The following is a 55,381-nucleotide window of genomic DNA, read 5'->3' as shown; positions in this document are numbered from 1 at the left end:
GAATAAATCTAAAGATCTTAGAGAGCGAACATTCAGAAGTGTCGAAGAAAGCCTTCGTTTATCTTGGAATGCATTAGATCTTACGGTTCAACAGAAAGAATTTCTTTCCGACCATGTAGATTCGGCTTCTGAAACAGTTATTTCTTATGAAAAACAATATCGTATTGGCAAACGTACGTTATTGGATTTATTGAACACTGAAAACGAACTATTTGAAGCTCGTAAAGGTTATTTAGACGCCAAATATGATGAACAATACGCCAAGTATCGTGTAATGAATGCATCAGGCAACTTACTTACAGCTCTCAAAGTTGAGACTCCAGCGCAGTGGAATGAAAAGGTTGAATATTAATTTATGACTAAACGAATCATATTTCCATTAATTGCACTTTTAGCGTCAATGGGGACATTCGCATCTGAGAATGATGAGTTTGATTATTTACCCACTCCTATGGCTGAAAGAAATTATGATCTTTTAGATGAAGATAATGACGGGGTAATTAATGAACGAGATTTATGTCCCGACACCCCAGCGCGAGCTGAAATCGACAATGATGGCTGTGGCACTTTTTTGAAGACAACAGAAAAAATGCAGCTTCATATCTTATTTGCTAATAATTCAGTAGACATCAACCCTGCCTTTTTAGCTCAAATTAGAGAAATGGCAGGCTTTTTGAAGCAATATTCATCAACTTCTATTGAACTTCAAGGCTACGCAAGTAAAACAGGTAATGCAGAACACAACTTAATGCTTTCTAAAAGCCGAGCTGCAAATGTTAGAAGAGCATTAATCAGTAATGGAGTCATGAGTTCTAGAATTGAAATCGTGGGGCATGGTGACAAAGATCTAGATAATAAAGGTACAGACAAAATCAGCCATGCAATGAACCGCAAGGTGGTAGCTTCTGTTGTTGGGTTCAAAGGGAACATCAAAGAAGAATGGAACATATTTACAACAATCAGTAAATAATTGCCTTCTCATACCACTTCTTTATGAAAGACTAGCATCCAATGCTAGTCTTTTTTATGGCTACGTTTTTAATTACGTGTACCTCGGATTTCTATAATGTTATTCTCTGCACGTTATCAAAATAGAGAACTAATCAATGAGCAAACTAACCGCTGATATTCAAGCAAACCTAGACCTTTTTGTTGCTGAAACACAAAAGAACCAACTTGTATGGGGCCTTCGCAATGATGAAGGATGGCTTGCTTGTGATTCAACTGAATTCGAAACAAGCGAAGTAATGCCATTTTGGTCTTCAAAAGAAGACGCTGTCACTCACAACGTTGAAGAATGGGCTGATTTTGAAGTACTTGAAATCCCATTAGACATCTTTGTTGAAGACTGGTTACTGACTCTAGCTGAAGATGGTGTTTTGGTTGGTACAAACTGGAATGCTAGTTTAGAAGGCAAAGAACTTGAGCCTTCAGATTTAGCTAAATTATATATCTAAGTTTTTTTGAAAGGTCATGTATGAAACACATGACCTTTTCTTTATCCTCTAATGACTTCTCTCACACTCTTGTCTAAAACAGTCATATAAAATTGAATTGATAAATTATTAACTTTAGAATGTCATTCTTTATAATTTAGCCTTCAAAGCAAACTCCTTGATGAATCGTACTTTTTTCTTCCTTCTCGCTATTGTTAGCTTTTTTTCTTACGCAACTAACACCTCATCAAATCCGATTAATAGCTCAATCAGTACGCCTAATACCAATTGGAACATATTGTATCTATCAAACTCAGTTCATGAAGAGTTTCGGTCTTTAAACATGTTACAAAGCCGTTATGCCTCATTACCTTCATCTGGAGAGAAACTGTATATCAGCTCTTTGCTTTATCAATTTATGACAAGTCATGAGCAGCCATACTACGGCGGAAATTCCGATGATAAAAACTATAAAGCAGTAGAAGCAGCTTTTATCGAAGCCTTGAAATTAGATGCTCGGGGACACTACAAAGAATCTCAAGCATTGTTCATTTCTGTATTAGAAGATATGCAGAAAGCTAATGACTCTGTTGGTAAAGCTATCATCAAGTATAATTTATGCCGCTCTCTCAATGAGCAATCTAAATATCATCAAGCTCATTATTATTGCTCTGCATTACAAACCTATTTTGAAGATGAAACAGACCCTGTATTACAGGTCTCCCTAGGCTACCGGGTGATTGCCAACAATCAATACTTTAGAAGTGACTACAATTCGGCGTTAAATAGCTACATGTTGTTGATTAATAACTTCCCTAAAGGGCAAGATATTTCCGGAATTTATAACGACATAGGAAACTTATTCAAAGAGATTGAGCAGTTTGATAAATCTGAAAAATATCTGTTAACGGCTTTAGAACTAAGATCAGACAGCTCTAACCTGATGAAAACACAAGTTTTACACAGCCTAGCGGAGCTTTACATAAGCATGAACCAATCAACTCAAGCTGTCTTTTATTTTGAACAAGCTTATGAGGCGGTTCAGAAAACAGAATCTACTTACGGTAAAGCTCTGATCAATTTAGGCTTAGGCAAAGCACATATTTTGGCCGAAGATTACAGCCTAGCCCATAGTTATCTTGTTGAAGCTCTCACGACCTCAGAAAAACTAGACAATAATAAAATCCGAATAGAAGCTTACTTAGCAATAAGCGATTTATTTGAGCAACAAGAGCTTTTTGATGAATCATTTAACTATGCTCATCTAGCAATTGAACTATCAAAAACAATTGAAAGAAATAAATACCTAGCTGATTCCCTTCTACAGCTTACGGATTTATCACTCGCAAGCAATGAACACAAAGATGCTTTTCATTTCTATAAAGAATACTCAGCTATACAGCTTAGAAACCGAGATGTTGATAACCGTTTAGCACTTGAAGCACTAGAGCTAACCAGAAGCCAGTATGAGAAAGAACTGCAGAGCTCATTACTACTCAGCCAGACTCAACTAGATAAACTGAAAATAGACAAAATGACCCAGCAAAAACTCATGTATAACATTATTGTTATCATTCTTTTGTGTGCTGCAAGCTTCTCATTTTGGTCCAGTAAGCGAGTAAAAGAAAAATCATCTTTAGATTCACTCACAAGTGCTTTGAACAGAGCGGCTGCGATTCGAAAAATTAAACGTATTAAGCAGAATTCAAAGAACAGAAAGCATGTTTTAATTCTATTAGACTTAGATAAATTTAAAGCGATAAATGACGACTACGGTCACCCAACAGGCGATCAAGCGCTAGTTAATATAAGCCAACAAGTTAGAAGCCGAATTGGTCAACATGATTTGCTTGGACGGTTAGGTGGCGAAGAGTTTGTCATTCTATTAACTGATGTCGAAGAAAGTGATGTAAGAGAACGTGTTGAAGAAATACAATATGCCGTTTCATCTACTGAGTTCTTTTCAGAAAGCAAAAAGCCACTGAGTATCACTGCGAGTTTTTCTTATCTTTCAACTTCGCAGGCACTGAGTGACTTTAATGTTCTGTATTCAGTTCTTGACCAAGCTCTCTATCAAGCTAAGAAGAATGGTCGTAACTGTATTATTGATGCTTACAACGATGCGATTGATTTACCTAGCTCTGTTTTCGAACAAGCTCAGACATCACTTCAGAGCGATTCTCAAGGTAATCCGTAAGCCCAACTTTACGTAACTCACAAGCAGGGCAATCGCCACAGCCATCTCCAACAATTCCGTTATAGCAAGTCAGGGTTTTATTTCTGATCAGTGATAGAGAATCATACTGATCAGCTAAAGCCCAGGTCTCGGCTTTATTAAGCCACATCAAAGGCGTTTTAATTTCTAACGCCTTATCCATTCCTTGAACTAAGGCTGAATTCATCGCTTTAACAAAATCATTACGACAATCAGGGTAGCCTGAGAAATCGGTTTCACAAACGCCTGTAATGATACTTTCTGCGCCAATTTGGTAAGCGTAGATACCAGCCAGAGTTAAAAACAAGATATTACGACCAGGAACAAAAGAATTGGGTAAGCCATTCTCTTGTAGTTCATGAGAAACAGGGATGTCGTCTCGTGTAAGAGAACTGATTGCTAGCTCATTCAATAATGTTACATCCATTACTTTATGAGCTTTTACGCCTAATTCAGCGGCTAATGATTGTGCGACTTCAATTTCAAGCTTATGACGTTGCCCGTAATCGAAAGTGATTGCATGTACTTCGTCGTATTCTTTTAATGCTTGAACTAGGCAAGTTGTAGAATCCTGCCCTCCACTGAAGACAACTACTGTTTTTTTCATGTTAAATCCTTACAAAACAGCCATTAGAACGCTGTTAATTACTAAGATGATAATAGCCAAATATATAAACTGAACTGGTATTGCTACTAATAATGAAAACTAGGCAATGCTCAAATATTTATGAGTTTGAATAGATAATCGCCAATTACGTTTCACGCAAGTATCAATACATAATTGAGTCGCTCGCGGCTTTTGGCTAATAGGTTGTAAAGCGATAACTGTTTCTTCAGATAACTCAGCTTTAGACATAAGTTCATCAAGCTGATCAATATCTTTCTGGGTGCCAACTGGGTGTTTAATTTCATTTGCACGAACAAGCGCAGAAACCAAAACGGGTAGCTTACCTTTCATCGCAATTTTTGGTGACAGTGTCACCCACGTATTGTCTGTTGCTTTAACTTCAGAAGTCCCGCTGGTTTCGATTTGACATTTACAACCGATTTTTTCGAAAGCTTCAGTCAGAGGAACAAGATCATAAATGCAAGGCTCTCCGCCAGTGATCACTATATGATTCGCTGTATAACCTTGGCGGGTATATTCTTGAACAATACCCTCAGCATCAATAGGTGACCAAGTTGGTGAATCTTGAGTTTTCAACATAATGTCACCTAAGGTCGTTTGGTCTTTTTCTAAAGCTTCCCACGTTTGCTTGGTGTCACACCATGAACACCCCACCGGGCAAACCTGCAACCGAACAAATACAGCAGGAACACCGGTAAAGACACCCTCACCTTGGATAGTTTCAAACATTTCGTTAATCTTGTACAACTTCGCCTCAGCTCTATCATCTTATTACGTTATTTAAGCCGCAGACGATAAAGCACTTAACCCTTTGGGTCAAACAATTGAATATTTGCCATCAAAATGCTCAAACGTCTAGCCTGTTTTTCTAACTTCCCTTATCCTTGCGAACATTAGATTTTATTAAGTTTTAACTCTTTGGTAGGTAATTGAATGTACAAGTTAGTAGCACTAGATATGGATGGCACACTATTAAATAGTGATAAAGTCATTTCTCAAGAAAACAAAGACGCAATTGCGAAGGCTCGTAAAGCAGGCGTAAAAATCGTACTTGCCTCTGGTCGCCCTCTAGAAGGCATGCAAAGTAAGCTGGATGAATTAGAAATAAATGGTAGCGATGACTTCGTACTTTTCTACAACGGTTCAATGGTACAAAACGTATCAACGAAAGAAATCATTCACAGTAAGATCAGTAATGGTCAAGCCGCAAAAGCGATTGCAAAGCTAGCAAACGAACTCGGTGGTTATGTTCATGCCTTTAGTAAAAAGCATGGTCTCATTACCCCTAAAAATAATGAATATACTCAAATCGAAGCAACTATTAACGGCTTAGATATCACTGAATTCAACTTTACTGATCTTGAAGATAATCACGAAATCATTAAAACAATGATTGTCGCAGAACCATCAAAGTTAACTGAAATTATCAGTCAGCTATCACCTGAATTACATCAAGAATTTACGATCGTGCAAAGTGCTCCTTTCTTCCTTGAATTCTTGAATCCTGAATCAAATAAAGGTGTGGGTATCGAAGCTATTGCTAAACATCTAGGTATAAAAGCAGAAGAAGTGATCTGTATGGGCGATGCAGAGAATGACCATCATATGCTTGAATATGCTGGCTTAGGTATCGCAATGGAAAATGCAATGGATGAAACTAAAGCAATCGCCGACTACATTACTGCAAGTAATAATGAACACGGTGTTGCAAAGGCTATTGAAAAATTCATTTTTGAGCCTATGGCTTAACCTGAAGAAGATATTTAACCTGGAGAAAAGGCTTAGCCCGGAGAAAAAAGCTTAATCCGAAGACAAAGCTTAACCACGGACAACATGCTTAACCCCTAAAAATAATGAGCGTGGTTGATTATTAGTTTACGTATGAATAGCAACTAATCAGCCCGTTCATGTTCTACATTCAAAGACTCAAACTGATTCTCATTTTGAAAAGATCAAAACACCTTTAATTTAATACTATAAAATCAACGAGTTATAACACACTCCTTTTGGCACTCGATTTGCAATTCCCATATACAACTAATTACAAAATACGTTGGTAAGGGAATACAATGAAGAATACAAAAAGAATACTTTACGTTCATTATGGTGATAACTGGATTAGAGGCAGTGAAGTCTGCTTAATTAATTTAATAGACTCGCTAAACAAAGAGCGTTACACACCCTTCCTTTGGACCAACTGCCCTGCACTACTTCATCATTATGAAGGGCACAACATCACATCAGAACTGTCTGCTTTTCCGCTCATAGGTGGCTGGCAATCTCCTCGTTTTGACACCGTTAGTTGGTGTCACCTTGTCAAACACGCTATTCATTACATCAAAACCTATGGCATCGACGTAATACACGTAAACAGCGGTGCTCCTTGCCAGTGGATGTGTTTAGCCGCTCGTATCTGCCAAGTCCCTCTTGTGACACAGCTTCATAGCCATTACCAACTTAGAGACCGTTTTACACTTGGTTTGCACATGTCCCCTCACATTGTTTGTGTGAGTGATGCAATCAGCAAAGAACTTCTATCAGATGGATACCCTAAGAATAAGCTATCTGTGATCCCTAACGGTGTCAGTATGAACTTCAAGCGCTATGTCAATGTAAGACAAACTCTACACATTCCAGACAATGCTTTTGTATTCGCTACTGTGGGGTCATTGATTATCCGCAAAGGCGTCGACCTAATCATTCAAGCACTTAAACATATTTCTCCGGCTGGAAACATTCACCTTGTGGTTATAGGGGAAGGTGAAGAAAGGAAAAACCTTGAAACTCTCGTGTCAAAGCTGGGGTTATCTGACAATGTTCATTTCGTTGGGGAGCAAAGCAACGTTTCTAATTGGCTTGTTGGAGGGGTAGATGCTTTTGTCAGCGGTGCAAGGGAAGAAGCATTTGGTCTTGTGCTTGCTGAAGCTGGATTGGCGAAATTGCCTGTCGTTGCTCCACAAGTCGGTGGAATTCCTGAGTTCATCAAGCACGAAATAACAGGGCTTTTATACTCACCTAAAAACCCTATCATCGATATGGCTAGTTGTATGTTAGCACTCATTTCAAATGTATCACTACGGTCTAGGCTAGCCGAAAACCTATACCAGCTCGCTTCTACTCGTTTAACAATTGAGTCTAATACTCATGCTTTGGAATCTTTATACGCCCGCATCACTCACGAGCCAAGTAGCCACTGTGTACCTATTGCTCATGGTTTAAAACCATTGTTACGTTGGACATTCAGATAGCAAACCTATCGTTTAAATTTCCCATATCAGATGTAACGCAAAGCAAGATTGAGTAAATAATCAAAATGAGGGTAAGACCATGAACATTGCTAGCCATAAGTTTACATTCAGTAAAACTTCGAACCATACGCCGGTTCATAGCTTTGTGTACGACCCAATTCCGTTTGCAGGAGGCTCAAAAGTGGCGACAGCTGAAATGCTACAATCTTGTCATCACAACAAAACTCAATTCACAATCCTTAGTGCAGACGGTGATTCTTGGGCTAAATTATCAAAGCACGGTAATTGTCGAATCTTATCACTGCCTAAATGGAAGTTCCTGACAAAAACACAAGGCTTAGGGTATTGGTTCGCGCAGCTTTGTTTAGTCAGTTTCATTCTGTTTACTATGCTAAGAGTGAAACGTATTGATTACGCGATTGGTGCCTCTGGCCCTGGAATTGATATGGCTATTTACTTAGTCGGTTTATTCTCTAAATACTCAATCATTCAATTAATACATGGTCCTGTCGCTCAATCTCGTTCTATCGGCTACTGCTTAACCAAAGCCTACAAAGTCTTTTATTTAAAGAGTAGCGAACAGTCCATAACAAATTCTATCTATCATTATTTCACTTTGACAAACGACCCAGTTCAAAACCAAATTCTTGCTCGATTCTCAATGGACAAAGAGCAATATCATCCATTCAATAATGGCATTGCTCAATGTAATTGGCCTTCTACCTCAAGCTTTCAATCAACTAGAGTGTTATGGGCAGCTTCGTTATTAAAATGGAAAGGTTTAGACGTACTGTTAGAAGCAATTAACCCGGCGCACAACGAAGAACCCATCGAAACAGATATCTGTTATATACGCCCGACAAGTACCGAGATTGAAGTAAGTTCCCTGCCAGAAAACTGGGCTAATGTTTCTCTTTATCAATCACCATCAAATTTAGACCAAATTCGATCTCAAGCAGGGATATTTGTCTCCACCAGCATTGAAGAACCTTTTGGATTATCGATTCTTGAAGCACTGGCTGCGGGGTTAAGTGTCGTTATACCTGAAGATGGGGCTTACTGGGACAAAGTGCTTACTCATGGCATCAACTGCATGAAATACTCACCTCGCAGTGCTAATGCATTACGCGAAACCCTAAACACGCTAACACATGATTCAAATCTAAGAGCTTCACTCGCAATCGAAGCCAAAAATGTCGCTACTGGCTACCACGCTGAACAATGCTATGCCGAGATTTGCCAATGTCTTTCAACGCCTAAAGCAAACCTTTCTTTCGAGCATCAGTCACGAGGGAAAGCACTATGAGCCTTAAACCAAGAGCTATGAGCCTTAAACCAATAGCTATCAACTCAAGACCAAATGAAACGAACTTAAAACTAAGCGAAAAAAGCTTAAAGATCAGCACGACGAGCAAAAAACAAAGCCCAATAGCGAATATGCTCACTTATGGTTTAGGCTTGGTTCTAAACAAAGGCATATCATTAATCATGCTGCCGTTTATGGCGAGTTACTTACAACCTCAGCAAATCGGAAAACTTGATTTATTGGCTTCTATAGGGGCAGCAAGTGGCATTGTGATCGCCTTAGCAATGCATGAAGTCTTGTACCGTTTTGTAGGAACAGAAAAACAAACCGCCAATCAGTTTAAGCGTGCAAGTGAGTTATACAGCTCAACTTGTATGATTGCCGTTGTCATAAGCCTAGTGCTGTTTTCGATCATCAATTTAATCCCCTTTCCTGCTGACTTCCTGGTGTCAAAGGTCGAGTTAAATCTTCTTCTCGTCTGCGCATCATTAGACGGTATTCTTGGGTTATCTACCGCATGGCTTCGCATGCAAGACAAAGCCAAAACATTTTTAGTGATAAGCGTCTTATCCACCACATTGCAGGTCGGGCTCATTGTAGTAGTACTGACCACCCAACCGACGGTGATTAACATACTGGCTTGTGGAGCTATTACTTATGCCGTTCAATTTTTTGCATTACATGCCATCAACCATTTTGAATGGCGTTTACCTTCTAAGACCCAGTTTAAAAAACACTTAAGTTATGGCATTCCATTAATGCTGACCGCATTTGTTGGGTTTGGACTGAATGGTTCAGAGCGTTTCTTTCTCGCGTATAACACCGATCTAAATACACTTGGTTTATACGCTGTTGCCATTAAGTTCTCGTTTGCTATGTGTATTCTCATGCAGCCATTTGGTATGTGGTGGATGCCAAAACGCTTTCAATACATCAATGAGCATGGTGTAAAAAAAACCTGCACGGTTACTCAACTGGGTATCTCGTACCTAACCGCCTTAACAATTTTTGTCGCCTTTTCTGCAAAAGTGTTTATCTCCTTAGCTCTACCGGAATCCTATACTATTTCCATCCAATTACTTATTGGTACTCTTTTAGTCGCGTGGTTTAAAGAGTTATCGGAACTTGTAAACATTGGTGTTTTATACAATAAAAACACCCAACAACAGTTTAGAGTCAGCTTTGTTTCTACCCTTATTGGACTTGGTCTAATGTGGGGGCTAGGAAACGAACTCGGCATCTGGGGAATAATTATTTCACTAGGTATTGCACAAGCCCTTAAAGCCGTATCTATCTATACCCTAAGCCAACGACAGCTATTCATGCCATATCAAATTAAGTTTCTCACCATCAACATCGTCTGCTTACTCGTCTTTTTGTACGTGGCTTTTCATGTTTCAGATTTATGGCTATGTGCAATTCTCGCATTATTAAGTCCAATTGTTGCCTTATTACCTACACTGTTAATAAAAGAAGTGAATCAGTGGGTTACCCATAAAGCACTTAACAGAAATAATAGTTCACTTAGCACCAGCAATTGTTCACTTAGAAGAAACAATAATGCTCTATACACAAGTAAAACCAGTAATTGTAGGAGTGATGGATAATGACAGCGCAAACTAATCGTCTGACCTCTATCGTTTCTATTTCATTTCTCTGCTTAGCTATTGGAGTGATTTGGTACCTTGTTCCTCATCCATTGGTTGCTATTGTCATTTCATTCCTGCCTCTTGGTGCATTGTTTGTTATAAATAAAACATTCTGGCTGGTTATTTTATTTGTTGTCTTTTCATTCTTTAGAATTCACGAAGCTATCCCTGTTTTATACTCATTGAAAATTCCATTGCTACTTTCTCTTGGCGCCCTATCTGCTTTGCTCTGGCATGCTTTAATCAGTAAAGAATTGAAAATGTATTGGCACCATTCATTGACTTGGTTAGCCATATTTTGGGGGCTGGTTTTTATAGGGATCATTTTTGCTTCAAACCGTCCTATTGCCATCGAACAATTCAAAGGTATTTACTGGAAAATCATGGTGATGACTCTTGCCATCGTTTGGCTCGTGAACAGCGCTGAAAATTTAGGGCGAACTTCACTCATCATTATATTGTCAGGGCTATTGATAGGTTGTATTGCTCTATCCAACTCAATAAATGGAATTGGGCTAGTCGAAGGAACACGAGTCACCATTGGGCGAGATCTCGGTTCTATGTTAGGGGACCCAAACGATTTAGCCTTGGTACTCATGTTCCCGCTCGCCTTTGCATTAAGTCATACCACCACCCGAGGTATTTCTATCTTGTTACGAATTTTATGCGGCGTAATTTGTATTGTTTTATTAGCGGCTATCATCGCGACACAAAGCCGTGGTGGGTTACTCGGATCCATGGCGGTATTTGGGTTATTTGCCATTAAATACATACGCTCTAAAACCCTACTGTTTACCATCTCTGTCGTGGGTGCGATAGTGCTTTATTTCGCTGCTGGAATATCTGACAGAGCATCCGGAGGGGCAGCAGAGGCAGGTGTTGATGCTTCTGCCATGGGAAGATTATACGCTTGGGAAGCAGCCTTCAAAATGGCGGTTGATAACCCGTTAACCGGTGTTGGACTAAACAACTTTTATTCAAATTACTATTTTTACAGCCCTCATTGGGATGGATTAAATCACGCCGTTCATAGCACCTGGTTTGGTGTTCTGGCCGAAACTGGTTTTGTCGGTTTAGTGGTTTTCATCATCCTTATTGTGTCTCTAATCCGGACCGCACGAAAAACTCAGCAAACATTAGCTCAATCTAAACTTGAGCATGATGCCAACCTCATTTCTTCTGCCAATGCGGTGTATGCAGGTTTGATCGGAACCATTGTCTCTGGAACTTTCTTAACACAAGGGTTCAATTGGCCGATTTACATTCTTGCGGCGCTCACCGTGTGCGTTTTTCATATATGCCAAATCGCTTGTCAAAATGAGAAACAAGAACAGTAGATTTATAAATAATTGAAAAATAACAATTAAATAACTGGCACATTACGTGAAAGAACTCCTATATAACAAAATCAGGAGTGAACATTATGACGTCAGTATCCATCCACGAATTCAAGCATTGGTTGAAATCCCACCCTAATTCTCAAATTAGAAATGTTTTTTTCATTTTGAAAAGCATTAGAAATATTGAGCTACCTACACCGCAATTCGTTAATCAGTCACTTTATCAAGCCCACCAGCTGTTAACTGGTGTCATAAGTGGCAGCACTCGTTTCCTGTATTGGACTCCAGCATTTAAAGGTCGCCTCGCACAATGTGGCAAGCGCCTGTATTTGTATGGTGGGTTACCTTTTGTTAGCGGACCTCTAAAGATTCGCATTGGGGATGACTGTCGTATTTCTGGGCACACTACATTTTCAGGGTGCACTATGACAAGTAACCCTCAACTTACCGTGGGTAACAATGTCGATATTGGCTGGCAATCCACTATTGCTGTCGGCACTCAAGTGATTATTGAAGACAATGTTCGAATTGCCAGTGGCGCTTTTATTTTCGGGTATTCAGGTCACCCACTAGACGCAAAACGCAGAGCACTAGGAGAAGGTGATGACGCTAATCAAATTGGTGAGATCATTCTTCGAAAAGATGTATGGATAGGCACAAATGTCACGATTAAAGGTGGCGTAACCATTGGCGAAGGCACCGTTGTTGCAGCAGGTAGCGTTGTAACAAAAACACTTCCACCCCACTCTATTGCCGCAGGAAACCCTGCACGCGTGATTGGCAGCATTCCAAATGCCCAATATAGCTCAGAACATAATTCAGATATCAATATGAAAGCCTACGACATAAATGGAGGCAACCATGCGTGATTTAATCGTTTTTGGTGAAGATTTTGGAGGCTTACCATCCTCGACTCAGCATCTTGTTCGTTACTTGGCGAAAACTCATAAAGTGTTGTGGGTGAACTCCATTGGTTTAAGACAGCCAAAATTGTGCGCTAAAGATGTAAAACGAGCACTAAATAAAATACTTGGTCGTAATAATGGTCACTCTCAGAACATGACGAATGCCAGTGACACTCCTAATATTACCGTTATCAACCTAAGAACACTGCCCGCTCCTCAATCGAAACTAGGTAGGTTCACCGCTAAACACCTCATGCTCTCACAACTGAAGCCTATGATTGAAAAGCTACAAATAACCGATCCAATACTGTGGACCTCTTTACCTACCGCAGCTGATCTTTGCGGTCATTTAGGTGAGTCTTCCGTTGTTTACTATTGTGGTGACGACTTTCAAGCACTTGCTGGGGTTGATCACAAGACAGTTCAAATGCATGAAGACGAGCTTATTGATAAGGCAGACTTAATCTTTTCAGCGAGCCAGAAACTGATGACAAAGTTTCCCGCGTGTAAAACACAATTATTGCCTCATGGAGTCGATTTAGAACTATTCAGTACACCAGCCCCAAGAGCCTTCGATCTACCCAGCGGGCACAGACCAATAGCTGGTTTTTACGGTAGCCTATCGCAATGGCTCGACTATGACTTAATCGATACCGTTGCTAAGAGCCTACCTGACTGGGATTTTGTATTTATCGGCCCAAATGAGCTGCCAACTTTACAATTACCAAACTATAGTAATGTGTATTACCTTGGTCCTAAAGCGCATTCCGAGCTTCCTAGCTATTCACAACACTGGGATGTAAGCCTATTACCGTTTGTTGATAATGAGCAGATACGAGCTTGCAGCCCTTTAAAACTAATGGAATATTTAGCGACTCAAACACCTATCATTTCAACGCCTTTTCCAGCACTAAAGCCATATGGCAACTATGTGTCTACAGTGGTTGATGCTCAACAAATGATAGAAGCACTTAAACAAGCTAGAGATTTGAAAACTGTACCTAATGGCGTTGTAGACCAAGAAAGTTGGCAGCAACGAGGTAAATTCGTCAATTGGATGTTGGAGTTATTATGAGCAATCTAAAACTTCGCTTATTAGTTATTCTGGGAGCCATGTGGCGTCAACGCTACGTTATTCTCGTGCCTATTTTGATTCTCCCATTTGTGGGGTTTGGAGTGAGTAAAGTCGCCCCACCAAAGTACGATGCCCATACCAGCATGTTGATTCAAGAAACCGCTAAAATGAACCCCTTCTTGGAAGACATTGCGGTATCAACCATGCTTAAAGACCGCATAAACGCACTGAGAACTCTGCTACATAGCCGACATGTGCTTTATTCCGTTGCCACTGAGCTTGAGCTTATTTCGTCTGATATGTCAGCAAGAGAGCAACAAGAAATCATCAGTGATCTTTCTAGCCGGTTATCAGTGACTCAATTAGGCAAAGATTTCTTGAAAATCAGCCTAACTTCTCATTCGCCTGATGGAATGAAAGACACGCTACAATCCGTCAGTGAACATTTCATTGAACAGTTACTCGCACCAGAACGCTCATCTATACAAGATTCCAGTGATTTTTTAAGCATACACATAGAGAAAAGACAAATAGAACTGCAAGCGGCTGAAGAAGCTTTAGCGATCTACAAAAATGAAAATGTGCAGTCTACACCCGAAATCCAAAGCCAAAGTTTGAACCGCTTGGCTTCGCTAAAACAAAACTTAGCAGAGAAACAAGCTGAACTCGCAGGTGTTGAAAAAAGCCTAGGTACAATTGATCAGCAGCTATCCAAAACGAATCCTGTTATAGGTAAGCTTGAAGATCAAATCATAAACATTCGTAGCGACCTAACTTTACTTCAAGCCAAATACACGAATCAGCACAGTGCTGTACAAGCCAAAATGTTAGAACTGGAAAGGTTGGAAAATGAAAGAACGGCCATTCTCAAAATGAAACAACCCACTCTTAACAGTGATCAGCTTTGGGACATCGCCAGCAGTAATACATTAACTAAGTTAAGTGATACGCAACCTCTACTCGTGACACAGTTACATAGCCTGCAATTAGTGCGAGCAAGATATGAGTCATTAAAAGAAGAAACAAAAAGCCTTAAGACAATGATTTTCGAGTTGGAAAATAAAGCTAATAACTTTGGTGAAAAAGCAAAGATCATGTATCGACTTCAGCGCGATGTTCAGATTAAACGTCAGCTTTATGATGAATTGATGGAAAGATATGAAATGGCTCAATTAACGGGCTCTTTAGGTATATTTGAACAAAACAAACGAGTCAAAATAATCGATTTACCTTTTACGCCAAGTATTCGCTCAAACTTACCAAGTCTACTATTTATCATTGCTGGGTTCATCGCGGGGATTGGCTTTGGGGCTGGTCTTGCCACTCTATTCGAATTGTTTGATTCATCAGTCAAACGCAGAGACGAAATAGAAAACGTTCTAGGTGTTCCTATTTTAACCGTGATTCCCAAAATGGATTAATCAAAGCACCCTCTTTTATTACTAATTTTTTATGTACCACTGGTTTTATCTTTATCTCTGTATTTATATCTTTATCTCTCCTAATCCACGCCAGTTATCTCTCTGGCGTTTTATTTCCTCACCAACAAGCTCCCACACAAACCCACACAAAGCCTTTATAAAACTCATATCAAGATAGTTAACGTCATTCCAATTTGATTCTTAAATTAAAAAATAAATACCAACCATTCAAAGCTACATGTAAGCCATTGATTTAAAACAACTAAATAACTGGCACATTTAATGCTAAATCATAAGAAATAGTACAAAAACAAAATCTGACTATTGATACTTAAAAGGGATTTAGCTTATGAAAACACAACTTAAAGGAAAGAAGATAATCCACGTGGTTCAGCATCTAGCTCCGGGTGGCTTGGAAACATTAACTCTAGATCTACTTCAATTCGCCAATAAAGAAGATCAAGTTCTTATTGTCAGCTTGGAAGGCACCCGTGAACAAGCCCTTAAAAACTGGGCAAAACTAGAGCCTTTTCAATCACAACTGGTTTTTTTAGACAAAGCGCCAGGGGTTCAACTCAATGTCATTTTAACGCTGATGAAAGCCTTTCAGGGTGTCAAACCTGATGTGGTACACACTCATCATATTGGCCCCCTTCTATATGCTGGATATGCAGCAAAAATTACAGGCGTACCAGCACGTATCCACACCGAGCATGATGCTTGGCACCTAAATAATACTAAGCGTCGTAGAATTCAAGATATGGCACTTAAAGCAGCGCAACCAACCTTAGTTGCTGATGCCACATGCGTTTACAATCAGCTCAAATCGACTTTCTCTTACGCAAACATTACTACCATCAAAAACGGTATTGATTGCCAAAAATTTAAACCAAGCTCAAAAGAAGACGCGCGAGCGCTATTTTCACTCCCTCAAGATAAAACCATTATTGGGTGTGCTGGCAGGCTTGAAATTGTAAAAGGACAAGATCAGTTAATAAAAGCTTTAACGCTCATTCCAACCAATACTGTTGTGGTGTTTGCTGGTCAAGGTTCTCAAGAATCTGAACTTCAACTGCTTGCTAAAAAGCTGAATGTTGCAGACCGAGTCATCTTCCTAGGGTTAATTGATGACATGGTGAACTTCTATCGTTCATTAGATGTCTTTTGCTTACCTTCACGCCATGAAGGGTTACCTTTATCAACCCTAGAAGCACAAGCTTGTAATATTCCAACTGTTGCGATGAATGTAGGGGCAGTAGATGAAACACTTTGCCCTAATACTGGATACCTAGTCAAAAATAACCATATACCTCATCTGTCGCATGCTTTATTACAAGCGATTTCGGATAGCAAGAATCGCAATGACCTTTCTCTTGGTCCAAGACCGTTCATTTTAAACAACTTCGACGTTCGTAATATGGTTGAGTCTTACAACGACATCGCAAATGGAGCATTCGCATGATTGATCTTCTATTAGTGCTGGCATGCCTTATTTCAGGGGCATTCATTATTTACCATCACATCGGCTACCCATTGCTACTGCGTTGGTATTCAAAAAATCACCCAAGCAACGGCGTACAGGAAAGTACCAGAAGCTATAAAAAAATGCGCAGTGACCGAGTATTACCAAGCATCACGATTCTAGTACCCGCTTTTAATGAAGAGCAATGGATATCAGAAAAGATAAGAAACCTTGCATCATTAGATTACCCAACGGGCAAGCTAAAAGTAATTATTGCCTGTGATGGCTGTACGGATAACACCGTACAAATGGCTGAAATGGCAATCCAAGAAGCGATTTGCTGCGACGTACACTTTGAGATTCATAACCACCGCGAGAACCGTGGAAAAGTCGCGCTTGTGAATGAAGAAGTCTGCCAAATCACCAGTGATATCACCGCGCTAAGTGACGTATCCGCTTTAATTTCATTGGATGCCTTATTAATAGCCAGTGCGCATTTTTCAAATAACGATGTGGGTGTTGTAAACGCCACCTATCGCATGTGCCCCTCAGAAAACCAAGGTGAAAGTACTTACTGGGCATACCAAACGGCAGTGAAAGAACAAGAAGCATCGTTAGGTTCAAGCTTAGGTGCACACGGCGCGTTCTACTTATTTAGAACCGAACTGTTCGACCAGTTACCAGCGAATACCATTAATGATGATTTCATTCTACCCATGCAGATAGTAAAAAAAGGATATGTTGCTGACTACGAACCAAAGATGATCGCGTTAGAGTTAGAAGAAACCAACCAGAGCAATGACTTCAAAAGAAGACTGCGAATTTCAGCGGGTAACATGCAACAAGTCATCGAGTTATTTGGGTTATTCAATCCAAAATTTGGAGGCACGGCCTTCGCTTTCTTCTCAGGAAAAGGCTTAAGACTTTTAACGCCTTACCTAATGATCATATGTTTTATTAGTTCATTACTTCTAAACCACCATTTGGTGTTCGAAATACTGCTCTATGCACAACTCACCGTTTATGGGATTGGTGTGGTCGGATACTTAATGCCACAACACTTAATTGCTAAGCCAATTTCACTAATTTCCTATTTAGTGGTCGGACATTATGCAAACTTTATCGGCGGGCTACGTTACCTGCTAGGTTTTGAAAATTCACCTTGGACACGCGTTAGCCATTAAGGATTTATTATGATGAACACTACTACTATTGACCAAAATAAAAACAGCCTTTACCAAAGCAAAATTTCAAACGCTAAGCGTGCGTTCGACTTCCTAGGTGCCTTGACTGCACTGGCTATATTTCTGCCTTTATTCCCAGTCATAGCATTGGCAATTGCCGTTTCTTCGAAAGGTCCTGTTTTTTATCGCCAACTACGAGTTGGTAAATCAACACCTGATCAAATGAAGCTATTCGAAATATTGAAATTTAGAAGCATGTATCAAGATGCGGAAACACGCTCAGGGGCTGTTTGGGCAACGTCAAATGACCCTAGAATCACACCTATTGGTCGCTTTTTAAGAAAAACGAGGCTGGATGAATTGCCTCAATTATTCAATGTTCTGAAAGGTGAAATGTCGTTAATCGGTCCAAGACCAGAGCGCCCTACTTTCTACAATAAATTAGAAACAGAAATCCCATATTTTGCGGATAGAACTTATGGTGTACTTCCTGGCATTACCGGCTTAGCTCAAGTAAACCAAGGCTACGACACCTGTATTGAGGATGTAAGACGCAAAGTGGGTTTCGACCACAGTTATGCACTTAGCCTATGTTCAGTTAAGTCATGGATAACCACTGACCTAAGTATTATTTCAAAAACGATTATTGTTATGGTTGATGGTCGAGGTCGTTAAAATAGGATAGGATTCGCATTGTCGAAAGTAACGTAAGCACCTGAAACTATGAAAATTGAAGACTTAAAACTGTTTACTACTGTCGTGGAACTTGGCAATTTCACTGCGGCTGCCAATGCGCTTGATCTGCCAAGAGCCAACGTCAGCCGCCGAATCAATGATTTGGAAAAGGCACTCAGCATTCAATTATTTTTTCGAACCACTCGCAGTCTTTCATTAACAAAGTCAGGTGAAGTTTATTACCACGAACTAACCAAAGCACTGACTGCTTTAGAAAAAGCAAATCGCGTAGCTTCAAATTTATTAGAAGTGCCGCATGGAAGAGTCAAACTTGGTTTATTGCCCGAGACAGGTGACATAATCCAATCTTCCCTATTTAAGTTTCAAGATTTATATCCCGAGATAGAGTTAGATATTCGTAGCATAAACAATGGGTTCCTTGATATGTACCGCCAAGGGCTTGATTTAGCGATGCACGGTGGTCGACTTCATGACACAAACGTAGTCGCTCGAAAAGTGATGGATCTCAAGAGAATCTTTGTCGCCAGCCCAAACTACATCGAGCAAAATAGCGCGCCAACGAACTTAAACGAATTACAGGGTCATAAGTTCATTTGTTTCCGCTGGCCAAGTGGTGACATAGATAAAGAATGGGAGATATTTGATCAAGTCATCAAAGTAGAACCTAAAGTGGTTAGCGACAGCATTGGCTTTGTAAAAGGAGCAACGTGTCGGCATCGAGGTATTTCATTATTACCAGAGCTTCTCGTTCGACAAGAACTCAAAGATGGAACCTTAATTAATCTATTTCCTCAAAAAGAAGTCAAAACTGAAGAAGCATGGTTGCTGTACCCACAACGAAAAGCGCTGAGTCATGCCAGCCAACTTTTGATCGACTTTTTATTACAAGAACTTCCTAAAATATAATCATTGTCTCACTTATCGAGACAGTGTTATTCAACTAGGCCTGATTATCTTATAGCGCTGTAACGATAGAATTGCTCCACTTATTTATAGGAGCAATCCATGACTATTCCTCATCGATATACTGTATTAGCAGCCACTCTATTTTCTCTTGCTGGCTGTAATAACACAGCTGAGCCACCTGACTCAGCATCCAATACTCTGCTAGAAAAACAGAGCCGTCCTGTTCATGTCGTTGAACTTAAAGACAGCGCTCATTTATCTACCAAAATTTTTACCGGTAAATTGCAATCAGCAGAAACCGCTGGAGTTGCTTTTCGAGTACCGGGGACAATTCAAAAGATTCTGGTTAAAACTGGGGAAACCGTTAAGAAAGGTCAACCAATAGCTCAGCTCGACCCACATGATTATCAAGTCGCATTAGAAGAGCTTCAAGCTCGAGCTTTAGAAGCTAAATCAGCTCATAAGCTTGCAAAAGCAGAGCTCGCTAGAGTTAAACAAGCGATTGCTGATGATGCAATTGCAAGCGTGAACCTAGACAGAGCAATCAGCGGTTATGAAAGAAGTGAATCTGCAGTCAAAGTTGTCGATCAAAACATTCGTCGCGCTAAAGATACAATTCGCTACACACGTCTTCTAGCCCCTTTCGACGGTGTGGTTGCCGCTTCAAATTTTGATCAATTTGAACAGGTACTACCGGGAATTTCTGTATTCACGATTCATAAACCGAATGAACTTGAAGTGAAAGTTGATGTGCCTGAAAACCTCATTCATCAATTCAAAGCTGGACAAGCTGCCAATATTAGCTGGTACCAGGCAGATGAACCGCTTATTGGTCATGCAGAAGAAATATCATCACTGCCACACCCAATAAAGCAAACGTACTCCGTCACCTATCGCTTAAATACTCTTGATGACAAAGTCTCAGAAAACACATTGCTACCAGGTAAAGCGGTCACCCTATCTACTCAATTTGGGGAAATCAGTTCCAGCCATTGCTTGCCTTATTCATCACTCATTACCAATGAAGGTTTCGACCAAGTCTATGTGGTGAGAAACTCACACGCTTTTGGCGTAACCGTACATATTTCTTCATTTAATGACCAATCGGTTTGTGTTCAAGGTGAGCTTGAAACAGGCGATCATATAGTGATAAGTGGTGCAGCCTACCTTCATGAAGGGCAAGAGCTGAATTCTGTTCAAGTGAAAGAAATATAGGTAAATGATGATTAATTTAGCTGATTTTGCGATTAAACAACGCACCTTTGTTCTCTTCTTCACCGTTTTAAGTGTAATAGCAGGGCTGTATTCTTATTTTGATTTAGGAAAATTAGAAGACCCTAGCTTTACCATCAAAACAGCGGTGGTTGTCACCATTTATCCGGGGGCATCTGCGGAAGAAGTAGAACAACAGGTAACGGATACCGTAGAGACAAAACTCCAAGAAATAGGCACATTAAACCGTTTAAGATCACTTTCTCGTCCGGGAATGTCGATGGTTTTTGTTGATCTTAAAGAGTCTTTGAATTCAAAAGAACTGCCTCAAGAATGGGATTTACTCAGACGAAAAGTCTCAGATATGAAGATGCTACTGCCGTCTAGTGCGCAAATCAGCATCGTCCAAGACGAATTTTCAGAAGTCTACGGCATGCTTTTTTCTATCCACAGTGAAGACGCGTCTCCAGTTTCACTTCGTCAATATGCAGAAGAGTTACAGCGCAGGATTAAAACCGTTGATGGTATCAAGAAAGTTGAGCTTCACGGTGTTCAACCACGCGTTGTTCATATTGATATTCCAGACGAAAGGCTGGCTCAATATGGATTATCTATCGCTCAGGTATGGAGTCAGCTGAATACTCAAAACACAACCTTTGAAGCCGGTAAATATGCGGTTGGTCAAGAACGCATCCGCATTCAGCAATCTAGCGAATTCCGCTCTTTAGATGACATTAGAAACCTTGTTCTTAAAGGCGGTGTAAGTGAAATTGGCACAGGCCTTATTCGACTTGGCGATATTGCAGAAGTTTCTATGGGTTATCAAGAACCCGCAATGACAGAAAACCGTTATAACGGCTCACCTGCTGTAACATTAGCCATGAGCCCTGTATCTGGGATTAATGTTGTATCTCTAGGCGATCAGATAGATGAAATCGTCAATCAATACCAATCTGAACTGCCTCTTGGTGTTGAGATTGCAACGGTTGCGAACCAACCTGAAGAAGTTCAGAAATCAATTGATAACTTCGTGAGTAACTTGCTTGAAAGTGTCGCGATTGTATTCATTGTCTTATCAATTTTCATGGGGCTGAAAAGTGCCACAATTGTTGGGGCAAGCTTGCTGCTGACGATTCTTCTCACCCTTATTTATATGAACATCTCAGGTATCGACTTACATCGAGTATCACTAGGTACCTTCATACTTGCACTCGGCATGCTGGTAGATAATGCGATTGTGATCACCGATATGATGATCAGTAAAATCAACAAAGGCATTGATCGTACTAAAGCAGCTGTTGAATCAGTGAAAGAAACAGGCACTCCACTCTTTGGTGCAACTGTCATTGCAATCATGGGCGCCAGTCCGGTTATTTTCTCACAAACTGATGCCGCTGAATTTGCCAGTTCTGTCTTTTTAATTATCGCATCTTCGCTGCTATTATCATGGTTCGTTGCAATGACCTTTACGGCATTGATGTGTTGGATGTTCATCAAGCCAGCTAAAGAAAAGAAACAAGAGAAAAACAGTCTATACAAGCGCAGTGTCAGCTGGACGGTCGATAACCCACTAAAAGCCTTGTCGGCTCTTATTCCATTAATTTTAGTCACCGCATTCGCTGTTCCGCATATTGCGATTAATTTCATTCCTCAAGCTGATAGACCGATTTTGTTCCTTGACTATTGGCTACCCAATGGCGCAAAAATAGAACAAACGTCTAAAGACATGCAACGCATAGAGGAATGGTTATTAGAGCAACCTGAAGTGGAAAGTATTTCTACTTATGTTGGCGCTGGTGCACCAAGATTCTCAGTAACTATTGAGCCAGAACCGTTTGACCCTGCATACGGTCAGATTCTTATCAATGCCACTGACTATCCATCACTAAGCCCATTAATCGCCCGTTCCGATGAATGGCTGGCTAATGAATTTCCGAATGCCAACCCAAGATTCAGAAGCTTAAAACTTGCGACAGCTGATAAATTCAGTGTAGAAGCTCGATTCTCAGGACCTGATGAACGAGTGCTTCACGACCTAGCAGACCAAGCAAAATCGATATTCTCAGCTCACCCAGATGCGAAATATGTCCGTGATGATTGGCGTCAGGAAAGCAAAGTTTTAGTCCCAATTATTAACCAAGATAAAATGCGACACGCTGGTGTAAACCGTGCTGATATTGCCTTTGCAATGAAGCGAGCTTCTGAAGGTATGCCTTTAGGCCGCATGAATTTGAATGACGAACTGATCACGATTCAACTTCGAGGAACAGAACAGTCAATAGAGTCTCTGGAAACGCTACCTGTTCGTTCAATATTAGGAATGCACAGCGTGCCACTCGGTCAGGTGGTAGACGGTTTCGAGCTTGTTACTGAAGAAAGCATGATCTGGCGTAGAGACCGCGTAAAAACCATTACTGCGCAAGCTGGCGTTGGCAGGTATACAACTCCTGCTGCAGTAAGAAACTCGGTTAAGCCTCTGATTGAAGCGATTGAATTACCTGAAGGTTATTCCCTTGAGTGGGGCGGCGAATATTACGATGAGCATAAAGCCGTCAGTGATATTTTGAAGCAACTTCCTAAAGCAATGTTACTGATGGTCATCATCTTAGTTGCTATGTTTAATGGCTTCAAACAACCTGTAATTATTTTCACTACCCTGCCTTTAGCGGCGACTGGCGCAACATTCAGTTTATTGTTATTGGATAAACCGTTTGGCTTTATGGCGTTAATTGGCGCAGTAACGTTAACAGGTATGATTATCAAAAACGGCATTGTTCTCATGGATCAAATTGAATTAGAACGTAGCTATGGAAAGTCACTTTCAGAAGCGATTAAAGAAGCAACGGTAAACCGTACTATGGCAATTTCTATGGGAGCACTTACCACTGCGTTTGGGATGATTCCACTGCTAACTGACTTACTGTTCGACCAAATGGCCGCAACGATCATCGGTGGGTTAGCAGCTGCAACGGTTCTGTCATTGTTTGTTATGCCAGCCCTGTATCAACTGTTTTACCGAGCAGATGAAAGCAAAGAAACTGATCAAGATTCTAATGACAATGAGCCAAGCCAGCTTATATCAGAACCTTTAGAAACCGAACAACCGACTCAGTCAATCAACAATCAACAATCACCAATCAACCAGCAGCCCAATAAGGAGCTAGAAAATGAAAAAGCTATCTAAGCCAACATTTAAAGTTGCTCCTATTATGCTTGCTTTACTATTAACCGGTTGTGCTGCAGGGCCCGATTACAATGCTCCAGAAACGACCATGGCAGAAACGTATTTATACAGTTCAGCTGATGAAAATACAGCGGATCAACACGTTGAAAATAACCAATGGTGGACTCAATTTAATGACCCAACACTGAATCAACTGGTGTTAGACGTTCAGCAAGACAACATACCTATAAAATTAGCTGCAGAAAGAATCAATATGGCTAATTCATATAAAAGCGTTGTTGAGTCTTTTAAAGTTCCAACCGTCAACCTTGGTGGTGGTTACTATAACTACCAACTGAGTGAAAATGACTCCCTACTTGGCCCTGTTTTTGGCGCATCAGATCAAGTCGAGTCCGCGACTGGAATGTCTTTAATGGACGCTCAACATGATGGTGGTTTTCTTGGGGCAAGCATTGCGTGGGAAATGGATCTGTTTGGAAGAATAGATAAGCAAGTCAACTCCGCGACTATCCGTGTAGAACAGGCTGAAATATTCCAGTCAGGGCTCACAACTTTGATAACGGCGGATCTTATCCATAACTATCTTCAATACCGAGGAGCACAAGAACGCAAAGCACTGGCTTTATTGAACATTGAAGATCAAAGAAAAACCTTAGATCTTGTTTCTAAAGTAGTTCGAAGTGGTTACGGTTCTGAGCTCGACTTAGCACAGGCAAAAGCCATGTTAGCGGCTACAGAATCGGTTGTGCCACAACTTGAAATTGCAGAGCAAGTGCACAAGCAAAGAATGGCAGTATTACTTGGTGAATCTCTGACCGACATAAATACTCGCCTAGAGAGCGATTACCAATTACCAACGATCACAGATGTCATTCCAACAGGGTTACCTTCTGAACTATTAACTCGCCGACCAGATATCAAAATGGCTGAGCGAGAGATGGCTGCAATTAATGAAGACTTAGGCGCGAGTATTGCCAACCGCTACCCTAAATTTTTCTTAACGGGTACGCCTGGTGTAACTGCAGGTAGTTTTGATGACCTGTTCAGCAGCGATTCATTTGGTTGGGCTGCCGCTGCGGGTATTCAATGGAACGTGTTTGATGGTGGCCGTGGTGAAGCCATGGTTGAGCTAAATGAAGCGAGGTTTAAAGTCGCAGCACTGAGTTACCAACATACGGTAGACAGTGCGTTTTTAGAAGTCGACTCGACCTTATTTGCTTATGGTCGTAGCCAAGAAAATCAAAAACGTGTTGATGAAGCGGCTCGTGCGGTCGATAACGCAGTTAAAAAAGCAAAAGCCCTATACAAAGCTGGTTTAGTGGATCACCTAGCGGTTCTTGATGCTCAAAGGCAGCAGAGAATGATGCAAGACAGACAGGTTGCTGCCAAGCTTCAAACGGCTCAAACGACAGTCGCGGTATACAAAGCATTAGGCGGAGACTGGAAGGTTTCTGTTCAAGAACAAGGTCCACAAGAACAAGATCCAAAGATAGAAGGATCACCAGAAACGAAAATCGATTCAGATATGGCTAAGACAATAAACACTGATAATACAAAATCGAGTTCATAGAGCTAATCAATAGCAAAAGGACAGAAACAAAAAAGCCGTCACTTCGAGCACCAAAATTCAGGAAAGCTCCTTATTTGGTATGTTTAGAAGTGACGGCGTTTCTATTTATACTTACGAATTAGTTAGTCTTGCGAATTAGAACGGTGAGGAATGAACAAACGGAACGACTAAACCGTTTCAAAAGCTAAAGCTTTCTTTTCTACTTGGCGGAAAATCAGCGTCAATACTCCATTTACCGCTAAGTAAAAAGCACCGGCAACACCAAATACAGCTAAGGTATCGTAAGTTTGGCCATTAATACGCTGCGCGTACCCCATTAAATCCATAATGGTTATCGTGCTCGCTAAAGAAGTCCCTTTGAAAACTAAAATCACTTCATTTGAATAAGCAGGAACCGCACGACGTAATGCATAAGGCAGTAATACTTTTAATGTCGCGACCTTATCCATTCCTAAGGCTCTGCACCCTTCCCACTGACCAGTAGGAATCGCGTTAAATGCACCTCTAAACAATAAAGTACTGTATGCCGCCGTGTTCAAAGCCAGCGCTAACATCGCACAGAACCAAGGTTGACTTAACCAAGCCCACAAGAAGCTTTCCCGAATCCAATCAAATTGACCAGGTCCGTAATACACCAAGAAAATCTGAACAAGTAACGGTGTGCCCGTAAACAAAGTAATCAAACCACGCGTAAACCAATGAATGACAGGTAAGCGTAAAATCAATGTTACCGTCATAAATAATGACAAGATACAGCCAACCAATAACGAAGCGCCGGTTAATTGTAAGCTTATAGCCAAACCTTCAAGCATTTGGCTTAAGTGTTGTTCATTCATGCCATTGCCCTTTTATTCATGCCAAAGCTCCTTTACCCGAACTATGCCCTTGAATCGAAAATTTACCATCAATGACTTTTACCGCCCTTTGAGTGATCAGCGTAATGACCAGGTAAATAGCCGCAGCCGTTGCATACCACGTAAATGCTTCATGAGTGGCAGCTGATGTAAGCTGTGCTTGCTTAAGTAGATCGGTCACGCCAATCAGTGACACTAGCGCCGTATCTTTAAGTAGAACCAGCCATTGGTTAGTCAAACCAGGTAAAGCATGTCTTACCGCTTGGGGTAGAACAATTCTAAAAAATGAACGAGCTTGCGAAATACCTAAAGCGCTTGCCGCTTCTCTTTGACCTTTACTGACCGCTTTAAGTGCGCCACGAATCGTTTGAGACGCATAAGAGGCAAAGATTAAGGACAGCGCAACAACACCAGAAAGAAACGGGCTAACTTCAATAAAATCTCCAGTGATCATGAAAAGCACTTGAGTTGAACCAAAGTAAATAAACAACACGACCAATATTTCAGGCAAGCCACGTACTATCGTGACGAATGCCGTCGAGGGCCATTTTATTGCAATTCGACGAGACATCTCGCCACCAGCAAATAAAACCGCTAGAACTAAACCAACTAATAAGCTAGTGAAGGCAAGCTGAATAGTCATCCAGCTTGCTTCTACGAGCCCTAAAGAGTAACCCGTTAGTGCCATATTACTTACCGAAGTACTGGTTAAAGATTTCTTCGTATGCGCCGTTCGCTTTAACAGCTTTAAGTGCTGCGTTTAGCTTAGTCACTAACTCAGGATTACTTTTGTTTACTGCAATACCAAAGCCATTACCGAAGTACTCTTGGTTAGTCACTTGCTCACCAACATACGTTAGGTTGTCTTGCTTCTTAAACCATTCAGCAACCACGGCTGTATCACCAAACACTGAATCAATACGACCATTTTTCATATCAATGAATGTGTCTTGGTAGCTAGAGTATGGAACAGCCGTTACACCAGACATTTGCTCAAGCAAGTAGCTTTGGTGAGTTGAACCATTTTGAACACCTACACGCTTACCTGATAATGCAGCTTGATCAACCACTTTACCTTCAATTGAAATGAAAGCCGCTGAGTTATCGTAATAAGCGTCTGAGAAGTTTACTTGCTGTAAACGTGCTTCAGTAATATCCATTGCAGAGATAGCGGCATCGTAACGTTTGTATTTAAGAGCTGGAATTAGGCTATCGAATGCTTGGTTATGGAATGTACATTTTGCTTTCATTTCTTCACAAAGTGCATTGGCTAGGTCAACGTCAAAACCTTGAATTTGGTTATTCTCGTCCATGTATTCGAACGGAGCATAAGTTGCTTCCATTGCGAATTTAATTTCGTCTTGAGCGGCTGCATTAGCTGAAACAAGGCCAATAAGTGAAGCTAGTAAAATCTTTTTCATGGTGTGACTCCGAATGATCTGTAAATAGTTGGCTAAAAGCCATTCTTATAGTTTGATTGGTTTAACTCGATGTATTAAAAATAAATCTAATGAGTCAGATACTCAGCAAACTCAGGGGTTTGCGGATTAATAAAGGAATCGCTCGTGCCGTGTTCTACGATGTAACCTTTTTCTAAGTACAAAACATGGCTAGCAATTTTTTTAGCGAAATCAACTTCGTGTGTGACGACAACTTGAGTGATACCCGTACCACTTAAATCTTTAATAATATTAACGACTTGATTAGTAATCTCAGGATCAAGTGCAGCAGTGGGTTCATCAAAAAGCAACACATCTGGTTTCATCATTAATGCACGAGCAATAGCAACACGTTGCTGCTGACCACCTGATAACTGTAACGGCCATGCATTCGCTTTATCTGCAAGCTGAAGAGTGGTCAGAATTTTTTCAGCCTGAGCCAAAGCTTCTGCTTTATCTAACCCAGCAACCTTAGTCGGGGCTTCAATCAGATTTTCCATCACGGTCATATGCGGCCATAAGTTGTACTGCTGAAAAACCATTCCAACTTTACGACGCAATTTAAGCCCCTGCTTTTCTGGCACTTCCGCTGAAAAGTCAAAACTTTCATTCGCAATGTCTAAATTGCCGTTGTCTGCAGTTTCTAACAGGTTCAATACACGTAATAGCGAGCTTTTACCTGCGCCACTTGGACCGAGTAACACTAAGGTTTCACCGCTTTCGCAATTGAAGCTAATGTCGTGAAGTACTTGTGTTTCACCGTACGATTTATTGATGCTTTTTACTTGAATACTCATGCCGGATTACTGCATTAATTGTCATTTGTCAGTTATTCTATTCATATTGATGTTTTATGCAAGAAAAATGTATAAAAAACTAAATTGTTGAATTTTTGTAACAAAACAAAGGTCAAATTCAGTTTCAATGACTGGTCAGATCTGAATGCAATCTAAGACTATGAAATTATTGAACTGGATGAAATAGCAACCGCTTGCTCTTTAATTTATAAACTAAGGTGTATTTATTCTTAATCGGTAAAATGCCAGAGAAACCTTGATATGATTTGCATAATTAAACAAACAACACTTAGAAACCTGTAACCGTGACATAAAAGAATTTAGGCAGAATGCCAAAGGATACTCAAAGGTATAGTCAAAAAGATGTTTTAATAGCGGTCTGTTCCAAATGAGCCAGACATACTATGCAAGACAGTATTGCTTCAGAATCATCAGACGTTAGCCAAGAAAATAAACCCGAGAAGAAAAGCTTAGGGATATTGTTTGAGTTAATTAAATTCATCCAACCCTATAAAGGTCGAGTGGCGGCAGCGTTAGTCGCGCTGATCTTTACTGCAAGTTTAACCCTATCGGTTGGTCACGGTATCCGCATTCTTATCGATCAAGGTTTTACTGAACAGTCATTAGAAGACCTAGGAAACGCGATTCAATTTATTTTGCTCGTGACCGTTCTCATCTCCATTGGTACTTTCTTTCGGTTTTATCTTGTTTCATCGGTTGGTGAACGAGTCAGTGCCGATATCAGGTTGGCTGTGTTTAACCACGTGATCACTCTCCATCCTAGTTATTTTGAAACAAATGGTAGCGGCGATATTATGTCGCGAATCACAACCGACACGACCTTACTACAAAGCATTATTGGTTCTTCATTTTCAATGGCAATGCGCAGTGCCCTAATGTGTATTGGTGCTGTCATCATGTTGTTTGCTACCAATATTAAGCTCACGTTAATCGTGTTAGCTTCCGTTCCATTTATCCTTATCCCCATTTTAGTTTACGGGCGAAGAGTTCGAACCCTTTCCAGAAAAAGCCAAGATTCAATGGCAGATGTCGGCTCTTATGCTGGTGAAGCGATTGAGCACATCAAAACCGTGCAAAGTTATAGTAATGAAGCGCAAGAAAAAGCTTCTTTCGCTACTGAAGTAGAAAAAGCCTATGAGATTGGTCGCCAACGCGTAAAACAGCGCGCTATCTTGATTTCAGGTGTCATTATCATCGTCTTTAGTGCTATTTCAGGCATGTTGTGGGTCGGCGGAAGTGATGTTATTAACGGCACTATGTCAGGTGGCGATCTGGGTGCATTCGTCTTTTACGCGATTATGGTGGCTTCATCATTAGGCACTATTTCAGAAGTTTTAGGCGAGCTGCAACGCGCTGCAGGGGCAACAGAAAGACTCATTGAGATACTACAAGTAGAAAGCCATATTATTGCTCCGGTCCAAAACCCTGTGTCACTAGGGTCTAACTCGACCCAAGCAACTTCAACAAAAGTTGGTTCAAGCCAAGCTAGCTCAATCAAAGCTGATTCAAACCAAGCGAATTCAACTAAAACTAATCAACTAACAGCAGAAGTTGCCTTTGAAGATGTGACATTCCACTACCCTTCACGCCCCGATCAAGCTGCTACTGAACATCTAGCTTTGAAAGCAGAAGAAGGAAAAGTGCTGGCGTTAGTCGGACCGTCAGGAGCGGGTAAAACAACTCTATTTGAATTACTGCAACGCTTTTATGACCCACAACTTGGACGAGTGACATTAGGTGGTATTGATATTCGTCGTTTTGAACCAAATGAGCTAAGAAAGCAAATGGCATTAGTGCCTCAGCAGCCTGCTTTATTCAGTAACGATGTTTATCACAACATTCGTTATGGCAGCCCAGAAGCAACAAATGAACAAGTGATTGAAGCCGCTAAAAAAGCTCACGCACATGAGTTTATTCTTAATTTACCGGAAGGCTATGATAGCTTCCTTGGTGAGCGTGGAGTCCGACTTTCTGGAGGGCAGCGTCAACGAATTGCGATTGCACGAGCCATTCTAAAAGACCCTAACATCTTACTTTTAGATGAGGCCACCAGCGCACTAGACAGTGAAAGTGAGCATCATGTTCAGCAAGCTTTAGATGAGTTAATGCGTGGCAGAACAACATTGATTATTGCTCATCGCCTTTCAACCATTAAGCATGCCGATCAAATTGCAGTATTAGACCAAGGCAAACTTGTTGATGTAGGGAACCACCAATCACTACTGGAAACCTGCGAACTTTACCAGAGGTTAGTCGAGCTTCAGTTTAAATCGATGAACCGTTAACTACTAATCTCTCCCCACACACATTTAACCTATTAAAAACAAAAACACTCTGCCAAATTGGCAGAGTGTTTATCGTTTCGATTTCAAAACCTAAATATCTAATCCAGCAAACTTAATCCTGAATATTTAGACCTAAGCACCTAAGTCTGATTACCAGTCATACGTGATACTTGCGATAACATTTCGGCGGTCACCGTAAAAACAGTAGTAATCACAAGTTGCGATGTACTCTTTGTCTGCTAGGTTTTTCGCAGCCACTTGGAATTTGTAATCTTCAATTCGGTAGCTAACGGTTGCATCAAATAAGGTATAAGAAGGTACTTTGTTAGTTTCTAGATTATCTGCATAAGAATCACCTACGTAACGAGCACCAGCACCAATGGTTAACCCATCTAATGTGCCATTTAAGAAACGGTAATTAGCCCAAGCGGAAGCAAGTTGGTCAGCAATTTGAGAAGGCGTATTACCTACATAATTGCTATTGGCGTCTTCTGTGATTTCCGAATCGATAAACGATACATTACCAATCAGAGTTAAGGCTTCAGTAACATTCGCCACAGCTTCAAGCTCTATCCCGCGGTTACGAACTTCACCAATTTGAGTCAATTGCCCACCAACTTGGCGTGCTAAGTTTTCTTTTGATACTTCAAATGCTGCAATGTTGAAGTAACCGTTGAAAGTACGCGGCTGGTACTTCAAACCGACTTCGTACTGCTCACCACGTTCAGGTTTTGCTGGATCACCATTTTGGTCAAGCTGAATAATTGGATTAAACGACTGAGCATAACTTGCATATGGCGTGAAGCCACTGTCCATTAAGTAAGCCACACCAAAGTTTGTCGTCCACTCTTCATTATCGACTTTGGTTTTAGCGCCTGTCGTAGTGTTGTGTGTCTTGTTGCGTGAATCATCGTAACGAACACCCAATTGAACAGCCCATGTATCAGCAATCATCATTTGGTTTTGTAAGTACAAGCCAAGTTGATTATTTTTCGTTTTCGTTGTCTGACGATCTGACTCATCCAACTCGGCAAAAGTTGCAGGGTTCAACAGAGCAACATTACTGCTGTATGACGGGTTAAATACATTGAAGATAGGATTTGGAACATTCCCTACCCCAGGGATAGGCAGCATGCTATTTCCATCACCTATGATAGGGTCAGCGGCGTAATCTTTGCTGTCGATATCTATACTTTGATAATCGATGCCCGCTAATAACGTATGTTCCACTACACCCGTTTTGAAATTATGAATCAAACGGTTATCAATATTGAATGCGTTTGAGGTTCCTTCTTCAGTAGAAGCTTGGCGAATAATAGAAGTACGAGTTGGATCATACGGAGCCAATGCTGTGTCACCCACATATTGCGAGTAATACATTTGGCGTAAATTGATATCCATTTGGCTAAAACGAGTGTTTTGCATGAAGTAAGTGCGATCATTAAAGTGATGCTCGAACTCATAACCAATGGATAACTGTTCACGCTCAAACGTTTCCCAATCAGTATTACCTAGCGCTGTGCTATCACTGATTGTGCCATTAGGGTTTGAAGTCAGCGTCCCTTCCATTGGTAGGAACTGCAAGTATGGAACTGAATCGTCTTTCTGGTAACTCGTTAACAGGGTAATTTGAGTATCGTCGGTGAATTTGTAAGCCAAAGAAGGGGCAATAAAAATGCGCTCAGCTTCAACACCGTCGACACGACTACCGTTTTTACGGGCTAACGCTTGCAGCCTAAACGCCACTTGGTCACTCACTTCAGAATTCACATCTAAACTAAGCTGTTTACGATCATCTGTACCAAATTCCGCAGAGAATTGACCCGAGCCGCCATCAAATTGTGGACGCTTACTGACTACGTTGATAACACCACCTGGAGGAGTTTGTCCGTAAAGAGCAGACCCAGGTCCGCGTAAAATCTCTACACGCTCTAGACCAAATGGGTCTATTTGCCAGCTATAAAAACCTGAAGAGTACAGACGAGTGCCATCTTGATACAAACCACTGTTTGCTTGCTTAAAGCCGCGAATAACAAACCAATCTTGCTTGTTGTCTTCACCAAAGTAATTCGCTTGAATACTTGGCGTATATTGCAATGCATCGGCAATGCTTATCGAGGCACGATCATCCATATGCTCTCGAGTCACGATAGAGATAGCACGTGGAGTTTCACCAATCGCCACATCCGTTTTTGTTGCTGTACGACTGCTTAACCCAACATAACTAAAATCGGGCCCAACTGAGCTATCTTCAAGTTGATGCCCTAGTACTACTACCGTTTCGTCTTCTTCAGCTTGAACCATCCCTGACGCAAAGACACCAGACGATACCGCTAAAGCAACTGCGAACGCCGTTGGGGTGCGCATAAAATGCCGATTCATATACTTTCCTTAATACAATCCCGATCCAAAAGAAACAAAAACACAAACGATAATAAATATCATTTGTGTTAATAATTTAGCGGAGTGTATCAATCTTATTTCTAAAATGAAACATTTTAGAAATGTATTTTATAAAAACATTTTGCATATGAATGACAGCTTAAATCATTGATTAATAAGCTAGGCTGAAAATGATCGGATACATTAATAATAATGGGAGTCACACCAGCTGATGGTCGGCAACTGCACAGAGCATACTCACAAATGGGACGCGTGGGACACACATTATTATTGTCAGCATATGGCGGCTCACACGGTTGTAGAACGAACACTATTTTGAGTACGAACGCCGCTATTTAGCCAAATGAAACTTAAGCTACAACACTTTCTAGAGCATGATGCACTTGGGCTAAATCACTTGGTGTCAATTCAGTAAGCTGCCCGGTGTCCATTTTAAAAATACGGTCGGCAGCATCGAAATAAGCATCATCATGTGTGATAGCGATAACGGTTACACCACGCTGTTTGAGAAGAGGTAAAAGCTGTCGATAGAAGAGTTTTCTAAATCTTGGGTCTTGATCAGCCGCCCATTCGTCTAGCAATATACAGCCACGTTGTTCAAGAACCGCCATCATTAATGCCAAGCGCTTACGCTGCCCTTGTGAATAACGAACATCTGTCAGCTGCCCTTGCCTATGGTCAACCTTATCTGCCATTTCAAGACGCTCGATCCACTCATCAATCTCTGAACTCGCAATATCTGCACCTTCCCCATCAACGATATGATGGAATAGATGGAAATCACTGAATACGGATGAAAACTGCTGACGATATTCTTGCCAGTTGTCTTGGAAGACTTTGTGACCATCCACCAAAACTTGTCCACCATGAGGGCGATACAAGCCGGTTAATAACCTAGCAAATGTTGATTTCCCACTGCCATTACCACCAATTATAAATATGTGTTCACCGCGCTCAACCTTAAAGCTAATAGGACCAACACTGAATGCTTCTCCATCAATTTCAGAATGGTATTGATAAGTAACCTGGACAAGTTCTAGGGAGTTAAACCTTTTTGACTCAATCACTTTTGAACTCAATGTTCGAGTGCTATCTAAATTCAAAGACGACAACTTCGTCATCGAAATATTGGCAGCAACAAGCGATGGCACCGAACCAACTGCAGACATCAAAGGCGTTCTCATAAACAGAACCACCAGAGCAAATGTCGAAGCCACTTCTAATGTTGCCCAGCCTAAACTGATTGCCAGATAAAAAATTCAAACCGATGAGAGCCAACACCACGGTATTAGCCATATTGGCAGAAAAGCCATTCAACATATCGGCTTGTGTTACCTCATCCCTATAGCCTTCAGCATTTGGCACAAACACATCATTAAAATAACGCTTTGCTCTGAAGGGGTTAAGAGATAACTCTTTACGCCCATCAATAAGAGATTGGTAATCTTTATACAATTTGTCGTCATATTCTCTAACCTGCTTTACGTGCTTAGTGATTCGAGTCACGAGTACGTATCCGATAACGCCAGTTGAAGAAAGCATCAAGACACTAATCGCAAATAAAGGCATTGATAAAAATGCTAAATAGCCGAGTGAAACTAAAGTCAGCACCAGTCCATAAATCAGTTCGGGTAAGTGTACAAATGCGATAGTGATATTACGAATATCAGTGTTGAGCGAGGCTAAAATCCCAGAACTTCCCACTTTCTCAACTTGTTCGATATCGGTATTCAAAAGCTGTGAGACCATTTCACAACGTTTTTTGTATACAAATTTATGACCCAACTTATGCAGTGATACTTGTGCAATAGTCGTAGTGACTAAAAGTAGAACCAGCAGTAAAGCAAACTCAATTAATGTACGAGAAAACGACTCACCACTTAAAAGCTGTCCATCACTTGAGATAAGCCGATGCTGAATGAATGCAATCACGCCCACACTCAAAAATGCACTCACGATACTGATCAAGATAACAAGGGATAATGACTTTTTTTGCTTTTCAGCCAGTAATAGGATCAAACCCATCTTCTACATACCATTCTAATCAGATAGTTACGTTTAATAACAAAACGCAAACTTAATGAATTTAAAAAGATGGCAGATCTCTTTTACTTGAGCTGCCATCTTTATTTACTTTGAGCTTTATTTACTTAAATTTGGAGGTGGAGATAAGCTGAAAGGAAAATTAATATCGCCTTAAGCCCCACATTAAATACATGCCACCTATTATGGATGCGACTAACCCTGCTGGGATTTCCTGAGGGTATAACCACTGCCTACCAAGCCAATCTGAAAACAGCATTAACGCCATACCGATGAGAGATGAACAGATCAAATGCTCTTTTGCTCGGCTAAACCCTAATAATCTCGCCATGTGTGGCGCCATCAAACCGATAAAACTTAAAGGTCCAACAACTAAAGTGGCACTAACGGTTAAACATGCAACCAGAACCAATAGCAACACTCTAGATCGTGAAACATTCAACCCTAGTGACTTCGCGCTAGCCTGGCCCAGAGGTAAAACATCTAACCAGCGCGCGCAAATAAAGCCCAATGAAATGAATACAACAGAAGAAAGAATTAATGGAAAGAGTGTCTCTTCAGTAACGTAATAAGTAGAGCCCGCTAACCATGCCAATACTTGGTAGCTTCTTGGGTCTCCCCCCGCTAATACAAAGCTCTGCACAGCATTCATTAACGCAGTGATTGCGACACCAGTCAGCAACACTCGCTCTGGCTGGAAACCTGATTTCTGATTCAGCAGAACAATAATAACGAGCGTACATACCGCGCCAATTAAGCCGCCAGTATAAAGCCCGATAATACTGCCGCCGAAACCAACCAAAATCGCAACAATCAAACCTAAAGCGGTTCCAGAACTGATGCCAATCACTTCAGGGCTAGCCATCGGGTTTCCACTTAAACGTTGAACTATTGTTCCCGCTACCGCTAACATTCCCCCTGCTATCGCGGCTGCAATCAGCCGAGGTAAACGCCATTCTAGTAATGCCCAATCTTGCGTGACAAACAGCCAACGCCATCCTTCAGTTTGTAACGAAAATAGACTAAAGATAATAAGTGTAAAAACAATCAAAAGGCTTGAAACAACCACAGACCTTTTACTTAAACGTGGAGTCACTTCACTATGGCGAGTAAGAATCGTTTGAGTGTGAGATTGGCTTTTCATCGATAGCTTTGGCAATAACCATAAGAGTAATGGAGCACCTAATGCAGCCGTTGCTGCACCAGTCGGAATGAACATTGCCATCAAACCTGGTAACTGTTGTATCAGTAAATCAGTTAGGCTTAAAAGCAGCCCACCTAGTAACATTGACACTAATAATTTAGGAACTAAACGGTGAATACCCATTAAACGAGTAAGAGCAGGGGCAGCCAAACCAACAAATCCAATAATCCCCACTGCGCTCACCACCCAAGCCGTTAGCATTACAGCTAAGCCTAAGCACACGACGCGTAATTTAGGTAACGAAACCCCAAGGCTTTTTGCTCCTTGTTCAGAAAGTTGAAGCAAGCTTAGAGGTTTAACAAAAACAAAGGCAACCAACACCGCAATGACTAAACGAGGCGCGAGATATTGAACATCTTCCCAACCACTTTGAACGAGCGACCCTGCGCCCCAAATCATCAGTCCGCTAAGCTTGTCTTGATTCATCATTAACAAGACCGTACTGATAGCCCCGCAATACAGATTCACCACTAAGCCAGAAACAATGACCACCGTTGGAGAAAGCGCACGCCTCCAAGACAAAACAAATACCAACCCCATCGTCGCTACACCGCCGACAAGCGCGACTAGTGAGTATGACCACTCCAATAGCCAAGGCGCATAAAGTGTTGCGAGCATCAGAGAAAAACTAGAACCACTTGCAACGCCTAAAGTTGAAGGAGATGCCAGCGGGTTTCTCAAGACTTGCTGCATTAATACACCCGCGACAGCCAACGCGGCACCAGATAATAATGTGGTGAATAACCTTGGCCACCAGGCTAAATGTAACTTTACAGATTCGGGAGAGCTAAAATCAGCTACCCATAAACTCGATAGTCTACTTAAACCAAATTGAGATACAGAAAGCTGCTGACCAATCAAAACCAGGGTCGAGAGGATCAAAAGAGTAAACATGCCAAGAGTTACGGTTCTCATGATTTATCCTCCTGCTGCCTAGCATCTTCTAGACTCATATTTTCTTGGTGATTAATAGCGGATGAAATAAACCGAGCAAACCTTGTAGCTGAAGGAATTGCACCAAAGCTCCATACCGCCGGTATCTGTATTGTCGGATAACCTGACTCTTTCACTATGTATTTCCAGAACTCATTCTTTTTAAGATGTTTTTCTGTACCAGCAGGCATTGGTTCAATCACAACGATTTGCCCTTCCATATCAATTAATTGATCAATGCCGACCAAGCTGTATCCCCACGCATTTGTTTCTTTTTTCCAAGCGGATTCAAGCCCAAGCTTATTGACGGACGCTTTATAAAGGCTATTTTTACCAAAGACACGAACATGGTTTGAATCCATAAATTGGACCATAAGCAAAGGAGGAGTATCTTGAGGTAAATTGGAAGTCAGTTTACTGAGCTCAGCATTCGCCTTAGCAATGAATTGCTCAGCTTGGTATTCTTTTTCAGCAAACTGTGCAATATCGCGAGTCACCTTTTCTAGCATCAGCCAATCGACATCACCACTGCGATACAAACTGATAGTGGTAACCGGTGCAATTTTGCTGAGCTGAGATTCTAAGGTTGAGAACATCGGAGAAAGTAATATTTTATCGGGTTTCAGTTCATGTATACGTTCAAAATTCGGCTGTGTTCTTAATCCTATATCTGGCACATTACTGGGAATTTCAGGTGATTTAACCCAAGCGTTATAATCAGACGTTTGAGCAACGGCAACGGGTGTTGCCCCTAAAGCCAGCAGAGTTTCAGTATGAGTCCAGTCAATCGAAACGACTCGGGGCGCTTCTTCGTTCACGACAGAAGACAGTTCATTTGTTAGTGCTGGTGGAGTAAAAATAAGTACGCTAGTGAAGAATAAACGATATAGATACGATTTTCGAAAAGTAGTAAACATCATGCTGGCTCCAAATCACCCGGCATAGCCACAGGGTAACCAGCAGAGTGCTGAGTAATATGCATTGGAACGCCATAAATCGACTGTAAGTTTGACTCTTGGAAGACTTCATCCACCTTACCTTCAATCAATAACTCTCCACTGTGAAGCGCGATGATATGATCACAAAATCGAGCAGCCATATTGATATCATGAATAACGATAATCACACCTAGATTTAATGACTCACTCAACTTTTTAATTAAAGTAAGCATTTCAACTTGATGCCCGATATCGAGTGCTGACAACGGTTCATCCAATAATAGGTATTTGGTGCGCTGTGCTAAAAGCATTGCCAACCATACTCTTTGACGCTCCCCTCCCGACAGAGTATCGACTAAACGTTCAGCATATTGAGTAGTGTCCGTTAACTGCATGGCTTCTTCAACATACAGCTTATCTTGGCTTGAAAGTCGTCCGAGCAAACCATGCCAAGGGTAGCGACCAAAACTCACTAGATCTTGACCAGAAAGACTGTCGGTTGCTGGTAAATGTTGAGGCAAATAAGCAATATTTTTTGCGAACTCTTTATCCGACCATTTGGTTATCGCTTTATTTTCTAATAAAACATTTCCCGATGTCGCGTCTTGTTGTTTAGCCAGCAGCTTCAGTAACGTGGATTTACCAGAGCCATTATGTCCAACCAAAGCATAAATTTTTCCTTGTTCGAAAGACACATTAAAGCTATTGAGCAGCTTCTTATTTCCGACACTAAAACCGAGTTCCTTTGCTTCCAGCATATCTTCAACCTTAAACCACTTACCTATTAGCGCATCTAGCTTCTAGCTTCTAGCTTCTAGCTTCTAGCTTCTAGCACCTGAGCATTAATGAAATGTAAGTAAATTCATAAAACCATTAACAGAGACGCATTTATACACTTGCAATATATTAAATACAAATAGTATTCATTTAGATTAATCTTATTATTTACTTGCGAGCCGCTTACGCACCTTGGGTAAGCAAGTCATTCATTTCTAGCTAGCGCCGATCCGCTCAATTTAAGGTAATTGTATTAATCATTTAGCACTTCAGGCATGGCTTAAGACAAGAAGCCAATTCTTTCGTAAGATCATAAACTCAACGCACACATGTTGCGCGCTTGTTAACTAAGATGTAGAGTTTTTATTCAAACAAGGATTTGTCCCAAAGTGGATAAACGAATAACTAAAAAGGATCTTTATGAATACACTGCTAGCTGACTACCCTGTTATTACTGAAATCCCTGTCGCTTGGGGGGAAATGGACGCATTGAACCACGTCAACAATGCCGTTTATTTTCGTTATTTCGAAACAGCACGTTTGGACTTCTTTAAACATGTCGAATTGATGGAAGAGATGGCAGTAACCAAAATTGGTCCTGTTTTAGGGGATACCTACTGTAAATATTTTCGACCAGTCACCTATCCTGATACCTTATTGATTGGCTCAAAAGTCACCGAAGTTCAGGATGATCGATTTACGATGGAATACTCCATTGTCAGCAGTAAACAGCAAAAAGTAACAACGGTTGGAAGTGCGACTATCGTGATGTTTGATTTTGCATCCAACCAGAAAGCGCTATTGTCGATTCGCTTACATAGTGCAATTCAAGAAATGAACGGGTTAGTGACTCAATAAAAGAAAACTGAATAAACATGTGAATCGTTAAACTCAATATTTGAATAGTTTGAAAAATGACTGGCTTTCATAAAACATAAAAAGCACTGAATGGGGAACATCCAGTGCTTTAATTCTATCAATATCAACTTATATGTGGCTTTCTAATATCGAGCTAAACTCAACCTCAAGACATTACAAACCTTGTACATACTGAGCATTAGTGCGAACTTCTACCATGTTTTCTAAGCTCAGCTCTGAGCCTTCAACACCATTGATTAAGCCTTCGAAATGCTTAATTAACTCGACTTTATCTTGTACTTCTTTAGAGCCTGCACCAATGTTAGTCAGGTCGATAAAGAACTCATCGAATAAACCGGAGAAGTCTGACACGGCGTCATGGTTCAAGAACTGCTCATGGTTATAAATGCTTGGGTAGCCACCTTTCTGCTTATCAACCGCAAATGAAATGCCTTTCACGTTTGTGATAGTCGTTGCTTTCTCACATTTCAGCATACAGCCAGCTTCGATACTTGGTTTATTACACCCTACCGTTCTTTGGAAGAAACACTGTCGGCTCGTCATCATCAAGATTGGGTGATAGATGCTGTAAAACAGTTTGAAGTTTTCTGGGCGGCTGATATGGCGAATTTGACCTTTATTGATCTCATTTGAGATAAATGCGCCAGCACAGTTCAATTCTTCTTTTAGAGTCACTAGTGCATGTGAGTTGGTCGTATTCATGAATGGCCCTGCTACCCACTCAATACCCATCTCGTAAGCTTTATAAGCAATACCAGTGTTGTTCGTGACAATGCGTGCCGGTTTAATTTCTTCTAAAATACGAACCGCTTCATCGTAATCTTTACCAATCAATACGGCTGGGAACCAAGGAATTAAACGTGGGTTTTCAGCAAGAATGTCGATGTATTTATTACAACGTTTCTTAAAGCTTTCTGGCAGTTTGAAGTAAATATCAGCTTCAGTCACATCACATAAATGTAAGTCTTCAACATCAGCAATAAGCATTGATAACGTTGGTGTTTCATTCACTTTAGGATATTTAGGCAGGGCTGGCACATCAACGTGCTTAATCACTTTAACCGAACCATTCAAGATAAAGTCGATTTCTTCTTTTAGGGCTGTTACTTCTTTCAAAGGAATCGCTAAGCCAGCATCTAGCTGTTCAAAGTCATAGTGATCTAAGCTATGAATCGCGCTTTTCACAGACTTAAAGCGTTTCTCTAAAAGCTCAGTCGTAATCGCTTTCTCGCCTGCCTTAGAAAGAATCGATGGCGATGTCACTTCGAACGTTTCTTTCTCTGAAATAACAGACACTTTAAATGGCTGACCAAGTTTTGCAGAGAACGCAAACGTTAAAGAGGTTTTACGAATATCCAAGTATTGGATTTTTTCGCGCATCTCTTCGCCCAGTTCATTCTTAGAGCTGTAAAGGTTGTCCGTTACTTCTTGGATTTGAACCACTGAAATAGAATCAGTTTCTGATGCAGCTTTATCAACCGCATAATTGACACTGTTATCACGAGGGTTATCAATGAACATATCTTTCGTTAAGTTGCCCTTAAGGAAAGAGTTTGTGAAATCTCGGTTGAATACTTTATGTAGGTTCGAATCATCTTCGATCAATAGACCGCTTTCAACGAAGCTGTCTATCTGTTTACGCCATGTATCAACCACGGTGTAAACGTAGTGCGCGCCTTTAATACGCCCTTCAACTTTTAGAGAATCGACTTTAGCATCAACCAATTCAGGTAGGTCGTAATAAGCAGAGTTATCTTTTAAGTTTAGCGGGAACTTGTTACCAGCATTGGTGATTTCATATTCGTCACGACACGCTTGGCTACAACGACCACGGTTACCTGAATTACCTACACTTACTGAACTCGAGTAGCACTGACCAGAGAAAGCAATACACAATGCACCATGTACAAATACTTCGGTTAACACATCATGATCATGTGCAACTTCAGTGAGCATTTTGATTTCAGGAAGGTTCAGCTCACGCGAAAGGTTAACGCGAGTAGCACCAATTTTAGACAAGAACTTAACCTGGCCTTCATTGTGCGTTGTAAGCTGGGTAGAAGCGTGAACATCTAGCGATGGAAAGTGCTTCTTAACAAGATCAAATAAACCCAAGTCTTGAACAATAATACCGTCAAGTTTGGTATTCACCAGTTGGTTTAACAACTTGCTGATGCTCTTAATTTCATGCTCTAAAAGTACGACATTCAGAGTCAAAAACACTTCACAACCATATTCATGAGCAAGGCGAATAACACCGTTCAATTCATCTAGTGATAAGTTGGATGCTCGGTTACGAGCGTTGAAGGTGTCTAAACCACAATAAACCGCGTTTGCGCCCGCAACGATGGCCGCTTTAATTGCTTCTACATCGCCACCAGGGGCTAATAACTCAATTTTTCTGCTCATTTGAAACCGCTCACTTGCTTAACTTATAATTTTTTTGAGCGCGTATTCTAACGACATCACCTATTCATTACCACAGATCTGGCTTTTATTGACTTGAATCACAATAATTATTTAGCAAATAGGCTTTTAAATTAAATATATAGCGAATAATTTTATCCATAATTAGTTATGCTAATCGCCTGAGCTGTCCTATCGCCTATTTAATTAACCCAAACTATCTGAGGGAATGATGCCGCTACCCACTTTATACTCATTACGCCGTTGTCCATACGCAATGCGTGCCAGAATGGGTTTACTGCTAGCAGAGCAACCTGTAATGCTGCGAGATATTGTTACGCGAAATAAACCCATTGAATTGTTAGAAGCCTCACCAAAGGGCACTGTGCCAGTTGTCGTTCTAGTTGATGGTCAAGTGATAGAACAAAGCTTAGATATCATGCTATGGGCGTTATCCAATAATGACCCACATAACTTACTTCGTTTAGATGTGTCTTCAATCGCAGGCGAAATTATTGAATTAGTCAGTTATAGCGACACGCATTTCATTCCACTTCTAGAACAATACAGAGCATCCGCTAGATACCATAATGATGACTTAGAGCTGCGAAGAAACCACTGTGAAGAGCTCATTTCTCAATTAGAAGATCGTTTAGAAAAGCACACCTATTTATTTGGCGAGACGCCTTGCCTTGCGGACTACGCGTTAATGCCTTTTGTTAGTCAGTTTTCAAGGGTTGAAAAGAAGTGGTTCGTTCAATCTCAATATTCAGGTGTCGCATGCTGGCTGAAGAACCATTATGAAAGTGCTTTATATACAAGAATAATGAAGCAATATCCGCAGTGGGTTGAAAGCCGTCAGGAGTTTTTATTTAAGTGACTTTCGATATTTAAGTAACTTTCTATTTTTAAGTAATTTTCGATGAACTAACAGAGAGAAACTGACCTTATTATTCAGTCAGTTTTTCTCTCTATTAGAAGATTTCACTTAGTTTAGAATAATCTCAACTCGCCTATTTTTAGCTTGACCCGCCTGAGTCGTATTATTCGCTACAGGGCTGCTTTCCCCTTGAGAAGAAGCCAGAGTATTGACTTCACTTTCATCTAACAGTGTACCAACCGCTTGTGCTCGCTTTAGACCAAGTGTGAAATTATAATTTTCACTTCCTCTAGTATCAGTGTGACCTTCAAGTAAAAAGTCATTATCCGTGTGCTGCGCAATTCTAATAATTTTATCGAGTATGTATTTTGATTGTTTAGACAAAGTAGAACTATCAAAATCAAAGTATACCCTTGCTAGCACATCCCCTTTTGAGGCGCTTTGAAGGTGTCCATTTGCGATAAGAAATTCAGAGCAATCTTTATCGACTTTAAATTGATTAGCAATCAACTCTGATAGCTCAATGTTAGTATCATTTTCATAGGCCACGACAAGGTTCATACTTCCCGCTTTTGGGATAACCGTAATCACCTCACCGGCTTCAACATTCACCGCTTTATCTAATGACGGCTTCGCACAGTAATAATTAAAAAGTTCAGAAGAAGTCGAAGCAAATGCAGTATTTGCCAGCCCCAAAGCTGTGATTAGGATAAGAGTTCGTTTCATTTTCATATTTCCTACTTTAAGTGCCCTATTTCTTCTGAAATTAAGTTAAGAATAATATCGAGTAATTCATCTGGATCTGCTGCGTCATAAACATTTTCGATACCAACGCAATTCGCTAAAGCTTGGTTATCACTAACGGTATAGTCAAAACCAACAAACGCCATTTGGAAATTAACTGGTCGATTTGAATTAGTTTGTCTACTGTTTAGTTCAGCTTTGATCTCAGTACACATACCTGCATTCACTAAACTTGCAGTTGGGATACCATTTCTAAATGTTCCACTTCCCACTTTATCAAGCCCGTCAGATAGTATGACCATTAACTGCCTAGGGTTTGGGTCCGTCAAGTCACCGAAAAACTGAGCAGACTTGATGATTCCCTGATAGGAACCCGTCCATCCATCCGGTCTAAAGTTCTTCATGCTATTTTTTATAGAGGTAAAGTTATCGGTGAAACTCAAGTTAAAAAATGGATAAGAGTCATTGTCGTATTTATCAAAATTACAAACCATGTCCCTATTATCAGCCTGATTATTCCAAATATTATTCACTGTTACAGTCGGATCAACCGTGTTGCTATTAGTATTGGCATAATGCAACTCATCAATAAACTCAATCGTTCCTCGGTTATCATATTGGTCATAACAATCGTCTTCGCAATCGTAATATGTCGAAGTGCATCTATTTCTACAATTCCAATCCCAGCTATTACAGCTGGAGTAACACTGACTATAAGTGCTGTAACATTGGCTTCTGCACTGCTGTAACAACTGACTATCTCTGCATTCAGTAATGCCATCTGACCCTAGTTTGTCTGTATATTCAGAGTAAGGAATGATAGAAACACGATTCAATGTTAAAGCGGTGTCTTGGTATTTATCGAGTTCATCTAATACTGAATTAACAATCTCTCGTACTGCTTTATATTTCTTTTTCCCTTTCCAGTTCTCATTCATTGAGCCCGAATAATCGACAACGAAAGAAATATCTATACTGTCGCCTTGGTACTTACGTGCCACACTGTCATGGCTAACATCATAAGTTTCGCCAAACCCAACCAAATCACCGCTTGTCGGTAACCAAGAATTATGGGTTGTTACAATATCAATGGCATATTCGTTATAACGGGTTCCACCGTCACAATCTGTCTGAGAACTCGCTTTACATTCTGTTCGAATAATATTAATTGATTGAATGCTTTCTTTATCTTCTAAGTAAGCATCAATATATAAGGTGGCAAGGGCTCGGTTTTCTTGTTCATTTTCACTATTTCTTGCTGCTAGAGCCAAAGCAGACACCTCTGCGGCATCTCCTAAACGAGCTTTATTTTGTAATGCTCGAGAGCCATCAATCGCTAATGTGAATAAACCCCATACGCCAGGAATGATCAAAGCAAACAGTAATGCAGCATGACCTCTCTGTTTTCTTAAGCTAGGTAACATATTAACGCCCCATCATGATGGAAGAGGATTGTATGGTCGTGAAATCTGAACCTAATAATTCACCCGCCCAATTATCGGTTTCATAACAAATGGTGACTCGATATAGAGATGCTCTCCTACCCCAACTCGTGATCATCGATAAAGCATCATAATCTCGTAAAGTTTGAGTCAGTGAACACCCTCCACTTTGATTTATCGTGGTCAAAGCCGAAGTCGTGTTATCTGAAAATGTCAAAGATTCAAAGGTAGTACTCATGTCCGCATTAGAATAATCACCAGTTGTACGCTGCAAAGATTGAGTAATAATTTGGTGTAACTCTAACGTACTGGCATTAGTGATCTCAGAGTTATTAGGAGAATAAAGTTGAGTACGTTCTTTTAAGATATTAACGGCTGAGTATGAGAGCCTATCTAATTTACCCTGCATAGACAGCTTGATAACTAAATCTGAGGTAAAGATCATCAAGGTCGCGAATACAACACCAAGAAGCGCAAACTCAATTGAAAAGTTGCCTTTCTGCTTAGAAATCGAATGCATCACGTTCATACTCCTGTACAACAATAACCTCACGTCTGAACATGCCCGGAACGGCAATGAACTGGCTTAACATTGGTTCAAAATCATATTCAACAGCATAAACCGCAATCGCACTGGCTTCCGATGACCCACACTCCAATTCAGCACTACTGTCACTCTCACCCCGACAGTCACCAACATAATCACCTAGCTCTTGGATGCTTTTTAAATATTGGATGGTAAATCGATAGTTATTACTGTCGACAAGACCACCATATTGAGCGCTCTCCTGTGTGATTACATTTTTAAATGTCGCCATAAACTCATTGGATGAATTAGAGCTTAATCGGTCATTCGAGTCATAGGTTGGTGAAACCAATTTGGCTTGACGAGCCGCTTCAGATATCGCCACATCCGTCACTGATGATATATGTGCCATGTAACCAATTTCAGCCCAAGTCATACACATAAGGAAAAAAGCCATAAAGCCTAATGAAAATTCTATCGCGGCTACACCACCCTGTTTCTTCCTTAAAATCACCCGCGATAATGTATTTGATTTAATATTCATAATTTGACTCTAACGGTAAAGAATGCCCGCTTCGGATAACTTTGCTGCTTGCTTCAATCGCCTTTAATGCACTGTCTAGATCTTTACGTTTGTAATGCTGCTTAAGTATTCCTTTTGCTTGTTCAGATTCCCCCGATTTAACTAATGCAATCACTAGGTTTGAACGAATCATTTCATCTTCAGGCTTATTTTGGTAAAGCGGGGTAAGTAAATTAACGGCTTTGTCATAATGTCCTTGCAGCATATAAACCGTGGCCAAATTATTTTTGACCGCTATATCGTTATAAAAATAGCGTCGGGCTTGGTTTAATGAAGCCTCTGCAGCTGTGAAATCACCTAACTCCGAATATAAAATACCAAGCAGATTATGCAATTCACCATCTTTAGGCTGGAGGGCAATCGCTTTTTTAGTCAAATTCAGCGAACTCGATATCTTTCGTAATTGATATTTTGCTTTGGCTTTAATTTTTAACGCTGCAGTATTACTCTCCAACCCGTCGACGCTTTCTAAAACAAATAGCGCCGAATCAAAATCCCCCGAAGCCTGATAAACATTAGCGAGTTTAATCCGAGTTTCAACATCTTCAGCCACTTGTAATTGCTGTTTATAAAGCTCGATTAACTGATTATGATTACTGCTCTGGATCAACATGGATTCACGATTACTTGCGGTCGCTTTGTAAGGCTCAGATTGAGGTGTACCACCTGAAGTACATCCATTAATAAGCAGTAAAGCCACAATCAGATACATATACTTAAGCATCAGCCATCAACCTCATAATTCCTGGAGCAACAATAATAAAAACAATTGGCATCATGATAAAAAGAATTAGAGGTATCGACATTTTAGCGGCTAATTTACCAATTTTTTCTTCGACATGAAGCATGTTTACCGCTCGAATGTCGGCAGCTAACGTCGTTAAAACAGAGTAGATTGAAGAGCCATATTGCAAGCTTTGCTTAAGAGTCATCACGAAACTGCGCATTTCAGAGCTAGGGATCCTTAAGTACAATTCATCAAGTGCCCTTTCTAAGCCCACGACTCTAGCGCGCTCATTAGTTTTGGCTAATAACTTGGCTAGATTCTTATCAAAACCCTTCATTTCATTAGCGAGATAGCTAAGTGCGGACTCCAAAGTCATACCTGTTTGTACGCATATCGCCAAGAGATCCAATAAATAAGGTAATTGACTCGAAGTATGAGCAATTAACCGTTTTTTCATATGCGCAAGATAACTATCTGGCGCTATGACACAAAAAATAAACCACACCACACCGGCAATTAGTACCGTGTTAATTTCCACAAAATTAAGCGTCGATAGAAAATAGAAGCTAATTGCTCCAATTATAAATACGCCATACTTAATGTGCATGTAATAACGCTTGAATCGAAAACCGTCTAAACCAGCATCAGCGAATTTTTTATTTATCTCTTCTTCACTCGACGTAAATTGAGAGATTAGTGAGTTAAAAACATTCGTATTATTTTCTTTAAGTGGTTCTTGCTTGTTGTCTTCATGGGTTAAAAAGCTATGAAACGTTTGCTTCCTTTTGTAATTGCTATAAATCAAAGAAGCAATAATCCCAATGCCGAACGCAAGCGCGATCAAAACAAGAAACAGGTTCATTTGAGTTGACATTAATTCTGTGCCCCTCTCATTAACAACCAGACAATAGTAAGCCCAATAGATTCACTAGCAATTAGATAGTAAAGCAGCGGCTTACCAGCAGGATCAAACATAATAAATTCATAGTTTTCTGGGCTAATAAATTGCAAACCAAAAAGAAATATCATTGGAATAGCAGCCACTATTTTCGCCGACATTCTTGCTTCTGACGTCATAGAGTATTTCTTTTTTTCTACAGCACGGCTGTCAAACATCAAGCGGTTCAATCGACTTATTACGTCTTTTAACTGACCACCTCTTTGCATATTGGCGCGCAAGGTAATCACAAAGAAATGAAATGCTGGGTAAGGGAAACGGCTACAAGATTTACGAAAAACAGAGTCTGCGCTTTCACCGAGTTGTAATCGCTCTCCCATACGTTTAAATTCTTGCCCGACTTCACCTTCTAAAGATTTACCAACGTAAATGATGGCATGCATGATACTTTCACCAGCACTAACCGCGCTCGCCAACATGTTTAATGCGTCAGGGAAAGCTTCATCAAATTGCTTTTTTTCACGTTTTTGCAGCCAACTATAGCCAAGTAATATTCCTACGACTTCACACACTAGCGTTACATAGAGAATATTGCCGCGAATCAGATAAGTATTCAAAGCAGAAGCAATAACTCCAAGTACCACTAAGTAAGCCACTATCTTGATGGCGGCTAACTTACCTACTTGGCGTTTCACTCTATTCAATTTTTGTAATAATCGGACATGTAAGTTTCGGTCTGATAACGAAGCAAGATCGACCGCTTGTTGCGCTTCTTCAATAGACTCAACTCGCAATGTATGTGCGGCTTCTTCTAAATAAAAATGACGATTTGTCTTACTTTTACTCGGCCAATACGCGATCATTACCGCTATACCACCAGTAATTAATGCAAGCCAATAGATCATGCTGGCACACCGACAGCGAACGCTTCATTAAGCTGCTGTTCTAGCCCAAAGAAACGAGCTTTTTCTACTAGAACGGAGCGCTGCATCAGCCCTGCAGTGACATACTTGCCTGTCACTTTTCCAGTATCTTGGCTCATAGAAGGCTGAAACTTAAAGATTTCTTCTAGAACAACGTTATCACCTTCTAAACCAATCACTTCGGTAATGCTCATCACTTTACGGCTACCGTCGTGCAAGCGACTGATCTGAATAACAATATCGACGGCACTGACAATGGTCCGGCGGATCGCGGCTAAAGGTAAATTACTGGTCGCCATCATTACCATCGCTTCAACCCTAGCAAGAGCATCTCGTGGAGTATTGGCGTGCAGTGTTGACATAGATCCATCATGGCCAGTATTCATGGCCTGCAACATCTCAAATGCTTCTGAGCCTCGACACTCACCTACAACAATTCTATCTGGACGCATACGAAGAGAATTAATCACCAGATCTCGTTGAGTTATCTTACCTGAGCCTTCAATTCCGGCGGTTCTTGTTTCTAAACGAACCACATGCGGCTGTAGTAAACGCAGTTCTGCCGCATCTTCAATCGTCACAATGCGTTCTTTCTCGGAGATAAACTGGGATAATGCATTGAGCATGGTTGTTTTACCGGAACCCGTACCACCTGAAATGAGAATATTTAAACGGCAGCGGGCTGCAATCATTAAGATCTTTGCCATTTCAGGGCTCATTGCACCAAACTCAACAAGTTGAGAAAAGTTGATGGATTGTTTTTTGAACTTACGGATAGAGATAGAAGTTCCATCAATCGCTACGGGAGGAATAACAATATTCACACGACTGCCATCTTCCAAACGAGCATCACAAGTTGGAGAGGATTCGTCGACACGACGTCCTACTCGGCTCGCAATACGCTTGGCAATCTGCTGAAGCTGCTGTTCATCAATAAACATAGCAGCGGATTTTTCAACCAGTCCATTTCGCTCAATGAATACATTTTGGTGACCGTTGATCATAATGTCACTGATGCTTTCATCGTCCATCAGTGCTTGCAGCGGGCCTAAGCCATGCAACTCATCAACTAAGCTTTGTACATACTCAGCTCGTACTATCGTAGCGACAGATAAACCCAATTTTTCAACAAGCATTTCAACGGCATTGGCTAGCTGCTTTGTAAGCGCACTCTTCGACAATGAATTTACCGCTTCAGCATCCAGAGCATCAAAAATCTGCTCTCGTATCTCAACATAAGCTTTTTGAGCGAAATCCATTATGCGCCTCGCTTAAGCAAACGATTAATGATGGATTTTTTCTGCTTTTGCTCATTCTGACCTAATAACAAATGCGTAATACGATTAACGCTTCGTCCTACTGGCGAATTCATTTCATACATATGTTTCTTGTCTAAAACCATTTTTCCAAGTTTTGGATCGTTAGGACAGACTACATCCGCAGACTTCCCTAAATATGATTTGATATCCGCTTCAGTTATGGTTGCTGCATTATCTGGCATCGTATAATTGAGCACAAAAACCGTTCTCGTTTTGGAAGACATATTATCCATATGCTTCTGAACACGCTTAGCTTCACGCAGGCTAGAAACGGTAGGTTCAATCATTAGCAATAAGATGTCAGAATGCTCAGAGATGTAATTAAGATCTTGCTTGCAGTTAGAAGAACGCGACAAATCTTCAAGAATAAAATTAAATTGACCCGCTAGCTGAAAAGATAAAGTTCTTGCGTATTCTTTCAGTTCAAGTTCATTCAATTCTTCAGATTCGATTGAAAGAACCGATAACATGCCGCTTATTTTTTTCACCATGCTACTAGCGTATGTCGCATCTAAACTTGCCGTAATAGAACTTCGAGTAACTGGTTTCTTCTCGTGTTTATCTAAACTCAAAAAGATGTCGAGATTCCCGCCTCGAAAATCATGGTCGACAATAAGGCATGAACTGTTTTTCTTGGTAGAAAGTTCATAAGCAATTTCAGCCGTCATTAAGGTGGCACCTACCCCACCTTTTGTACCCCAAACCCCTACTTTTTTCGCTGTTCTATCTTTACCAAGGCCACTATTTCGCTTGCGGTTACTGTCTACGTTACGAACGAAATCTATTAATTCTTGTTTAGGGATTGGCCAAAAGACATAGTAAAAGCCCATGCCTTTGAGGTTTCGTATTGTTGAAATTGCATCTTCACTACCAATAACGATAACAGATGCTTCATTTGGCAACAGGTGGCTTATACGCTCCATATCTTTTGATACGTTCGAGCTTTGATTGAGCTCGACAATGACAACTGAAATTTGAGAGTCACGGATATGTTGCTGGATATTTTGATCCGAATTTTCAAGCATTGAAGGAGAAACGAGCCCCTCAAATCGAAAAGCTTCTTCTACCAGATCCATACATTCCTGAGTCTGATAAAAGAGCACAGTTGTAATCAATTCTTGAGTAACTGGTTTAGCGTCACTTTTCGTTTTTAGAATATCGACTAAATCAAACATTTTAATGACCTACTACTGTGTGTTAGAAGCTTTAGGCAGCATATTTTCAGGGTTCACCATAGACTGCCAACGAGCATTATCGGTGTAGCAATTCGATTCATAAAACCCAAACTTACCAACTTCTGGATATTCGCAAAGATTGGTAATCACTTGGTAGTCTGTAAAGGTCAAACGGAGATCAAATTCAGTGACTGGTTCATCTTCTCTGACTTCAAAACGTTGGATGCTGATACGATTTGCATCGATACCTAATGATTTCGCAAACGTTCGTGCATAATTCGATAGCTGCTTGCCCTGTAAGTTATGCCATTCGGCCAGCATGCCTTTGGCTTCTATTACTTCAAAATTTTGAGTAACAAAGACTTCTATTTCTTGTTTAGCAGTAGAAGCACCATTTTTATGAGCGCTGAGTGACAAACTATAAGTTAATGGAACAAGGTGAAGAGCTTTACCTTCACGCTCTTGAATTCGCTCAGCACAGCCACTAATCAATATCCCAATAAAAACGGTCACCATTAGGCGAAAGTTTATCGCTTTGATTGATCTGCATTGGTCAAAAATCATAATTTAAAGCCTCCGGTCGCCATAATTTCACTCGCCCATTTTTCAGAGCTGGTTTGGTAACCTTTTTCGACATAGAAGAAACGTTGCAGCGTTGAGGTTTTTTTCATTGTTGGCAGCTGAATTAAGGCGGGTTCAATAGGCTGAACTAAGTTAACTGTTGCGACAATAATCAACTCTGTTTTCGTTCTTTCAGTACCCGTTTTTCGGAATAACGCGCCAAGTAATGGTATATCCCCGACTAATGGCACTTTACTCAATGATTCTTTGTCTTCTGTACTCAATAAACCGCCTAATACAAAGCTTTTACCATCAGCTAATTGAACTGTGGTACGGGCACGGCGAGTTTTTAAAGCAGGTAGATCGTAGGTTTCATTGCTGTACTGAGCATCGAGTGAGCTCACTTCTGGCATTAGGGATAAAAGGATTTGATCATCAGACAAGACTTTTGCCATCAAATCTAAACGTACGCCAAACTCTTTATATTCAACATTTGTTGTGCCATCTACCACAGTCACAACCGGTAGCTCACCACCCACCAAGAAGCTGGCACTTTCACCGGAAATAACAGAAAGGTTTGGCTCTGCGAGTACTTGACCAACAGTGTCATTACCGATTGCAGTGATCACTGAAACAATGTCGGACGCACTAAAACTAGTGACTTGATCTAAGAATATGCCAGTACCTGCGCCAGTACTGCCATATTCAATACCAAATTCTTCAAGAAATGAGTGAGAAACTTCAGCAACAGACAGCTTTACATTGACCTGCTTTGCGACTGCGACTTCGATATTGTTCACGATACCGTTGTAGTGAAAACGCTTCATGAATTCGATTTCGTAATCGTCATCATCCGATTTCCATTCCATTTTGAATTCTTGTTTCTCTTTATCTAGGTAGGTACCAACTAATTGGTTTATTCCATCTTTTACTTTTTCTGTTGGAACAACACCACTCAATACTACCTTGTCCCCAATGTTAGTAATGGAGACTTCAATATTCGGGTATAGCATTTGAACTTGCTGCTGCACCACATCAAAAGAAGTATTCACCCACAATTTTCGTGATGCCAAAGTCTTACCTTCGCCACCGTATACCGCGAGAGAAGTTCTTCCTACATTCTTACCGAAAACAACCACTTTGCGTTTATCGATAACTTGATAATCGGCAATGTTCGAATCCGAAATAAATACAGACTCAATATCACTCAAAACAGTGACGGTGATCATCCCGCCTTGATCAATATTGGTAATACGTTGAGCAAGTGCAGTATGAGACAAAGAAGCTAGAATCATGAATAAAGCCAACTTCTCGATAAAGTGAATAATAGATTTCATTTAACTTTGTCTCTAATTAATGGTGACTTTTTCAGCACGATATTCCACAACAGACTTAAAATTGTTCAGAACATCGCCAGCATCAGCATGTAAATCTGATTTTTTATATTCGCCAATTGATTTATGCACTTCAATTTCTGAAATTCTTTTTGCAACGGTTAATGTCGCAACCTGCTTTCTGGTCAGCTCTAAAATCAAACTGACTTCTGTTGTATCAGCCTGATTACGCGTACCAATAATGGTTTGCTTATCTACTTTAAGTACTTTGACGTTCATTAATACTGGGGTAACAAACATATTACGTTTTCGACTTGAGGAGGTTTCGGAAGCTTCAAGAGAGTAAGTTGAAGGTAAAGAAAGTGACAATACATCGATCATTGATCCATGAGTGATAACGCCACCCACTACTGATTCCGGCGGTACTTTAATTGCGTAAGGCACGCGGTTATCCGCTATTGTTAAGTCAACATAGCCGTCATCAGAAGGGTTGATAATAGATTCTTTGAAAAAAATACTCTCAGCATTCAGAGCAGACTGGTAAACAGCACCTTTTTCAAAATTCAGCTCTACATCAACCAAAACACCTAATGAGTTCGCTTCACTTTCTGGTAACTTACTTACTGAAAAATGTTTTCGTTCAACTAGTTGAGAGGATTCAACAGGTTGATTCAAACGCCAAATAACAACTTCGGGTTCTGCTGGTTTCTCTTCTTTAGTTACTGGCGTTTTATCACTAGCTAAATTTCCAGCTAAGCCATACAAACCGAATAGAATAGCCAAAACTGCAATAGCTAGAGTCAGTGTTTTTTTCATTGGATTCCTAAATGGACGCTAATATTCCTAAAGATGAGCCTAAACTAATTGCAATTCCGTAAGGCACGCCGCGATTTGTTTTTTTTGCCAGCCTCATCCATAACAAATAGATAACACTAACAGCACCGCCAATTAACAAAATTAAGATTATTGTATTAAATAGGTGAGAACTTGGTATCGCTAAAGAATACGCCGCTAGTAACTTTGTATCACCACCAGCTAATATTTTTAATTGACTAAGAATGATACCGCCCCCTAATATCAGTAAGCTATGAACAATATTAAACCAACTGCCTGTTTCAATGACGTAGAGAAAGAAACCTGCAGCTATAGTCAGGCAAGCAAAATTAGAAATAGACCTCGAAATTACATCAGTTGCACTAACATAAATAAATAGAGCAGCTAAAATTATTAGCCACTCAAGATAATTTAACATGGTGATTAAGGTAATTAACCGCCAGGTGTCGGAGCTGCGCCACCTAGAGCTAAACGAATTGTTTCGAAAACTCCAGATAATGCACCAGCAATACCACTATCAGCATCACCAAAACCAAGCGCAACAACACCAGCGATAGCAGCAGCAATTAGACCATATTCAATTGCAGTTACACCTTGCTCATCATTCTTGTAATTTTCTAGGGCAACCTGTGTTTTAACAAATAACGTTGTAAACATACCTTTTTCCTTTTTTAAATATAAATCCTGCAAGCACAACTTGCTTAATAACTTCAAGTGCATGTTAGTTTTTTGGCGACTGATATTCAATAGTTTTTGTAAATCAAAGTAATAAAACATTAAATATTATTACAACGATCACTTTTTGTAACTTTTAGGCTCCGTGTCTTATATTTACCCTAAAAACCACAGGTAAATTAAATCATTTAAAATCAACAGTTTAAATAATTAAATCTATTAATTAAAAGCGGGAGTCATACATTCTTAGAGCATAAAACCATCATGATAATGATAAGTTTAGTAAGGTGATTAATTGCTAACAGGGAAGCCTATTGGGTGACCATTTTTTGACAGTGTGTATT

Annotated in this window: 46 protein-coding genes and 2 pseudogenes; 22 read left to right on the top strand and 26 right to left on the bottom strand. The window is 40.5% G+C overall.

Annotated features, from left to right (window positions below; translation table 11 throughout):
* The 4 genes from F0226_RS18005 to F0226_RS17990 all read left to right on the top strand — a co-directional run.
* A partial coding sequence (locus F0226_RS18005) for a TolC family protein (RefSeq protein ID WP_171736928.1) occupies positions 1 to 352 on the top strand: 352 nt, incomplete at its 5' end.
* A gap of 48 nt (positions 353 to 400) precedes the next feature.
* Positions 401 to 970 carry an OmpA family protein gene (locus tag F0226_RS18000; RefSeq protein WP_253820855.1) on the top strand — a complete coding sequence of 190 codons (570 nt, stop codon included), beginning with the start codon at positions 401 to 403 and terminating at the stop codon, positions 968 to 970.
* 136 nt (positions 971 to 1,106) lie between these two features.
* Positions 1,107 to 1,457: a DUF2750 domain-containing protein gene (locus tag F0226_RS17995; protein ID WP_171736926.1), complete on the top strand. Its 351-nt coding sequence runs from the start codon at positions 1,107 to 1,109 to the stop codon at positions 1,455 to 1,457.
* A gap of 160 nt (positions 1,458 to 1,617) precedes the next feature.
* Positions 1,618 to 3,633: a tetratricopeptide repeat-containing diguanylate cyclase gene (locus tag F0226_RS17990; protein ID WP_253820853.1), complete on the top strand. Its 2,016-nt coding sequence runs from the start codon at positions 1,618 to 1,620 to the stop codon at positions 3,631 to 3,633.
* Here F0226_RS17990 and queC read toward each other — a convergent pair.
* Positions 3,572 to 4,258, bottom strand: a complete 687-nt coding sequence (queC, locus tag F0226_RS17985; RefSeq protein ID WP_171736925.1) for a 7-cyano-7-deazaguanine synthase QueC — start codon at positions 4,256 to 4,258, stop codon at positions 3,572 to 3,574. The genes F0226_RS17990 and queC overlap by 62 nt on opposite strands.
* A 99-nt stretch (positions 4,259 to 4,357) precedes the next feature.
* A complete protein-coding gene (gene queE, locus F0226_RS17980; protein ID WP_171736924.1) occupies positions 4,358 to 5,008 on the bottom strand; it encodes a 7-carboxy-7-deazaguanine synthase QueE in 651 nt (216 codons plus the stop codon).
* A gap of 204 nt (positions 5,009 to 5,212) precedes the next feature.
* Between queE and F0226_RS17975 the strand changes: the two genes are divergently transcribed.
* From F0226_RS17975 to F0226_RS17905, 15 genes and pseudogenes are all read left to right on the top strand, one after another.
* Positions 5,213 to 6,028, top strand: coding sequence for a Cof-type HAD-IIB family hydrolase (locus F0226_RS17975; protein WP_171736923.1), 816 nt, complete (start codon positions 5,213 to 5,215; stop codon positions 6,026 to 6,028).
* A 320-nt stretch (positions 6,029 to 6,348) separates the two neighbouring features.
* Entirely contained in the window at positions 6,349 to 7,527 is a 1,179-nt protein-coding gene (locus F0226_RS17970) for a glycosyltransferase family 4 protein (protein WP_171736922.1), read from the top strand.
* A gap of 79 nt (positions 7,528 to 7,606) precedes the next feature.
* Positions 7,607 to 8,833 (top strand): glycosyltransferase family 4 protein, encoded by a 1,227-nt coding sequence (locus tag F0226_RS17965; RefSeq protein ID WP_171736921.1) that lies wholly within the window; start codon positions 7,607 to 7,609, stop codon positions 8,831 to 8,833.
* A complete protein-coding gene (locus tag F0226_RS17960) occupies positions 8,830 to 10,440 on the top strand; it encodes a lipopolysaccharide biosynthesis protein (RefSeq protein WP_171736920.1) in 1,611 nt (536 codons plus the stop codon). The genes F0226_RS17965 and F0226_RS17960 overlap by 4 nt, the downstream gene beginning before the upstream one ends.
* Positions 10,440 to 11,819 carry an O-antigen ligase family protein gene (locus tag F0226_RS17955; protein ID WP_171736919.1) on the top strand — a complete coding sequence of 460 codons (1,380 nt, stop codon included), beginning with the start codon at positions 10,440 to 10,442 and terminating at the stop codon, positions 11,817 to 11,819. The genes F0226_RS17960 and F0226_RS17955 overlap by 1 nt, the downstream gene beginning before the upstream one ends.
* Before the next feature lie 86 nt (positions 11,820 to 11,905).
* On the top strand, positions 11,906 to 12,691 hold the full coding sequence (locus F0226_RS17950; protein WP_171736918.1) for an acyltransferase: 786 nt from the start codon (positions 11,906 to 11,908) through the stop codon (positions 12,689 to 12,691).
* Positions 12,684 to 13,802: a glycosyltransferase gene (locus F0226_RS17945; protein WP_171736917.1), complete on the top strand. Its 1,119-nt coding sequence runs from the start codon at positions 12,684 to 12,686 to the stop codon at positions 13,800 to 13,802. The genes F0226_RS17950 and F0226_RS17945 overlap by 8 nt, the downstream gene beginning before the upstream one ends.
* On the top strand, positions 13,799 to 15,223 hold the full coding sequence (locus tag F0226_RS17940; protein WP_171736916.1) for a Wzz/FepE/Etk N-terminal domain-containing protein: 1,425 nt from the start codon (positions 13,799 to 13,801) through the stop codon (positions 15,221 to 15,223). Before F0226_RS17945 ends, F0226_RS17940 begins: the two co-directional genes overlap by 4 nt.
* 349 nt (positions 15,224 to 15,572) lie before the next feature.
* Complete coding sequence (locus tag F0226_RS17935; RefSeq protein WP_171736915.1) at positions 15,573 to 16,685, top strand: glycosyltransferase; 1,113 nt, start codon at positions 15,573 to 15,575, stop codon at positions 16,683 to 16,685.
* Complete coding sequence (locus F0226_RS17930) at positions 16,682 to 17,869, top strand: glycosyltransferase family 2 protein (RefSeq protein ID WP_171736914.1); 1,188 nt, start codon at positions 16,682 to 16,684, stop codon at positions 17,867 to 17,869. The genes F0226_RS17935 and F0226_RS17930 overlap by 4 nt, the downstream gene beginning before the upstream one ends.
* Positions 17,870 to 17,878: 9 nt before the next feature.
* On the top strand, positions 17,879 to 18,544 hold the full coding sequence (locus F0226_RS17925; RefSeq protein WP_171736913.1) for a sugar transferase: 666 nt from the start codon (positions 17,879 to 17,881) through the stop codon (positions 18,542 to 18,544).
* A gap of 48 nt (positions 18,545 to 18,592) precedes the next feature.
* Positions 18,593 to 19,471 carry a LysR family transcriptional regulator gene (locus F0226_RS17920; protein ID WP_171736912.1) on the top strand — a complete coding sequence of 293 codons (879 nt, stop codon included), beginning with the start codon at positions 18,593 to 18,595 and terminating at the stop codon, positions 19,469 to 19,471.
* 99 nt (positions 19,472 to 19,570) lie between these two features.
* Positions 19,571 to 20,686: an efflux RND transporter periplasmic adaptor subunit gene (locus F0226_RS17915; protein WP_171736911.1), complete on the top strand. Its 1,116-nt coding sequence runs from the start codon at positions 19,571 to 19,573 to the stop codon at positions 20,684 to 20,686.
* A 7-nt stretch (positions 20,687 to 20,693) separates the two neighbouring features.
* A complete protein-coding gene (locus F0226_RS17910; protein ID WP_171736930.1) occupies positions 20,694 to 23,867 on the top strand; it encodes an efflux RND transporter permease subunit in 3,174 nt (1,057 codons plus the stop codon).
* Positions 23,851 to 25,320 (top strand): annotated as a pseudogene (locus F0226_RS17905) (efflux transporter outer membrane subunit); the annotation flags it as partial. The gene F0226_RS17910 and the pseudogene F0226_RS17905, both read left to right, overlap by 17 nt.
* Positions 25,321 to 25,604: 284 nt before the next feature.
* Here F0226_RS17905 and artM read toward each other — a convergent pair.
* The 4 genes from artM to artP all read right to left on the bottom strand — a co-directional run bounded on the left by artM (position 25,605) and on the right by artP (position 28,527).
* Positions 25,605 to 26,273: an arginine ABC transporter permease ArtM gene (artM, locus tag F0226_RS17900; protein ID WP_171736909.1), complete on the bottom strand. Its 669-nt coding sequence runs from the start codon at positions 26,271 to 26,273 to the stop codon at positions 25,605 to 25,607.
* 16 nt (positions 26,274 to 26,289) lie between these two features.
* A complete protein-coding gene (gene artQ, locus F0226_RS17895) occupies positions 26,290 to 26,979 on the bottom strand; it encodes an arginine ABC transporter permease ArtQ (RefSeq protein ID WP_171736908.1) in 690 nt (229 codons plus the stop codon).
* A 1-nt stretch (position 26,980) separates the two neighbouring features.
* A complete protein-coding gene (locus F0226_RS17890) occupies positions 26,981 to 27,712 on the bottom strand; it encodes a lysine/arginine/ornithine ABC transporter substrate-binding protein (RefSeq protein ID WP_171736907.1) in 732 nt (243 codons plus the stop codon).
* 86 nt (positions 27,713 to 27,798) lie between these two features.
* Positions 27,799 to 28,527 carry an arginine ABC transporter ATP-binding protein ArtP gene (gene artP / locus F0226_RS17885; RefSeq protein WP_171736906.1) on the bottom strand — a complete coding sequence of 243 codons (729 nt, stop codon included), beginning with the start codon at positions 28,525 to 28,527 and terminating at the stop codon, positions 27,799 to 27,801.
* 404 nt (positions 28,528 to 28,931) lie between these two features.
* Here artP and F0226_RS17880 point away from each other — a divergent pair, with 404 nt between their 5' ends.
* A complete protein-coding gene (locus tag F0226_RS17880) occupies positions 28,932 to 30,833 on the top strand; it encodes an ABC transporter ATP-binding protein/permease (RefSeq protein ID WP_171736905.1) in 1,902 nt (633 codons plus the stop codon).
* A 150-nt stretch (positions 30,834 to 30,983) separates the two neighbouring features.
* Here the strand turns inward: F0226_RS17880 and F0226_RS17875 are convergent, their stop codons facing one another.
* The 5 genes and pseudogenes from F0226_RS17875 to F0226_RS17855 all read right to left on the bottom strand — a co-directional run bounded on the left by F0226_RS17875 (position 30,984) and on the right by F0226_RS17855 (position 39,112).
* On the bottom strand, positions 30,984 to 33,200 hold the full coding sequence (locus tag F0226_RS17875; RefSeq protein WP_171736929.1) for a TonB-dependent siderophore receptor: 2,217 nt from the start codon (positions 33,198 to 33,200) through the stop codon (positions 30,984 to 30,986).
* A 386-nt stretch (positions 33,201 to 33,586) separates the two neighbouring features.
* A pseudogene (locus tag F0226_RS17870) lies at positions 33,587 to 35,261 on the bottom strand (multidrug ABC transporter permease/ATP-binding protein).
* A gap of 160 nt (positions 35,262 to 35,421) precedes the next feature.
* Positions 35,422 to 37,398 carry a Fe(3+)-hydroxamate ABC transporter permease FhuB gene (fhuB, locus tag F0226_RS17865; protein ID WP_171736904.1) on the bottom strand — a complete coding sequence of 659 codons (1,977 nt, stop codon included), beginning with the start codon at positions 37,396 to 37,398 and terminating at the stop codon, positions 35,422 to 35,424.
* On the bottom strand, positions 37,395 to 38,336 hold the full coding sequence (locus tag F0226_RS17860; protein ID WP_171736903.1) for an ABC transporter substrate-binding protein: 942 nt from the start codon (positions 38,334 to 38,336) through the stop codon (positions 37,395 to 37,397). Before F0226_RS17860 ends, fhuB begins: the two co-directional genes overlap by 4 nt.
* Positions 38,333 to 39,112, bottom strand: coding sequence for an ABC transporter ATP-binding protein (locus F0226_RS17855; protein ID WP_171736902.1), 780 nt, complete (start codon positions 39,110 to 39,112; stop codon positions 38,333 to 38,335). Before F0226_RS17855 ends, F0226_RS17860 begins: the two co-directional genes overlap by 4 nt.
* Positions 39,113 to 39,551: 439 nt before the next feature.
* Between F0226_RS17855 and F0226_RS17850 the strand changes: the two genes are divergently transcribed.
* Complete coding sequence (locus F0226_RS17850) at positions 39,552 to 39,989, top strand: acyl-CoA thioesterase (RefSeq protein ID WP_171736901.1); 438 nt, start codon at positions 39,552 to 39,554, stop codon at positions 39,987 to 39,989.
* 174 nt (positions 39,990 to 40,163) lie between these two features.
* On the opposite strand, the gene F0226_RS17845 is transcribed toward F0226_RS17850, so the two are convergent.
* Positions 40,164 to 42,419 carry a peptidase U32 family protein gene (locus F0226_RS17845; RefSeq protein WP_171736900.1) on the bottom strand — a complete coding sequence of 752 codons (2,256 nt, stop codon included), beginning with the start codon at positions 42,417 to 42,419 and terminating at the stop codon, positions 40,164 to 40,166.
* A gap of 229 nt (positions 42,420 to 42,648) precedes the next feature.
* Here F0226_RS17845 and F0226_RS17840 point away from each other — a divergent pair, with 229 nt between their 5' ends.
* Complete coding sequence (locus tag F0226_RS17840) at positions 42,649 to 43,296, top strand: glutathione S-transferase (protein WP_171736899.1); 648 nt, start codon at positions 42,649 to 42,651, stop codon at positions 43,294 to 43,296.
* A 108-nt stretch (positions 43,297 to 43,404) separates the two neighbouring features.
* Here F0226_RS17840 and F0226_RS17835 read toward each other — a convergent pair whose 3' ends face one another.
* From F0226_RS17835 to F0226_RS17770, 14 genes are read right to left on the bottom strand one after another with little or no spacing between them, the layout of a single operon-like run.
* Positions 43,405 to 44,022 carry an OmpA family protein gene (locus F0226_RS17835; protein ID WP_171736898.1) on the bottom strand — a complete coding sequence of 206 codons (618 nt, stop codon included), beginning with the start codon at positions 44,020 to 44,022 and terminating at the stop codon, positions 43,405 to 43,407.
* A gap of 11 nt (positions 44,023 to 44,033) precedes the next feature.
* The gene (locus F0226_RS22600; protein ID WP_253820852.1) at positions 44,034 to 45,464 is read right to left on the bottom strand and encodes a TadE/TadG family type IV pilus assembly protein; all 1,431 of its coding nucleotides are present in this window, start codon (positions 45,462 to 45,464) and stop codon (positions 44,034 to 44,036) included.
* Between the two features lies 1 nt (position 45,465).
* Positions 45,466 to 46,002, bottom strand: coding sequence for a tight adherence pilus pseudopilin TadF (gene tadF / locus F0226_RS17825; RefSeq protein ID WP_253820854.1), 537 nt, complete (start codon positions 46,000 to 46,002; stop codon positions 45,466 to 45,468).
* Entirely contained in the window at positions 45,986 to 46,552 is a 567-nt protein-coding gene (locus F0226_RS17820; RefSeq protein ID WP_171736896.1) for a TadE family protein, read from the bottom strand. The genes tadF and F0226_RS17820 overlap by 17 nt, the downstream gene beginning before the upstream one ends.
* Positions 46,542 to 47,315 carry a tetratricopeptide repeat protein gene (locus F0226_RS17815; protein WP_171736895.1) on the bottom strand — a complete coding sequence of 258 codons (774 nt, stop codon included), beginning with the start codon at positions 47,313 to 47,315 and terminating at the stop codon, positions 46,542 to 46,544. Before F0226_RS17815 ends, F0226_RS17820 begins: the two co-directional genes overlap by 11 nt.
* A complete protein-coding gene (locus F0226_RS17810; protein WP_171736894.1) occupies positions 47,308 to 48,192 on the bottom strand; it encodes a type II secretion system F family protein in 885 nt (294 codons plus the stop codon). Before F0226_RS17810 ends, F0226_RS17815 begins: the two co-directional genes overlap by 8 nt.
* On the bottom strand, positions 48,192 to 49,121 hold the full coding sequence (locus tag F0226_RS17805) for a type II secretion system F family protein (RefSeq protein ID WP_171736893.1): 930 nt from the start codon (positions 49,119 to 49,121) through the stop codon (positions 48,192 to 48,194). The genes F0226_RS17810 and F0226_RS17805 overlap by 1 nt, the downstream gene beginning before the upstream one ends.
* Positions 49,118 to 50,398, bottom strand: coding sequence for a CpaF family protein (locus tag F0226_RS17800; RefSeq protein WP_171736892.1), 1,281 nt, complete (start codon positions 50,396 to 50,398; stop codon positions 49,118 to 49,120). Before F0226_RS17800 ends, F0226_RS17805 begins: the two co-directional genes overlap by 4 nt.
* Entirely contained in the window at positions 50,398 to 51,633 is a 1,236-nt protein-coding gene (locus tag F0226_RS17795) for a chromosome partitioning protein ParA (protein ID WP_171736891.1), read from the bottom strand. The genes F0226_RS17800 and F0226_RS17795 overlap by 1 nt, the downstream gene beginning before the upstream one ends.
* 12 nt (positions 51,634 to 51,645) lie before the next feature.
* Positions 51,646 to 52,197, bottom strand: coding sequence for a hypothetical protein (locus F0226_RS17790; protein ID WP_171736890.1), 552 nt, complete (start codon positions 52,195 to 52,197; stop codon positions 51,646 to 51,648).
* Entirely contained in the window at positions 52,194 to 53,531 is a 1,338-nt protein-coding gene (locus F0226_RS17785; RefSeq protein WP_171736889.1) for a pilus assembly protein N-terminal domain-containing protein, read from the bottom strand. Before F0226_RS17785 ends, F0226_RS17790 begins: the two co-directional genes overlap by 4 nt.
* Positions 53,532 to 53,543: 12 nt before the next feature.
* Positions 53,544 to 54,344 carry a Flp pilus assembly protein CpaB gene (gene cpaB, locus F0226_RS17780; RefSeq protein WP_171736888.1) on the bottom strand — a complete coding sequence of 267 codons (801 nt, stop codon included), beginning with the start codon at positions 54,342 to 54,344 and terminating at the stop codon, positions 53,544 to 53,546.
* A 7-nt stretch (positions 54,345 to 54,351) separates the two neighbouring features.
* Positions 54,352 to 54,780 (bottom strand): prepilin peptidase, encoded by a 429-nt coding sequence (locus F0226_RS17775; RefSeq protein ID WP_171736887.1) that lies wholly within the window; start codon positions 54,778 to 54,780, stop codon positions 54,352 to 54,354.
* Between the two features lie 14 nt (positions 54,781 to 54,794).
* Positions 54,795 to 55,019, bottom strand: a complete 225-nt coding sequence (locus tag F0226_RS17770; protein WP_171736886.1) for a Flp family type IVb pilin — start codon at positions 55,017 to 55,019, stop codon at positions 54,795 to 54,797.
* Positions 55,020 to 55,381 lie beyond the last annotated feature (362 nt).

Source organism: Vibrio sp. 99-70-13A1, assembly GCF_013114625.1.
GTDB lineage: Bacteria > Pseudomonadota > Gammaproteobacteria > Enterobacterales > Vibrionaceae > Vibrio.
The sequence above is the reverse complement of the archived record's forward strand: the minus strand, read 5'-3'. Positions and strand labels throughout refer to the sequence as shown.

What these genes read in the sequence shown, in the direction of transcription:
- F0226_RS17940 (WP_171736916.1), top strand. Translation starts at nt 13,799, where the DNA reads ATGAGCAATCTAAAACTTCGCTTATTAGTTATTCTGGGAGCCATGTGG.
- F0226_RS22600 (WP_253820852.1), bottom strand. Translation starts at nt 45,464, where the DNA reads ATGTTACCTAGCTTAAGAAAACAGAGAGGTCATGCTGCATTACTGTTT.
- F0226_RS17805 (WP_171736893.1), bottom strand. Translation starts at nt 49,121, where the DNA reads ATGATCTATTGGCTTGCATTAATTACTGGTGGTATAGCGGTAATGATC.
- F0226_RS17775 (WP_171736887.1), bottom strand. Translation starts at nt 54,780, where the DNA reads ATGTTAAATTATCTTGAGTGGCTAATAATTTTAGCTGCTCTATTTATT.
- F0226_RS17995 (WP_171736926.1), top strand. Translation starts at nt 1,107, where the DNA reads ATGAGCAAACTAACCGCTGATATTCAAGCAAACCTAGACCTTTTTGTT.
- F0226_RS17945 (WP_171736917.1), top strand. Translation starts at nt 12,684, where the DNA reads ATGCGTGATTTAATCGTTTTTGGTGAAGATTTTGGAGGCTTACCATCC.
- F0226_RS17860 (WP_171736903.1), bottom strand. Translation starts at nt 38,336, where the DNA reads ATGATGTTTACTACTTTTCGAAAATCGTATCTATATCGTTTATTCTTC.
- F0226_RS17800 (WP_171736892.1), bottom strand. Translation starts at nt 50,398, where the DNA reads ATGGATTTCGCTCAAAAAGCTTATGTTGAGATACGAGAGCAGATTTTT.
- F0226_RS17950 (WP_171736918.1), top strand. Translation starts at nt 11,906, where the DNA reads ATGACGTCAGTATCCATCCACGAATTCAAGCATTGGTTGAAATCCCAC.
- F0226_RS17815 (WP_171736895.1), bottom strand. Translation starts at nt 47,315, where the DNA reads ATGCTTAAGTATATGTATCTGATTGTGGCTTTACTGCTTATTAATGGA.
- F0226_RS17850 (WP_171736901.1), top strand. Translation starts at nt 39,552, where the DNA reads ATGAATACACTGCTAGCTGACTACCCTGTTATTACTGAAATCCCTGTC.
- artP (WP_171736906.1), bottom strand. Translation starts at nt 28,527, where the DNA reads ATGAGTATTCAAGTAAAAAGCATCAATAAATCGTACGGTGAAACACAA.
- F0226_RS17925 (WP_171736913.1), top strand. Translation starts at nt 17,879, where the DNA reads ATGATGAACACTACTACTATTGACCAAAATAAAAACAGCCTTTACCAA.
- F0226_RS17915 (WP_171736911.1), top strand. Translation starts at nt 19,571, where the DNA reads ATGACTATTCCTCATCGATATACTGTATTAGCAGCCACTCTATTTTCT.
- F0226_RS17955 (WP_171736919.1), top strand. Translation starts at nt 10,440, where the DNA reads ATGACAGCGCAAACTAATCGTCTGACCTCTATCGTTTCTATTTCATTT.
- F0226_RS17880 (WP_171736905.1), top strand. Translation starts at nt 28,932, where the DNA reads ATGCAAGACAGTATTGCTTCAGAATCATCAGACGTTAGCCAAGAAAAT.
- F0226_RS17820 (WP_171736896.1), bottom strand. Translation starts at nt 46,552, where the DNA reads ATGAATATTAAATCAAATACATTATCGCGGGTGATTTTAAGGAAGAAA.
- F0226_RS17990 (WP_253820853.1), top strand. Translation starts at nt 1,618, where the DNA reads ATGAATCGTACTTTTTTCTTCCTTCTCGCTATTGTTAGCTTTTTTTCT.
- F0226_RS17960 (WP_171736920.1), top strand. Translation starts at nt 8,830, where the DNA reads ATGAGCCTTAAACCAAGAGCTATGAGCCTTAAACCAATAGCTATCAAC.
- F0226_RS17935 (WP_171736915.1), top strand. Translation starts at nt 15,573, where the DNA reads ATGAAAACACAACTTAAAGGAAAGAAGATAATCCACGTGGTTCAGCAT.
- tadF (WP_253820854.1), bottom strand. Translation starts at nt 46,002, where the DNA reads ATGCATTCGATTTCTAAGCAGAAAGGCAACTTTTCAATTGAGTTTGCG.
- artQ (WP_171736908.1), bottom strand. Translation starts at nt 26,979, where the DNA reads ATGGCACTAACGGGTTACTCTTTAGGGCTCGTAGAAGCAAGCTGGATG.
- F0226_RS17840 (WP_171736899.1), top strand. Translation starts at nt 42,649, where the DNA reads ATGCCGCTACCCACTTTATACTCATTACGCCGTTGTCCATACGCAATG.
- queE (WP_171736924.1), bottom strand. Translation starts at nt 5,008, where the DNA reads ATGTTTGAAACTATCCAAGGTGAGGGTGTCTTTACCGGTGTTCCTGCT.
- F0226_RS17770 (WP_171736886.1), bottom strand. Translation starts at nt 55,019, where the DNA reads ATGTTTACAACGTTATTTGTTAAAACACAGGTTGCCCTAGAAAATTAC.
- F0226_RS17785 (WP_171736889.1), bottom strand. Translation starts at nt 53,531, where the DNA reads ATGAAATCTATTATTCACTTTATCGAGAAGTTGGCTTTATTCATGATT.
- F0226_RS17790 (WP_171736890.1), bottom strand. Translation starts at nt 52,197, where the DNA reads ATGATTTTTGACCAATGCAGATCAATCAAAGCGATAAACTTTCGCCTA.
- F0226_RS17835 (WP_171736898.1), bottom strand. Translation starts at nt 44,022, where the DNA reads ATGAAACGAACTCTTATCCTAATCACAGCTTTGGGGCTGGCAAATACT.
- F0226_RS17875 (WP_171736929.1), bottom strand. Translation starts at nt 33,200, where the DNA reads ATGCGCACCCCAACGGCGTTCGCAGTTGCTTTAGCGGTATCGTCTGGT.
- queC (WP_171736925.1), bottom strand. Translation starts at nt 4,258, where the DNA reads ATGAAAAAAACAGTAGTTGTCTTCAGTGGAGGGCAGGATTCTACAACT.
- F0226_RS17930 (WP_171736914.1), top strand. Translation starts at nt 16,682, where the DNA reads ATGATTGATCTTCTATTAGTGCTGGCATGCCTTATTTCAGGGGCATTC.
- F0226_RS17855 (WP_171736902.1), bottom strand. Translation starts at nt 39,112, where the DNA reads ATGCTGGAAGCAAAGGAACTCGGTTTTAGTGTCGGAAATAAGAAGCTG.
- fhuB (WP_171736904.1), bottom strand. Translation starts at nt 37,398, where the DNA reads ATGAGAACCGTAACTCTTGGCATGTTTACTCTTTTGATCCTCTCGACC.
- cpaB (WP_171736888.1), bottom strand. Translation starts at nt 54,344, where the DNA reads ATGAAAAAAACACTGACTCTAGCTATTGCAGTTTTGGCTATTCTATTC.
- F0226_RS17890 (WP_171736907.1), bottom strand. Translation starts at nt 27,712, where the DNA reads ATGAAAAAGATTTTACTAGCTTCACTTATTGGCCTTGTTTCAGCTAAT.
- F0226_RS17965 (WP_171736921.1), top strand. Translation starts at nt 7,607, where the DNA reads ATGAACATTGCTAGCCATAAGTTTACATTCAGTAAAACTTCGAACCAT.
- F0226_RS17810 (WP_171736894.1), bottom strand. Translation starts at nt 48,192, where the DNA reads ATGTCAACTCAAATGAACCTGTTTCTTGTTTTGATCGCGCTTGCGTTC.
- F0226_RS17970 (WP_171736922.1), top strand. Translation starts at nt 6,349, where the DNA reads ATGAAGAATACAAAAAGAATACTTTACGTTCATTATGGTGATAACTGG.
- artM (WP_171736909.1), bottom strand. Translation starts at nt 26,273, where the DNA reads ATGAATGAACAACACTTAAGCCAAATGCTTGAAGGTTTGGCTATAAGC.
- F0226_RS17910 (WP_171736930.1), top strand. Translation starts at nt 20,694, where the DNA reads ATGATTAATTTAGCTGATTTTGCGATTAAACAACGCACCTTTGTTCTC.
- F0226_RS17845 (WP_171736900.1), bottom strand. Translation starts at nt 42,419, where the DNA reads ATGAGCAGAAAAATTGAGTTATTAGCCCCTGGTGGCGATGTAGAAGCA.
- F0226_RS18000 (WP_253820855.1), top strand. Translation starts at nt 401, where the DNA reads ATGGGGACATTCGCATCTGAGAATGATGAGTTTGATTATTTACCCACT.
- F0226_RS17975 (WP_171736923.1), top strand. Translation starts at nt 5,213, where the DNA reads ATGTACAAGTTAGTAGCACTAGATATGGATGGCACACTATTAAATAGT.
- F0226_RS17920 (WP_171736912.1), top strand. Translation starts at nt 18,593, where the DNA reads ATGAAAATTGAAGACTTAAAACTGTTTACTACTGTCGTGGAACTTGGC.
- F0226_RS17795 (WP_171736891.1), bottom strand. Translation starts at nt 51,633, where the DNA reads ATGTTTGATTTAGTCGATATTCTAAAAACGAAAAGTGACGCTAAACCA.